The sequence below is a fragment of the uncultured Pseudacidovorax sp. genome (genome assembly GCF_913773995.1).
GTDB lineage: Bacteria > Pseudomonadota > Gammaproteobacteria > Burkholderiales > Burkholderiaceae_C > Xenophilus.
In genome coordinates this window covers 1-47,525 of the sequence record NZ_CAJYES010000028.1, presented here as the reverse complement: position 1 = coordinate 47,525, position 47,525 = coordinate 1, and the positions used below count along the sequence as shown (strand labels likewise).

The 47,525-nt window shown below is 71.3% G+C and carries 43 protein-coding genes; 26 read left to right on the top strand and 17 right to left on the bottom strand.

All coding sequences use genetic code 11. From position 1 onward, the window contains the following. The 10 genes from QZ772_RS02770 to QZ772_RS02725 all read left to right on the top strand — a co-directional run. On the top strand, positions 1–454 hold a 454-nt coding region (locus QZ772_RS02770), incomplete at its 5' end, for an aconitase family protein (RefSeq protein ID WP_295522801.1). Further along, positions 451–984, top strand: coding sequence for a 3-isopropylmalate dehydratase (locus QZ772_RS02765; RefSeq protein ID WP_295522799.1), 534 nt, complete (start codon positions 451–453; stop codon positions 982–984). The genes QZ772_RS02770 and QZ772_RS02765, both read left to right, overlap by 4 nt. After that, complete coding sequence (locus QZ772_RS02760; protein ID WP_295522797.1) at positions 977–2,671, top strand: hydantoinase B/oxoprolinase family protein; 1,695 nt, start codon at positions 977–979, stop codon at positions 2,669–2,671. The genes QZ772_RS02765 and QZ772_RS02760 overlap by 8 nt, the downstream gene beginning before the upstream one ends. After that, entirely contained in the window at positions 2,668–4,713 is a 2,046-nt protein-coding gene (locus QZ772_RS02755; protein WP_295522795.1) for a hydantoinase/oxoprolinase family protein, read from the top strand. The genes QZ772_RS02760 and QZ772_RS02755 overlap by 4 nt, the downstream gene beginning before the upstream one ends. Then, entirely contained in the window at positions 4,710–5,300 is a 591-nt protein-coding gene (locus tag QZ772_RS02750; protein ID WP_114802766.1) for a cysteine hydrolase, read from the top strand. The genes QZ772_RS02755 and QZ772_RS02750 overlap by 4 nt, the downstream gene beginning before the upstream one ends. Further along, complete coding sequence (locus QZ772_RS02745; protein WP_295522793.1) at positions 5,297–6,730, top strand: FAD-dependent oxidoreductase; 1,434 nt, start codon at positions 5,297–5,299, stop codon at positions 6,728–6,730. Before QZ772_RS02750 ends, QZ772_RS02745 begins: the two co-directional genes overlap by 4 nt. Next, complete coding sequence (locus QZ772_RS02740; protein ID WP_295522791.1) at positions 6,727–7,644, top strand: isocitrate lyase/PEP mutase family protein; 918 nt, start codon at positions 6,727–6,729, stop codon at positions 7,642–7,644. The genes QZ772_RS02745 and QZ772_RS02740 overlap by 4 nt, the downstream gene beginning before the upstream one ends. Before the next feature lie 217 nt (positions 7,645–7,861). Beyond that, entirely contained in the window at positions 7,862–10,108 is a 2,247-nt protein-coding gene (locus tag QZ772_RS02735) for an ATP-binding protein (protein WP_295522789.1), read from the top strand. Continuing rightward, the gene (locus tag QZ772_RS02730) at positions 10,101–10,559 is read left to right on the top strand and encodes a response regulator (protein WP_017758603.1); all 459 of its coding nucleotides are present in this window, start codon (positions 10,101–10,103) and stop codon (positions 10,557–10,559) included. Before QZ772_RS02735 ends, QZ772_RS02730 begins: the two co-directional genes overlap by 8 nt. Continuing rightward, positions 10,552–12,579 (top strand): response regulator, encoded by a 2,028-nt coding sequence (locus QZ772_RS02725; protein ID WP_295522786.1) that lies wholly within the window; start codon positions 10,552–10,554, stop codon positions 12,577–12,579. Before QZ772_RS02730 ends, QZ772_RS02725 begins: the two co-directional genes overlap by 8 nt. Positions 12,580–12,685: 106 nt before the next feature. Here the strand turns inward: QZ772_RS02725 and QZ772_RS02720 are convergent, their stop codons facing one another. The 4 genes from QZ772_RS02720 to QZ772_RS02705 are packed head-to-tail and all read right to left on the bottom strand — an operon-like array spanning position 12,686 to position 17,329. Continuing rightward, positions 12,686–13,630, bottom strand: coding sequence for a patatin-like phospholipase family protein (locus tag QZ772_RS02720; protein WP_295522784.1), 945 nt, complete (start codon positions 13,628–13,630; stop codon positions 12,686–12,688). Beyond that, positions 13,630–14,877, bottom strand: coding sequence for a phospholipase A (locus QZ772_RS02715; protein ID WP_295522782.1), 1,248 nt, complete (start codon positions 14,875–14,877; stop codon positions 13,630–13,632). Before QZ772_RS02715 ends, QZ772_RS02720 begins: the two co-directional genes overlap by 1 nt. After that, positions 14,814–15,239, bottom strand: a complete 426-nt coding sequence (locus QZ772_RS02710) for a hypothetical protein (RefSeq protein ID WP_295522780.1) — start codon at positions 15,237–15,239, stop codon at positions 14,814–14,816. The genes QZ772_RS02715 and QZ772_RS02710 overlap by 64 nt, the downstream gene beginning before the upstream one ends. A gap of 20 nt (positions 15,240–15,259) precedes the next feature. Then, positions 15,260–17,329 (bottom strand): ATP-dependent helicase, encoded by a 2,070-nt coding sequence (locus tag QZ772_RS02705; RefSeq protein WP_295522778.1) that lies wholly within the window; start codon positions 17,327–17,329, stop codon positions 15,260–15,262. Positions 17,330–17,430: 101 nt separating this feature from the next. On the opposite strand from QZ772_RS02705, the gene QZ772_RS02700 reads away from it, so the two are divergent. Both QZ772_RS02700 and QZ772_RS02695 read left to right on the top strand, forming a co-directional pair. Beyond that, the gene (locus tag QZ772_RS02700; RefSeq protein ID WP_295522776.1) at positions 17,431–18,405 is read left to right on the top strand and encodes an AEC family transporter; all 975 of its coding nucleotides are present in this window, start codon (positions 17,431–17,433) and stop codon (positions 18,403–18,405) included. 115 nt (positions 18,406–18,520) lie between these two features. Then, a complete protein-coding gene (locus QZ772_RS02695) occupies positions 18,521–18,748 on the top strand; it encodes a hypothetical protein (protein ID WP_295522774.1) in 228 nt (75 codons plus the stop codon). 69 nt (positions 18,749–18,817) lie between these two features. Here the strand turns inward: QZ772_RS02695 and priA are convergent, their stop codons facing one another. From priA to QZ772_RS02670, 5 genes are all read right to left on the bottom strand, one after another. Next, the gene (priA, locus tag QZ772_RS02690; RefSeq protein WP_295522771.1) at positions 18,818–20,947 is read right to left on the bottom strand and encodes a primosomal protein N'; all 2,130 of its coding nucleotides are present in this window, start codon (positions 20,945–20,947) and stop codon (positions 18,818–18,820) included. 353 nt (positions 20,948–21,300) lie between these two features. After that, positions 21,301–22,407, bottom strand: a complete 1,107-nt coding sequence (gene hemE / locus QZ772_RS02685; protein ID WP_295522769.1) for a uroporphyrinogen decarboxylase — start codon at positions 22,405–22,407, stop codon at positions 21,301–21,303. Positions 22,408–22,521: 114 nt separating this feature from the next. Further along, complete coding sequence (locus tag QZ772_RS02680; protein WP_295522767.1) at positions 22,522–23,232, bottom strand: thioredoxin family protein; 711 nt, start codon at positions 23,230–23,232, stop codon at positions 22,522–22,524. Positions 23,233–23,482: 250 nt separating this feature from the next. Continuing rightward, entirely contained in the window at positions 23,483–25,747 is a 2,265-nt protein-coding gene (locus QZ772_RS02675; protein WP_295522765.1) for a thioredoxin family protein, read from the bottom strand. A gap of 122 nt (positions 25,748–25,869) precedes the next feature. Then, positions 25,870–26,688, bottom strand: a complete 819-nt coding sequence (locus QZ772_RS02670; RefSeq protein WP_295522763.1) for an alanyl-tRNA editing protein — start codon at positions 26,686–26,688, stop codon at positions 25,870–25,872. Between the two features lie 119 nt (positions 26,689–26,807). On the opposite strand from QZ772_RS02670, the gene QZ772_RS02665 reads away from it, so the two are divergent. Beyond that, complete coding sequence (locus QZ772_RS02665; protein WP_295522761.1) at positions 26,808–28,136, top strand: sorbosone dehydrogenase family protein; 1,329 nt, start codon at positions 26,808–26,810, stop codon at positions 28,134–28,136. A gap of 28 nt (positions 28,137–28,164) precedes the next feature. Here QZ772_RS02665 and QZ772_RS02660 read toward each other — a convergent pair whose 3' ends face one another. Further along, positions 28,165–29,010, bottom strand: a complete 846-nt coding sequence (locus tag QZ772_RS02660; RefSeq protein WP_295522759.1) for an IclR family transcriptional regulator — start codon at positions 29,008–29,010, stop codon at positions 28,165–28,167. Between the two features lie 147 nt (positions 29,011–29,157). On the opposite strand from QZ772_RS02660, the gene QZ772_RS02655 reads away from it, so the two are divergent. The 8 genes from QZ772_RS02655 to QZ772_RS02620 are packed head-to-tail and all read left to right on the top strand — an operon-like array spanning position 29,158 to position 36,603. Next, entirely contained in the window at positions 29,158–30,432 is a 1,275-nt protein-coding gene (locus QZ772_RS02655) for an aconitase family protein (protein WP_295522757.1), read from the top strand. After that, positions 30,429–31,001: a 3-isopropylmalate dehydratase gene (locus tag QZ772_RS02650; protein WP_295522755.1), complete on the top strand. Its 573-nt coding sequence runs from the start codon at positions 30,429–30,431 to the stop codon at positions 30,999–31,001. Before QZ772_RS02655 ends, QZ772_RS02650 begins: the two co-directional genes overlap by 4 nt. 11 nt (positions 31,002–31,012) lie before the next feature. Next, entirely contained in the window at positions 31,013–31,876 is an 864-nt protein-coding gene (locus QZ772_RS02645; protein ID WP_017762000.1) for a branched-chain amino acid ABC transporter permease, read from the top strand. Between the two features lie 13 nt (positions 31,877–31,889). Further along, positions 31,890–32,858, top strand: a complete 969-nt coding sequence (locus QZ772_RS02640; RefSeq protein WP_295522752.1) for a branched-chain amino acid ABC transporter permease — start codon at positions 31,890–31,892, stop codon at positions 32,856–32,858. Continuing rightward, entirely contained in the window at positions 32,855–33,712 is an 858-nt protein-coding gene (locus QZ772_RS02635; protein ID WP_295522750.1) for an ABC transporter ATP-binding protein, read from the top strand. Before QZ772_RS02640 ends, QZ772_RS02635 begins: the two co-directional genes overlap by 4 nt. Beyond that, positions 33,696–34,439 (top strand): ABC transporter ATP-binding protein, encoded by a 744-nt coding sequence (locus tag QZ772_RS02630; RefSeq protein WP_076511696.1) that lies wholly within the window; start codon positions 33,696–33,698, stop codon positions 34,437–34,439. The genes QZ772_RS02635 and QZ772_RS02630 overlap by 17 nt, the downstream gene beginning before the upstream one ends. 58 nt (positions 34,440–34,497) lie before the next feature. After that, positions 34,498–35,706 (top strand): ABC transporter substrate-binding protein, encoded by a 1,209-nt coding sequence (locus QZ772_RS02625; RefSeq protein WP_295522746.1) that lies wholly within the window; start codon positions 34,498–34,500, stop codon positions 35,704–35,706. Between the two features lie 21 nt (positions 35,707–35,727). Continuing rightward, positions 35,728–36,603, top strand: a complete 876-nt coding sequence (locus QZ772_RS02620) for an isocitrate lyase/PEP mutase family protein (protein ID WP_295522744.1) — start codon at positions 35,728–35,730, stop codon at positions 36,601–36,603. A gap of 57 nt (positions 36,604–36,660) precedes the next feature. Here QZ772_RS02620 and QZ772_RS02615 read toward each other — a convergent pair whose 3' ends face one another. After that, the gene (locus QZ772_RS02615; protein WP_295522742.1) at positions 36,661–37,671 is read right to left on the bottom strand and encodes a zinc-binding alcohol dehydrogenase family protein; all 1,011 of its coding nucleotides are present in this window, start codon (positions 37,669–37,671) and stop codon (positions 36,661–36,663) included. A gap of 92 nt (positions 37,672–37,763) precedes the next feature. Between QZ772_RS02615 and QZ772_RS02610 the strand changes: the two genes are divergently transcribed. Then, complete coding sequence (locus QZ772_RS02610) at positions 37,764–38,750, top strand: LysR family transcriptional regulator (RefSeq protein ID WP_295522740.1); 987 nt, start codon at positions 37,764–37,766, stop codon at positions 38,748–38,750. Continuing rightward, on the top strand, positions 38,747–39,595 hold the full coding sequence (locus tag QZ772_RS02605) for a creatininase family protein (protein ID WP_295522738.1): 849 nt from the start codon (positions 38,747–38,749) through the stop codon (positions 39,593–39,595). The genes QZ772_RS02610 and QZ772_RS02605 overlap by 4 nt, the downstream gene beginning before the upstream one ends. A gap of 80 nt (positions 39,596–39,675) precedes the next feature. Here QZ772_RS02605 and QZ772_RS02600 read toward each other — a convergent pair whose 3' ends face one another. Beyond that, positions 39,676–40,296 (bottom strand): YbhB/YbcL family Raf kinase inhibitor-like protein, encoded by a 621-nt coding sequence (locus QZ772_RS02600; protein ID WP_295522736.1) that lies wholly within the window; start codon positions 40,294–40,296, stop codon positions 39,676–39,678. 208 nt (positions 40,297–40,504) lie between these two features. Between QZ772_RS02600 and QZ772_RS02595 the strand changes: the two genes are divergently transcribed. Genes QZ772_RS02595 through cutA form a run of 3 tightly spaced genes read left to right on the top strand, consistent with a single transcriptional unit; the run spans position 40,505 to position 42,840 of the window. Beyond that, a complete protein-coding gene (locus tag QZ772_RS02595) occupies positions 40,505–42,199 on the top strand; it encodes a response regulator (protein ID WP_295522734.1) in 1,695 nt (564 codons plus the stop codon). A 49-nt stretch (positions 42,200–42,248) separates the two neighbouring features. After that, positions 42,249–42,500 carry a GlsB/YeaQ/YmgE family stress response membrane protein gene (locus tag QZ772_RS02590; protein WP_295522732.1) on the top strand — a complete coding sequence of 84 codons (252 nt, stop codon included), beginning with the start codon at positions 42,249–42,251 and terminating at the stop codon, positions 42,498–42,500. A gap of 4 nt (positions 42,501–42,504) precedes the next feature. Next, the gene (gene cutA, locus QZ772_RS02585; RefSeq protein ID WP_295522730.1) at positions 42,505–42,840 is read left to right on the top strand and encodes a divalent-cation tolerance protein CutA; all 336 of its coding nucleotides are present in this window, start codon (positions 42,505–42,507) and stop codon (positions 42,838–42,840) included. A 42-nt stretch (positions 42,841–42,882) separates the two neighbouring features. Here cutA and QZ772_RS02580 read toward each other — a convergent pair whose 3' ends face one another. The 5 genes from QZ772_RS02580 to QZ772_RS02560 form a co-directional block, all read right to left on the bottom strand. Beyond that, on the bottom strand, positions 42,883–43,557 hold the full coding sequence (locus QZ772_RS02580; RefSeq protein WP_295522728.1) for a histidine phosphatase family protein: 675 nt from the start codon (positions 43,555–43,557) through the stop codon (positions 42,883–42,885). A gap of 121 nt (positions 43,558–43,678) precedes the next feature. Further along, complete coding sequence (locus QZ772_RS02575; RefSeq protein WP_295522726.1) at positions 43,679–44,662, bottom strand: threonine dehydratase; 984 nt, start codon at positions 44,660–44,662, stop codon at positions 43,679–43,681. Positions 44,663–44,751: 89 nt separating this feature from the next. Further along, positions 44,752–45,702, bottom strand: coding sequence for a PhzF family phenazine biosynthesis protein (locus tag QZ772_RS02570; RefSeq protein WP_295522724.1), 951 nt, complete (start codon positions 45,700–45,702; stop codon positions 44,752–44,754). A gap of 105 nt (positions 45,703–45,807) precedes the next feature. Then, positions 45,808–46,449 carry a glutathione S-transferase gene (locus QZ772_RS02565; RefSeq protein WP_295522722.1) on the bottom strand — a complete coding sequence of 214 codons (642 nt, stop codon included), beginning with the start codon at positions 46,447–46,449 and terminating at the stop codon, positions 45,808–45,810. Between the two features lie 25 nt (positions 46,450–46,474). Next, entirely contained in the window at positions 46,475–47,323 is an 849-nt protein-coding gene (locus QZ772_RS02560) for a PhzF family phenazine biosynthesis protein (protein WP_295522719.1), read from the bottom strand. Positions 47,324–47,525 lie beyond the last annotated feature (202 nt).

Sequence of the window (47,525 nt, the reverse complement as noted above, 5' to 3'; positions counted from 1 at the left end):
CGTGGCCGACGAGCCGGTGCAGCTGGCCTACATCGGCGCCTGCACTGGCGCCAAGCTGGAGGACCTGCAGGCCGCCGCCCGCGTGCTGGCCGGCCGCCGCATCGCCGCCGGCATGCGGCTGCTGGTGGCACCGGCCAGCGTGCACGACTGGCAGCGGGCCGAGGCGGCCGGCGTGGCCCAGGTGCTGCGCGATGCGGGCGCCGAGCTGCTGCCCAGTGCCTGCGGCGCCTGCGCCGGCTACGGCCAGGCCATCCAGGGCGCGACGCGGGTGATCTCCAGCACGGCGCGCAACTTCAAGGGCCGCATGGGCTCGGCGCAGGCCGAGGTGTTCCTGGCCTCGCCCTACACCGTGGCGGCTTCGGCGCTGCGCGGGCGCATCACCGATCCGCGCGAGCTGCTGGCGGATGGGCGCTCTTCCGCCATCGCTTCTTCATCGCCGAGCGCAAAGCCATGAGCACATCTCTACCGACGGACGGCGCGGCGCCGGGCCACCGCGTGTGGCGCCTGGGCGCCAATGTCGACACCGACGCCCTGGCCCCCGGCCATGCCATGAAGTTCGGCATGGACGTCATCGCCCGCCACTGCCTCGAATCGATGCGGCCCGAGTTCGCCACCCAGGTGCGCCCCGGCGACGTGGTGGTGGCCGGGCCGGGCTTCGGGATCGGCTCCTCGCGCGAGCAGGCCGCGTCCGTGCTCGTGGCCCTGGGCGTGCGCGCCGTCATCGCGCCCAGCTACAGCGGCCTGTACTTCCGCAACGCCTTCAACGTCGGCCTGCTGCTGCTCACCTGCGCCGACGGAGACGCGCTGCAGGAGGGCGAGCGCATCGGCCTGGCCGTGGACGACCCCGACCGGCCCCAGGTGCGGGCCGCCGACGGCCGCGTGCTCGCCTGCGAACCGGTGCCCGCCTTCCTGATGGCGCGGGTGCGCGCGGGCGGCCTGCTCAACGAACTCAAGCAACGCTTCTCCAAGGAATCCCATGTCTGAAGCCACACTCGATCCCGTCACGCTGGCGGTGCTCAAGGGGCGACTCGAGCAGATCGCCGACGAGATGGACGCGACGCTCTACCGCAGCGCGTTCAATCCCATCATTGCCGAGGCGCACGACGCCTGCCACGGGCTGTACGACGCGGCGAGCGGCGACACCCTGGTGCAGGGCAAGTCGGGCCTGCCCGTGTTCGTGGGCGCCATGGCCTTCGCGGTGCGCGCCGCCAAGCGGGCGGCCGAGGCGCTCGGCGGCATGCGCGAGGGCGAGGTCTGGCTGTTCAACGACCCCTACGAGGGCGGCACCCATGCCAACGACTTCAAGCTGGTGCGTCCGGTGTTCCGCGACGGCCGGCTGCTGTGCTTCCTGGCCTCGGCCGCGCACTGGCACGACGTGGGTGGCGCGGTGCCGGGCAACTACAACCCGGCGGCCACCGAATGCTGGCAGGAGGCGGTGCAGATCCCGCCGGTGCGCATCGTGCAGGGCGGGCAGATCAACCCCGATGTGCTGGCCATCCTGCGGGCCAACACCCGCCTGCCCGACAGCCTGTGGGGCGACCTCAACGGCCAGCTGGCCGCGCTGGAGCTGGGTGCGCGCCGCCTGGCCGAACTGCTCGATGCCTATGGCGACGCCGTGGTGCTGCAGGCCCTGCAGGCACTGCGCGAGCGGGCCCGCCGGCTGATGCGCGCGCAGATCGCCTCGCTGCCCGACGGTGTCTACAGTTTCTCGGACGTGCTCGACAACGATGGCGTGACCGACGAGGCGCTCACCATCGCGCTGGACATGACGGTGCAGGGCGAGCGGCTGGTGCTGGACTTCTCGCGCAGCTCGCCGCAGTGCCAGGGCCCCGTCAACATCTCGCGCGCCACCGCCGTGGCCGCCTGCTACGTGGCGCTCAAGCACCTGTTCCCCGAGGTGCCGGCCAATGCCGGCGTGCTCGATGCGGTGGAGTTCGTCATGCCCGAAGGCCTGGTCATCACGGCGCAGCGCCCGCGGCCGGTGGGCGGCTACACCGAGACCATCCTGCGCATGATCGACGTCATCTTCAGCGCCGCGGCCCAGGCCGATCCGCGCCGCGCCGTGGCGCAGGCCTACGGCACCATCAATGCGCTGTCCATCGCCGGCCACCGCAGCGAGGGCGCACGCAACGGCCAGCGCTGGGTGATGTTCAGCTTCTTCGGCGGCGGCCACGGCGCCCATGCGGGCGGCGATGGCCTCAACCACGGCAATGCGCCGATCTCCACGGCCACCATCCCGCCGCTGGAAATCCTGGAGGCCGCCTATCCCGTGCGCTTCACCGAATGGGCCCTGCGCCCCGGCTCGGGCGGCGATGGCACGCACCGCGGCGGCCTGGGCGCCGTCTACGAGATCGAGCTGCTGGAGCGCCAGGCCCAGGCCTTCGTCTTCGGCGAGCGCGGCAAGTCGGCGCCCAAGGGCATCGCCGGCGGCGGCGATGCGCAGGCCAACCGCTTCAGCTGGCATTCGCAGGGCGCGTGGCACACGCCGCCCATGGTGTCGAAGATGCTGGGCATCACCCTGGAGCGCGGCGACCGCGTGCGGCTCGAAACCCCCGGCGGCGGTGGCTGGGGGCCACCCGCGGGGCGCAGCGCCGACGAACGCGCGGTGGATGCCCGCCGCGGCTATCTGGCCGACGCGGCAGACGCGGCCCACCCAGGAGAACAGCAATGAGCGACGCGCGCACCCGTGTCGTCGGCGTGGACGTCGGCGGCACCTTCACCGACCTCTTCGTGCTCGACGAGGCCGCCGGCACCGCCGAGATCGTCAAGGTGCCCTCCACCCGCGGCGAAGAGTCGGTGGGCTTCATGAACGGCATCGCGCGCGTGGACGACCGCGGCGCGCAGAGCCTGGCCACCATCATCCACGGCACCACCGTGGGCACCAACGCGCTGCTGGAGCGCAAGGTGGCCCGCACCGGCCTGATCACCACGCGGGGCTTTCGCGACGTGCTGGAGATGCGCCGGCGCGACCGGCCCCAGACCTGGGGCCTGCGCGGCGGCTTCGAGCCGGTGATCGAGCGCGCCCTGCGCCTGGAGGTCGACGAGCGCGTGCTGGCCGACGGCAGCGTGCACACGCCGGTGGACCTGGACCAGGTGCGCGCCGCCGCCCGCCAGCTGCTGGAGCAGGGCTGCGAGGCCGTGTGCGTGTTCTTCATCAACACCTATGCCAACCCCAGCAACGAGCAGGCCGCCGTGGCGGCGGTGCGCGCGCTCTGGCCCAACGACCATGTGACGGCGGCGGCCGAGGTGCTGCCCGAGATCCGCGAGTTCGAGCGCGCCTCCACCGCCAGCCTCAATGCCGCGCTGCAGCCCGTGGTGGGCCGCTACCTGGAGCGGCTGGACGGCGACCTGCGCGCGCGCGGCTTCGGCGGCGAGCTGCTGATCGTGCAGAGCAACGGCGGCGTGATGTCGCGCCGCACGGCGGGCGAACTGCCGGTGCGCACGGCGCTCTCCGGCCCGGCCGCGGGCGTCATCGCCTGCGCGGCCATCGCCACGGCCGCGGGCCATCCGGACGTGATCACCGGCGACATCGGCGGCACCTCCTTCGACGTGTCGCTCATCGCGGGCGGGCAGGCTGCCTTGGCCTCGCAGACCAGCATCGACTTCGGCCTGGTGGTGCGCTCGCCCATGATCCAGATCGAGACCATCGGCGCTGGCGGCGGCTCCATCGCCAGCGTGGACGCGGGCGGCATGCTGCAGGTCGGCCCCGAGTCCGCCGGCAGCGTGCCCGGCCCGGCCTGCTACGGCCGCGGCAACGAGCGGCCCACCGTGACCGACGCCAACGTGCTGCTGGGTCGCATCGCGGCGCAGCGCCCGCTCGGCGGTGGTCTGCTGGGCGCGCTGGACGTGGAGAAGGCCCGCGAAGCCATCCGCCGCCATGTGGCCGAGCCGCTGGGCCTGGACGTGCTGGCCGCGGCCGAGGCCATCCTCACGGTGGCCAATGCCAAGATGGCCGGCGCGATGCGGCTGGTCTCCATCGAGCGTGGCCACGACCCGCGGCGCTTCGCCTACATGCCCTTCGGCGGCGGCGGCGGCCTGCATGTGTGCGCCATGATGCGCGAGGTGGGCGTGGTCACCGGCATCGTGCCGCGCTATCCGGGCGTCACCTCGGCCCTGGGCTGCGTGATGGCCGACATGCGCCACGACGCGGTGCAGACCCTCAACCAGGACCTGGCCGCCATCGACTTCGCCGCGCTGCGCGAACTGAGGGCCGGCTTCGAGTCGCGCTGCCGCGCCCGGCTGGACAGCGCCGGCGTGGCCTTCGAGTCGGTGCGCGAGGAACTGGTGCTGGACATGCTCTACCAGGGCCAGACCCACACGGTGGCCGTGCCGGTGCTGGCCGACGCCCTGGACGCCGACGCCGCCCGCGCCGCCTTCGAGACCGCCTACCGCACCGAGTTCGGCCGTGTGCTCGACGGCATCGGCCTGCGCGTCATGAACCTGCGCTATGCCCTCATCGGCGTGCGGCCCAAGTTCGACCTGTCCGTGCTGGCACCGCGCGGCGAGGGCCGCACCGAGCCGCTGGGCGAGCAGCCGGTCTACTTCGGCGGCGACTGGGTGCAGGCACGCCGCTACGCGCGGCTGGACCTGCCGGTGGGCGCGCGCATCGCCGGCCCGGCCATCCTCGAACAGGCCGACACCACCGTCTGGCTCGAACCCGGCTTCGAGGCCGTGGTCGATGCCCTGGGCAACCTCATCCTTCGCCAGCCATGAAAACCGCCCTGGTCATCATCGACCTGCAGAACGACTTCCTCGACGCCCGCGGCGCCTATGCCCGCGGCGGCTGTGCCAACCCGGCCGCGCAGGCCCTGCCCGAGCGCGTGCTGCCGCTGGCGCAGGCCGTGCGCGCGGCCGGCGGCCTGGTGGTGGCCAGCCAGTTCACGCTGTGGCCCGGCGTTGGCGGTGCGCCCATGATCTCGCCGCACCTGCTGGCGCTGCGGCCCTTCCTGCGGCAGGGTGACTTTGCGCCCGGCAGCTGGGGCCAGGCCAATGTGGAGCTGCTGCAGCCGGTCATCGACGCCACGGTGCACAAGGTGGCGTACTCCGCCTTCTTCAACACCCAGCTCGACTGGCTGCTGCGCAAGAACGGCATCGAGCGCGTGGCGGTTTGCGGCATCGTCACCAACGGCGGCGTGGCCAGCACCGTGCGCGATGCGCACATGCGCGACTACGACACCTGGGTGGTGGCCGACGGCTGCGCCGCCTTCAAGCCCGAGACCCATGCCACGGCCCTGGCCGACATGGCCACCGTCGCCCATGTGGTGGACTGCGCCGACTTCGGCGCCCGGGTGCTGGCATGAGCGGCCCTCCGGCGGCCACGGCCGGGTCGGGCACGGCGGCCCGGGTGGTGGTCGAGCCGGGCTTCGAAGCGCCGGTGCAGGCCGACGTGCTGATCGTGGGCGCGGGCGCCTGCGGCCTCGTGGCCGCACTGCTGCTCGCCGATCTGGGCGTCGAGGCGGTGGTGCTGGAGCGCGATGCGCAGCCCAGCGGCTCGACCAGCCTGTCCTCCGGCTTCATTCCGGCGGCCGGTACACGCACGCAGCAGGCGCTGGGCGTCCAGGACAATGCCGAGCGCTTCGCCGAAGACATCCAGGCCAAGGCCCACGGCACGGCGGCGCCGGCCCTGGTGGCGGCCTACACGCAGGCCATCGCCCCGGCGCTGGACCATCTCGAAGCGCGCCATGGCCTGCAATGGGAAGTGCTGACGGGCTTTCTCTATCCGGGCCACAGCCGCCATCGCATGCACACGCTGGCTGCCCGCACCGGCGTCGCGCTGGAGCAGGCGCTGGAGGCTGCGGCCGAGGCGGCGGCGGTGCCCATCCTCTGCGAGGCGCAGGCGACCGAGCTGGTGGTCGACGCGGAGCGCCGCGTGCTCGGCGTGCGCGCCCGTCGGCCCGATGGCAGCGTGGAGGCCATCGGCTGTCGCGCGCTGCTGCTGGCCTGCAATGGCTACGGCGGGGCGCCCGCGCTGGTGCGCCGCTACATCCCGGAGATGGCCGAAGCCACCTTCGGCGGCCACACCGGCAACGACGGCACCGCGCTGCACTGGGGCGAGGCGCTGGGCGCGCAACTCGCGGACATGCAGGCCTACCAGGGCCACGGCTCCTGGGCCGTGCCGCACGGCGTGCTGATGACCTGGGCCCTGATGGTCGAGGGCGGCGTCCAGATCAACCGCGAAGGCCGCCGCTTCCATGACGAGTCGCAGGGCTACTCTGAAGCCGCGCTGCACGTGGTCGCGCAGCCCGGTGGCATCGCCTGGAACGTGTTCGACACGCCGGTGCATGCGCTGGCGCAGGGCTTTCCCGACTTCGTCGAGGCCGAGAGCGCCGGCGCCGTCCGGCGGGCCGATTCGCTCGAAGCGCTTGCGGCGCTCATCGGCTGCGATCCGGGCACGCTCGGCGAGACGCTGTCTGCCTGGACGCCGGGCGAGCCCGATGCCTTCGGCCGCCGGCTGCCGCGCCGCCTCGACGCACCCTTCTACGCCGTGAAGGTGACCGGCGCCCTGTTCCATACGCAGGGCGGGCTCGACATCGATGCACGCACCCGCGTGCTCGATGGCCAGGGCCAGCCGCTACCCAACCTCTGGGCGGCGGGCGGCGCGGCGCGCGGCGTCTCCGGCAACCATGTCAGCGGCTACCTCTCCGGCAACGGCCTGCTCAGCGCGGTGGCGGGCGGCTATATCGCGGCCCATGACATGGCGGCCTTCCTGCGCACATCCACTTCGACATGAACGAGACGACTTCTTCTTCGGCGCGCCCTGGGCGCAGCCCTTCCGTCACTGCAGGCGCCGGGCTTGCCGCGCGCCTGGCGCGGCCCGAGCCCCTGCTGTGCCCGGGCGTCTACGACGCCTTCAGCGCGCTGCTGGCCGAGCAGGCCGGCTTCGAGGCGCTGTACCTGTCGGGTGCCTCCATCGCCTATACGAAGCTGGGCCGCTCCGACATCGGGCTCACCACCTTCACCGAGGTCTGCGACACGCTGGCCCACATCACCGAGCGGGTGCGCACGCCGGTGATCGTGGACGCCGACACCGGCTTCGGCAATGCGCTGAACACGCAACGCACCGTGGCCGGCCTGGAGCGCGCCGGCGCCGCCATGATCCAGCTGGAGGACCAGGGCTTTCCCAAGCGCTGCGGCCACCTGGACGGCAAGACCGTGGTGCCCGTCGCCGAGATGCAGGGCAAGCTGCGCGCTGCGCTGGACGCGCGCCGCAGCGCCGACACGCTGATCCTCGCGCGCACCGATGCCCTGGCCGTGGAGGGCTGGGACGCCGCCATGGACCGGGCCGAGGCCTATCTGGCCTGCGGTGTCGATGCGCTCTTCATCGAGGCTCTGCGCACGCCGGAACAACTGGCCAAGGCCGCGCAGCGATTCGCCGGCCGCGTGCCGCTGCTGGCCAACATGGTCGAAGGCGGCAAGACGCCGATCACGCCCGCGGACGAGCTGGGCCGCCTGGGTTTTCGGATCGTCATCTTCCCGGGCGGCACGGTGCGGGCCCTGGCCCATGCGATGCAGGGCTACTTCGCCAGCCTGCGGGCGCACCAGACCACCGAGCCCTGGCGTTCGTCGATGCTGGATTTCGATGGGCTCAATGCCGTGATCGGCACGCCCGAGCTGCTCGCGCGGGGTCGGCAGTACGAGGGATGAGACGCGGCAGAGGGCGTGCCGTGGCGCCGTGCGCTGCCGACGCCTTCGCCGACGCTGGGGATGGCCGTGAAGGCGTGACGGGGCCTCGCAGGGCTTCGCCTGTCGGCCTGCGCCTACAAAGTGGGACGGCAAAAGCTGAGAAAGTCCAGCACCCTCGCTCCGCCTTGCCCCGATCGCCGCTGGCCTGCCCTGGCCGCCGTGCGCGCCCCCTTCCTGCATGAATTCGCCTTCCGCCCCATCCGCGCTCACGCCACCTTCGGGGCCGGAGCCTGCCGACCTCGCGCGCTGCGAGGACGAGCCCATCCGCATCCCCGGCGCGATCCAGCCGCACGGCCGGTTGCTGGTGATCGACATCGCCAGCGGGCGGCAGACGGCGTGGAGTGCCAACTGGCCCGAGCATGAGCGCCACGCCGCTGTCGCCGAACTGCTGGCCCGCGGGCTGCAGGCCCTGCCGGAGCAGGCCTTCCCGGTGCCGCTGGGCAACTTCGCGGTGGGCGAGGGCGGCCACATGCAGGCCTCGGCCCATGCCCGCGATGGCCGGCTCATCGTGGAGTTCGAACCGCCGCAGGAAGAGCCTGGGCACGGAAGCACGTCCATCTACACGGTGGCACGGGCCTTCATGCCGCGGCTGCAGGCCGTGGACGACATCGAGGCGCTGGCCGTGCTGGCCGTCGCCGAGATGAAGCAGCTCAGCGGCTTCGGCCGCTGTCTGCTCTACCGCTTCGACGAGAACGGCGATGGCCGCGTGCTGGCCGAGGTGGCCGAGGACGGCTACGAGCGCTACACGGGACACCACTTTCCCGCCTCCGACATTCCGGCGCAGGCGCGCGAGCTGTACACGCTCAACCACTTCCGCATCATTCCCGACGCCAACTACACGCCCGTTCCGCTGATCGGGCCGGGCGACGAGCGGCCGGTGGATCTGTCCCAGTCGGGTCTGCGCAGCGTGTCGCCAGTGCACCTCGAGTACATGCGCAACATGGGCACGCTGGCGTCCATGTCGGTGTCGCTGGTGGTGCAGGGGCGGCTGTGGGGGCTGATCTCCTGCCATCACCACCAGCCGCGCCAGCTGGCGCCCACCACGCGCCTGGCCTGCGAGCACCTCGGGCGGCTGGTGTCGCTGCAGATACAGGCCAAGGAAAGCAACGCCTCGGCTGCCCAGCGGCTGGAGCTGCGCAAGCTGATCCTGGAGATCGTCTCGCACCTGTCCGACAGCGATGCCAGCCTGCAGCGCCTGCTGGCCGAGCCGGCGCCCCTGCTGCGGCTGGCGCGCGCCGCCGGCGCGGCCGTGGTGCTCGACGACGAGGTCTGGACCACGGGCGAGACCCCGCCCAAGTCCGAGGTGCTGGCCCTGGCCAGCTGGATCGCCGGCCTGGAAGAGCCGGTCTACGCCAACGACGCCCTGAGTCCGCACACCGTGCCGGCCTGGTCGGCGGGCCAGGAGATCGCCGGCTGCCTGGCGGTGTCGATCTCGCAGGTGCACCGCCACCTGGTGCTGTGGTTCCGGCCGGAGCATGTGCGCACCATCACCTGGGCGGGCGACCCGCGCAAGGAAGTGCGCCCGGAAGACGGCCGCATCCATCCGCGGCGCAGCTTCTCCAGCTGGGCGCAGAAGATCCGCGGCCGCAGCCTGCCCTGGACCGCCGAGGAGCGCGCCGCGGCCGACGAACTGCGCCAGGCGCTCATCGGCATCGTGCTGCGCCGGGCGGAAGAGATGGCCGCCGTGGCCACGGAGCTGAGCCGCGTCAACCGCGAGCTGGAGGCGTTCTCGTACACCGTCTCGCACGACCTGCGGGCACCCATGCGCCACATCGCCGGCTTCGTGGACTTGGTGGTCGACATGGAAGGGCGCCAGCTGTCCGAGCGGGCGCTGCGCTACCTCTCCAACGTCAAGGACGCGGCGGCCTTCGCGGGTGAGCTGGTCGATGCGCTGCTCGACTTCTCGCGCATGGGCCGCACGGCGCTCAAGCTGCGGCCGGTGAAGATGGCGGACCTGATCGAAGGGCTGATCCACGAACTCTCGCGCGGCGACGCCGCCCGCGGCGTGCAGTGGAAGGTGCAGGCGCCGCTGCCCGTGCTGGAGGCCGATCCGCTGCTGCTGCAGGTGGCCACGCGCAACCTGCTCGGAAACGCCCTGAAGTACACGCGGGGGGCCAGCCCGGCCGTGATCCAGGTGAGGGCCATCCGCGAGGCGGACGGCAGCGGCATCGAGGTCGAGGACAATGGCGTCGGCTTCGAAATGAAGTACGTGGGCAAGCTCTTCGGCGTGTTCCAGCGGCTGCATTCCGCGGAGGAGTTCGAGGGCACCGGCATCGGCCTGGCCAACGTCAAGCGCATCGTCGAGCGTCATGGCGGCCGGGTCTGGGCGCATGGCGAACCCGGTCGCGGTGCCCGCTTCGGTTTCGTGCTGCCCCCCCATCCCCCAGGTCCCGCGCAGGATGCGCCCGGAGAACTTCATGCTTAAGCCCATCTTGCTGGTCGAGGACGACAAGCGGGACCTCGAACTCACCCTCATGGCGCTCGAACGCAGCCAGCTGGCCAACGAGGTCATCACCGTGCGCGACGGCGCCCAGGCGCTGGCCTACCTCAACCAGGAAGGCGAATTCGCCGACCGCGGCACGGGCAATCCGGCGGTCATCCTGCTGGACCTTAAGCTGCCCAAGGTGGACGGCCTGGAGGTGCTGGAGCAGGTGCGCGCCAATCCCAGCCTGCGCAGCGTGCCGGTGGTGATGCTCACCTCCTCGCAGCAGGAATCCGACGTGCTGCGCAGCTACGAGCTGGGCGTCAATGCCTACGTGGTCAAGCCGGTGGACTTCAAGCAGTTCGTCTCGGCCATCGCCGACCTGGGCGTGTTCTGGGCGGTGCTCAACGAGCCGCCGCCCGGCTCGGTCAAGACCTCGCGCCGCTATGAGTGAACGGGCGGCCGCTGGGGCGGGCTCTGCCGCCCGGCCCGCCGCGGCGGGGGGCGCACTGGCGCCCTTTCGGGTGCTGATGCTGGAAGACTCGGTCTTCGATGCCGAGTTGCTGATGGAGGCACTGTTGCGTGCGTATCCGCATGCGAAGGTCACCACGGTGCGCGACGAAGCCGGCTATGCCGAGGCCCTGCGGCAGGAGCGCTTCGAGCTCATCCTGTCGGACTTCGAGCTGCCCGGCTATTCCGGCCAGCAGGCGCTGGAGCTGGCGCGCAGTCTGGCGCCGCAGGTGCCCTTCGTCTTCGTCTCGGGCGTCATCGGCGAGGACAACGCCGTCGAGCTGCTGCGCCAGGGTGCCACCGACTACGTGAGCAAGGGCCGCCTCTCGCGCCTGCCGATGGTCGTGGATCGCGCGCTGCGCGAAGTGGCCGTGCGCGATGGGCGCGTGCGCGCCGAGCGCGCCCTGCAGGACAACGACCTGCTCTTCGGCCGCCTGGTCGATTCGCTGGCGGACTATGCGGTGGTGCTGCTGGATGCCCAGGCGCGTGTTCTGCGCTGGAACCTGGGTGCGCGACAGATCTTCGGCTCGGTCGAGTCGGAGGCGCTGGGCCGCCCCCTGCATGAATTCCTCACCAGTCGCGAAGGGCCGCAGCCCATGGAGTGGCTGCACGCCAGCTGCGCCGGTGGCAGCTTCAACGGGCAGCTGTGGCTGCAGCCCGTGCGCGGCGAGCCCTGCTGGGCCGATGTGGTCGTCGCCTGCCTGGATGCCGAGCCCTCGGCCGGGGCGCCGCCGGTGGCCACCAGCCGCGTGCGCTACTGCCTGATCATCCGCGACCGAACTGCCGAGCATCGCAATGCCGAAGCCCTGCGGGCCGCCGTCGCCCAGGCCGAGGCGGCGCAGGAAGACATGGCCCGCGCCAACGAGGCCAAGGACCGCTTCCTGGCCATCGTCTCGCACGAGCTGCGCAATCCGCTGGCCGCCATCTCCTTCGCCGCGCAGTTGCTGCAGCGACTGGCCACCGTGCCCGAGCGCCACAAGGACCTGATCCCCGGCATCCGCCGCAACGTCGAGCTGGAGGCCCGCCTCATCGACGACCTGCTCGATGTCTCCACCATCACCAGCGGCAAGCTGAGCCTTCGCGCCGACCGGCTCGACGCGGCCACGCTGCCGGGCGAGGTGGGCGAGATGATGCGCGGCGCGCTGGCGGAGAAGAAGCTCAAGCTCAGTGTGCGCGGCATGGCCGAAGGCGCCTGGGTGCGGGCCGATGCCGCCCGCATCAAGCAGGTCATCGCCAACCTTCTGCGCAACGCGATCAAGTTCAGTCCGGCCGGCGCCACGATCCGGCTCGAGTCCGAGGTGCATGACGGGCATTTCGTCGTGCGCGTGGTCGACCACGGCATCGGCATCGCGCCCGACGCGCTGGAGCGCATCTTCAAGGCCTTCGAGCAGGCCGACCGCGAGGTCGCACGCCAGTTCGGCGGGCTGGGCCTGGGCCTGGCCATTGCGCGGCACCTGGTCATCGAGCACGGGGGCATGCTCACCGCCACCAGCGCCGGCCCGGGTCAGGGCGCCACCTTCGAGATGCGGCTGCCGCTGGCCGACCGCGAGGAGACCCAGCCCCTGCGCGCCGCGCCCACCCTGCCGCCGGCTCCCGCCGCTGCCCAGGGCGCCCGGGTGCTCATGGTGGAGGACAACGTCCAGGCGGCCGAGCTGTTGATGCTTTTCCTGCAGGACTACGGCTATGCCATCACCCACGCCGCCTCGGTGGCCGAAGGCCTGGCCTGCGCCGCGCAGAAGGAGTTCGACATCGTGCTGACCGACCTGGGCCTGCCCGATGGCAGCGGCGTGGAGATCGGGCGCGCCCTCGGTGCCCGGCTGCCCGTGGTGGCGCTGAGCGGCTACGGCAGTCCCATCGACCGCCAGCGCACCCAGGCCGCCGGCTTTGCCGCGCACCTGATCAAGCCGGCGGACCCGGAGGCGGTGCACGAGACGCTGCAGGCCGCGTTGCGCAGCGCGGCCTGAGCGACGCTGGGTGACGTCAGGCCTGGGGGTCTGCGGTGCCGGGCGACGTGCGCGAGGGCCGACCGGTCTCGTCCGGACGCCAGCCTCCGTCGTCCTTCCGTGTTCGTCAGCCCTGGACGGTCACCGGCGGCAGGCTGCCGCCATCCTGGAGCGGCACCGCCAGGTCGGCCAGCAGCGCCAGCACCTGCTGGGCGGCGCGCTCGCCCTCGGCGATGGCCGCAGCGGCGCGGTGGAAATCCATCGCCGCGATGTCCGACAGGCGCGGACGCACCATCACGTCCGCGGGCTCGCCCGCCATGCGGCTCTGGGTGATGCGCACCTGCATGATGTTGAGGCTGGTGCCCAGCACGTCCAGCAGCGAGGGCATCTCCGTGCCGCTGCCCGCAGGCGCACGCGCGGCCGGCCGCAGCTTGCCGAGCACCGTGGCCAGCACGCCGGCCTTGGGCAGCTCGGCCACGGCCGTGCCATCGGTGGAGGCAGTGCGATTGCGCCGGCCGATCAGGTCCCAGTTGAGGTCCACGGCGATCACGAGGTCGGCGCCCATGGCGCGGCACAGCGACACCGGGATCGGGTTGACCAGCCCGCCGTCCACCAGCAGCCGGTCCTCCTGCTGCGTCGGCGTGAACAAGCCGGGCAAGGCCATCGAGGCCCGCACGGCGTCGATCACCGGACCTTCGCGCAGCCACACCTCGCGGCCTGTCGCCAACTCGGTCGCCACGCAGCCGAAGGCCTTGGGCAGGTCGGCGAAATCCGGGTCCTGCGAATGCTCGCGGAAGAACTTCAGCAGCTTGCCGCCTTCGATCAGCCCGCCGCCCATCTTGAGGTCCAGCATGGCCACCGTGCCCGACCAGGTGAGCTTGCGCACCCAGTCTTCCAGCCAGTCCAGCCGGCCCGCAGCATAGATGGCGCCGACAAGCGCGCCGATGGAGGTGCCGCAGACCACGTCGGGCGCATAGCCCGCCTGCTCCAGCGTGCGGATCACCCCGATGTGCGACCAGCCCCGCGCCGAGCCGCTGCCCAGCGCCAGCCCGATGCGGGGACGGCGGAGCATCAGAAGTCCACCAGGCTGACGCCGACCGAAAGGACGGTGCGCTTGCGGTTGTAGTCGACCAGCGTGTCGCCATAGCCGTGGAACAGCTGCACATGGAAGCGCAGGTCGCTCTTGGCCGGGTCGCCGATGGCGCGCAGCCATTCGAGTCGTACCGAGCCCTTGCCGCTGCCGCCGACCATGCCGCGGACCGTGCCGCGCAGCGTGTTGACGGGGTCCATGTTCCAGGTGCCGATGATCTCGCTGTGGCCGAGGTACTTGGTGATGTCGGGGTTGTCGTCGTCCGCGGCGCTCTCGTGCACGCGCTGCCACACACGGGCGGTGATGGCGAAGCGGTTGTCCAGCTCCACACCGCCCATCAGGTAGACGCGGTTCCAGCTGCGCGACAGCGGCAGGCTCTGGCCGTTGGACTGGTGCACCAGCCCCAGGCCCGCATAGCGCCAGCGCCAGCCGCCGGGCAGGTTCAGGTCGATGGGGTAGGCGTACATGAGCTCGGGCTCATGGTCCGTGGTGCGGAAGGGCCGCGACAGGTCCGAATTGAAGACCTGCCAGGTGGATTGCTGCGTGTAGCCGAACCACAGCGAATCGCGGCGCAGCGGGTCGTTGCGCGTGAGCAGGCCTTCGGCGAGCTTGGTGCGCACGGACAGGCCGATGCGCATCTCGGTGGGCTGGTAGGCCATCGCCGTGCCGGTGTGGCCCTCGGCCGGCGAGGTCGGCGTCTGGGGCCGGCCATCGGCGGTGGAGATCGCCACGTTCAGCGGCCGGTAGCCGCGGAAGGTGAAGGTGCCGCAGCTGCTGCCCTGTTCCAGCTCCCAGAAGCGCGACAGCACCGAGTACTGGCGATCGCGGCAGCCCTCGGGTTCGGCCACGGCGATGACGCGCGTGGCGGGCTGGGCGACGTCCACGGGCTTCTGCAGCGACGGTGCGTCCGGCGGCTGGGCGGTGGCCAGGGCAGGCGGCGCTGGCGGCAGGCTGGCGGCCGGCGCCTGCTGCTGCAGGGCCCAGCGGTCGAAGCAGGCCAGCCGCGCGGCGTTGTCGGTGGACAGCCGCGCACATTGCTGCCAGGTGAGTTGTGCGTCCGCGAGCGGGCTGGGGGGCAGGCCGGGCGCGGGGGCGGCCTGGGCCGGGGCGGGCGTCTGGGCCTGGACGGTCCAGGGCAGGGCCAGCGCCGTCAGTGCCAGGAAACTCAGGGTGAGGGGCGTTTGCGCAGAACGACGGGCACGCTCTGCTCGGTGGCGGTGTTGCGCCATGTTCCAGTGAACTCCTTGCCGCACGAGGCGGGCTGCAGGTCTGTGGTCCAGACCGCGCTGATCGTGCGGCCGTCCCGGGATTCGTCGAGGCTGAGCTGACCGTCAGGGTTGACGTCGCCGGCCAGTTGGGCCAGCGGGGAGCCGGCCTTGGCGATGGTGCCACGCACGCTGCCGGCGTATTCCGGATGCGGGCGCAATTCGACGTCGGCGGGGGCGCCGTCTGTGCCGAAGCGCGCATCCCACCAGCCATACAGGTCCGAGGGCTTCATGTCGCTTGCCGTGGCGGGACAGCCGGGCGGAACCCGGGTGCTTATGCAGCCGGTGATCGCCAGCGCGATCAGCAAAGGGGGCAGAAGGCGCATCGGCGGGTCCTCGGGATGTGTCAGTTCGACGGCTCGGCCGCCGAGGCCGCGGCGGCGCGGCGGGCAAATTCGGCGCGCAGGGCCTTGAGCTTCTCGCGCGGGTCTTCCTTGGCCGTGGTCTTGTCCAGCGCCATCTCGGCGATGAAGCGGCTGGGCGTGGCCTGCACCATCTCGCGGCCCTTCTTGCGGCGCTTCATCCAGCTCACGGCCAGGGTGCGCTGGGCACGGGTGATGCCCACGTACATCAGGCGGCGCTCCTCCTGCAGGCGCTCGGCGATGTTCTCGGCCACCTTCTCCTGGCGGCCTTCGTCGTCCTCGAGCTTGAAGGGCAGCAGGCCCTCGTTCACGCCCACAAGCATCACGTGCGGCCACTCCAGGCCCTTGGAGGCATGCAGCGTGGAGAGGGTGAGCACGTTCTGGTCCTGCTCGCGCTCGCTGATGGTCGACAGCAGCGAGATGGTCTGCGCCACCTCCAGCAGGCTCTTGGCCTCGGGGCCGCTCGTGGCGCCGGAGGCGTCCTCCACCTGGCCGCCGCAGCGCTGCGACATCCAGTCGCAGAACTCCAGCACGTTGGTCCAGCGGCTGGCGGCGGCCTGCTCGCTGTCCTCGCCGTCGTAGAGGTGCTTCTCGTAGTCGATGTCCTTGAGCCAGTCCGTCAGGAAGGCCCGCGCACCCTCGGCGCCCACGGTGTGGCGGGCGCGGTATTCGAGGTCGTTGATGTAGCGGCCGAACTCGTGCAGTCCCTCGATGCCGCGCTTGGGCACGGCGCTGGGCAGCGAGGGCGAGAACAGCGCCTCGAACAGGCTGATCTTGTACTGGCTGGCGAACACGCCCAGCTGCTGCAGCGTGGTGTGGCCGATGCCGCGCTTGGGCGTGGTGACGGCGCGCAGGAAGGCCGGGTCGTCGTCGTTGTTGACCCACAGGCGGAACCAGCCGCACAGGTCCTTGATTTCGGCGCGGTCGAAGAAGCTCTGGCCGCCCGACACCTTGTAGGGAATGTTGGCCCGGCGCAGCGCCTGCTCGAAGATGCGCGCCTGGTGGTTGGCCCTGTAGAGGATGGCGAAGTCGCGCCACTCCTTGTGCGTGGAGCTCTCGCGCAGGCCCTGGATGCGGGCCACGGCGCGCTCGGCCTCGTGCTGCTCGTTGTCGCAGTCCACCACGCGCACCGGCTCGCCCTCGCCAAGCTCGCTGAACAGCGTCTTGGGAAAGAGCTTGGGGTTGGGCCCGATCACGTTGTTGGCCGCGCGCAGAATGGCGCTGGTGGAGCGGTAGTTCTGCTCCAGCTTGATGACCTTGAGCTGCGGATAGTCGATCGGCAGCTTCTTGAGGTTGTCCAGCGTGGCGCCGCGCCAGCCGTAGATGGACTGGTCGTCGTCGCCCACGGCGGTGAAGCGGCCGCGCTCGCCGGCCAGCAGCTTGAGCACCTCGTACTGCGTGGCGTTGGTGTCCTGGTATTCGTCGACCAGGATGTGGCCCAGCAGCTTCTGCCACTTCTCGCGCACCGCCTCGTGCTTGTGCAAGAGCTGCAGCGGCATGCCGATCAGGTCGTCGAAGTCCACGCTCTGGTAGGCCGTCAGCCGCTCCTCGTAGCGGGCCATGATCTTCGCCGTGATGCGCTCGTTGTCGTCCAGCGCCTGGGCCTCGGCCTCGGCCGAATTGAGGCCCATGTTCTTCCACTTGCTGATCGTCCACTGCCAGGTGCGGGCGGTGGCCGTGTCGGTGGTGCCGCCGGCGTCCTTGAGGATCTTGGTGACGTCGTCGGCGTCCAGGATGCTGAACTGCGGCTTGAGGCCGAGCACGGCGCCGTCCTCGCGCATCATGCGCACGCCCAGGGCGTGGAAGGTGCAGATCACCACGTCCTTGGCCGCGCGGCCGATCAGGCCCTTGGCCCGCTCGCGCATCTCGGCCGCCGCCTTGTTGGTGAAGGTGATGGCCGCGATGCGCTTGGGCTCCAGCCCGGCCTGGATGAGGCGGCCGATCTTGTGGGTGATCACCCGCGTCTTGCCCGAGCCCGCGCCGGCGAGCACCAGGCAGGGCCCGTGGAGGTAGTTGACCGCTTCCTGCTGGGCGAGATTGAGGCCGGAGGACATGGCGAGAGGGGGGGAGGGCTGCAGGCGCCGCGGCGCTGGATCGGCCGGACGCAAAAGCGCGCAATGATACTGGCGGGGGCTGGCGACGAGAATGCGCCGCCGTGCTTGCCGTCTTTGCCGCCACCTTCCCCTTCTTCGCGCTGATTGCCCTCGGCTACCTGGCCGCCCGGCGCGGCCTGATGCCCGTCGAGGCGATTCCGGGCCTCAACGTCTTCGTCCTGTACTTCGCGCTGCCCTGCATGCTGTTCCGCTTCGCGGCCGGCACGCCGCTGGCGCAACTGCTCGATGCGCGGGTGGCGCTGGTCTGGGGCGGCGCCGCACTGGCGATGGTGGCGCTGGCCACCGCCGCGGCGCGGCGCGCCGGCCACCGCTGGAACGATGCGGCCTTCGGCGCGCTGGTGGCCGCCTTTCCCAACACCGGTTTCATGGGGGTGCCCTTGCTGGCCGCGCTGCTGGGGCCCGCGGTGGCCGGGCCGGTGATCGTCACCATCGCCTTCGACATGGTGCTGACCTCCTCGCTGTGCATCGCCCTGTCGCGGCTGGACACGCACGAGGGCGGCGCGGCGGCGCAGGCCGTACGGCGCGCGCTGGGCGGTATCGTGCGCAACCCGATGCCCTGGTCGATGGTGCTGGGTGCGCTGGCGTCCGCGCTGCAATGGCGGTTGCCGACGCCGGTGGACCGCACGGTGGGCATGCTGGCGGACGCGGCGTCGCCGGCGGCGCTGTTCACCATCGGCGCCGTGCTGGCCCGATCGGCTCTGCGGGCGCGCGAGGGCGGGGCGCAGCCCCCGCTGCGCGCCGCGCTGCGCGACCTGCTGCCGGTGGTGGGCTTCAAGCTGCTTGTGCATCCGCTGCTGGTGCTCGGCCTGGTGGCGCTGCTTGCGGCCACCGGCGCCGGACTGGCACCGCTCGCCGGGCTGGCCCTGGTGCTGACGGCGGCACTGCCCAGCGCCAGCAATGTGTCGATGCTGGCCGAGCGCTACGGTGCGGACACGGGCAGGGTGGCGCGAATCATCCTGTGGACGACCGTCGGCGCCTTCCTGAGCTTTCCGCTGGCGGTGTCGCTCACGCGCTGAGCCGCGGCCGAGACGGACGCCATAGGCCGTTCGTCACCCTCGGCATGCGAGCTATTCCTACGCCGCGCGGCCGCGGTCCGGCCTAATGTGAGTGCATGTTTCCGAGGTTCTGATCATGCAGACATGGGTTCGCGTGATGGTCGCCGTGGCGGCACTGGCCGCGGTGGGTGCAATGGTCGCGCACGGCCAAGGGCGATGGGCAGCGGCCATCCTGGCCGCGGTCGCCGTCGTGCTCGCGATCGGCGCCTGGGCAGGGCGCCTGCGCTCCACGCGCCGGCGCGTGCTTTCCTACGTTCAGGTCGTCAAGCCGCCGCTCGGGCACATCGAGCACCGCCAGGCCTGAGGCAACGCGCTTCCAGTCTTCCTGGCGGGCGCGTCCGGGTGAAAGACCGCGGAGCGGCCTGCCGGTGCCTCAAATCGCCTGCGGATCCACATCCACCAGCCACCGGATGATTCCCTGCCCTTCCGGCCCGCGCCGCAGCGCATGCAGCCGTGGATGCCACTGCGCCAGCAGGCGCTGCAGCGCGACCCGCGATTCGCTTTCCACCAGCATCTGCGCGCGCTCCACGTTGGCCACGCGCTGGATCGCCAGCGGCACGGCCGGATAGCGCTGCACCGCGGCCGCCTCGGGCAGATCGTCCACCGCCGCGCTGGCCGCCGTCAGGAAGGCCTGGGCCGCCTCCTGCGTACGCGCGTCGGCGCGCAGCAGCGCCTGGAAGGCGAAGGGCGGCAGGCTGGCGCCGCGCCGCTCCTCCAGCTGCTGTTCGGCGAAGGCCGGATAGTCGTGCCGCCGCAGCGCCGCGAACAGCGGATGCTGCGGATGAAAGCTCTGGATCCACATCTCTGCCCGGCTGCCCTGCGCCGCGAGCCAGGCGCTGTCGCGGCCTGCGCGCCCGCCCGACTGCATCAGCAACGAGAACAGCCGCTCCGGCGCACGGAAGTCGCTGGAGAACAGTGCGCCGTCCGGGTTGATGGCCGCCACCAGCGTGATGCGCCGGAAGTCGTGGCCCTTGGCGATCATCTGCGTGCCCACCAGCACGTCCACCGTGCCGTCGTGCACCTGCGCCAGCTGCTGGGCCAGGGCGCCCTCGTGCCGGGTGCTGTCGGCGTCGATGCGGGCGATGCGCACCGGGCCGCCGCCTTCGCTGTCGGGCCGCTGCACGCCCACCAGCAATTCGGCCAGCTCCTCTTCGAGCCGCTCGGTGCCGCGGCCCACGGGCGCGATGTCGAGGTTGCCGCAGGCCGGGCAGGCGCGGGGCACGCGTTCGGCAAAGCCGCAGTGGTGGCAGCGCAGGCTGCGGTCGATCTTGTGGAAGACGCGGTAGGCGCTGCAGTGGGGGCACTCGCTCTTCCAGCCGCAGTCGCCGCAGGCCAGCACCGGCGCATAGCCCCGGCGGTTGAGCAGCAGCATGCTCTGCTCGCCGCGCGCCACACGCTGGGCGATGGCGTCCACCAGCGCGGCCGACAGGCGGGTGCGCGGCGGCTGCAGGGTCATGTCCACCAGCCGCACGGTCGGCAGGTCGCCGGCGCCGACGCGGCTGGGCATGGCCAGTCGCCGGTAGCGGCCGCCGGCATCGCCGTCCGACGGCGGACGGCTGCCCCACCAGCTTTCCAATGAGGGCGTGGCCGAGCCCAGCAGCACCTTCGCGCCCTCGCGCCGGCCCCGCCACACGGCCAGGTCGCGCGCGGAATAGCGGGCGCCTTCCTGCTGCTTGTAGCTGGGGTCGTGCTCCTCGTCGACCACGATCAGCGCCAGCTTCGGCAGGCTGGCGAAGATGGCCATGCGCGTGCCCAGCACGATGCGCGCGCGGCCCAGGTGCGCGGCCAGCCAGCTGCCCAGGCGCTGCGGGTTGGTCATGCCGCTGTGCATCGACACCACCGCACCTGCGCCGTAGATCGGCGCGAAGCGGGCGATGAAACGGGCCTCCAGCTGGGGCGTGAGGTTGATCTCCGGCACCATCACCAGGGCCTGCGCCTCGGGATCGGCCTCCAGCAGCTCGGCCACGGCCTGGAGATAGACCTCGGTCTTGCCGCTGCCGGTGCTGCCGTGCAGCAGGAAGGCGCCCGCGTCGCCCGAGCGCAGTTCGGCCAGCACGGCGGCCTGCTCGGGCGTGGGGAGCCGAGCCGTGTCGCCATCCACGGCAGCGTCCGGCACCGCCCGGGGCTTGCGCGCCAGTCGTCTCGCAAGCTGGTCCGCGCCCAGCTCCCGCAGCTGGGGCGGCAGGCCGGCGAGCGCCACTTCCCCGACGGCGCGCTGGTAGTAGCGCGCCGCGAATTCCACCAGGTCGCGCCAGCCCTCGGACAGAGGCGGCAACCCCTCCAGCACGGCGGACACGGCGCGCAGCGCGGCGCCTTCGGGCTCTGCCGCCGCCCCGCCCCAGACCACGCCCAGCACTTCCCGCTGACCCAGCGGGACGCGCACCAGCGTCCCTGCCGCGAGAGGGTTCGGCGTGATGTAGGTCAAAGGTTCGGAGATGCCGCTGTGGGCGGGCGTCTGCACCGCCACCCGGACCCGGCTCCCGCTTTGGGAGGCTTCTTTCATGCTTGTTTCAAGAAGCAACGCCTAAGTGATTGATTTTCGGAAGGTTTGCTGGTCATCCAGCGTTCCTGTGGATAACTTTGTTGATAGGCGTCGGCCAAGCCCGCCAAAGCCACGCAGATCAAGGGCTTGGCCAGATTGCCCGCAAAACAGGCATTGGCACGTCGCCATACAAATCAAAGACTTAGGTGCATCCACCCAGGCCTGCAGGCCCTGGCGCCCCTCATCCTTGTTTTGCGCACCGCAACAACGACTTTGTGCATAAGTAATGGCGAGGGGGCTTGACAAAGCGCCGATGCCCTGCAGAGGCCCCATCCATGCGGGTTCGCGGCCCTTACGCCGCGCGGCGCACGCCTTCAAGCGGCGCGTTGGGCGCGGGAATGCCGGTGGACCGCCTCCACCAGCGCCGCCACATGCTCGGGCGGCGTGAACTGGCTGATGCCATGGCCCAGGTTGAAGATGTGCGTGGGGCCGGTCGTGGCCGGATCGCGATGGGGTGCGCCGAAGCGGTCGAGCAGGCGCACGGCCTCGGCCGCCACCCGCCCGGGCGGCGCGAACAGCACGTTGGGGTCGAGGTTGCCCTGCAGCGCCTTGCCCTTCGGGCCTTCGCCCACGCGTGCGCGGGCCACGGCCAGGTCCACGGTCCAGTCCAGGCCCAGCACCTCGCAGTCGAGGCTGGCCATGGCCTCCAGCCACAGGCCGCCGCCCTTGGTGAACACGATGCGCGGCACGCGCCGGCCGTCCGCGCCATCGCGCTTGAGCTGCGACAGCACGCGCGCGGTGTAGGCCAGGCTGAATTCGTGGAAGGCGCCATCGGCCAGCGCGCCCCCCCAGCTGTCGAACACCATCACGGCCTGTGCGCCGGCATCGATCTGGGCGTTGAGGTAGGCGGCCACGGCATCGGCGTTGACGGCCAGCATGCGGTGCATCAGGTCGGGCCGGCCGTACATCAGGGCCTTGGCATGTCGCCAGTCGCTGGAGCCGCTGCCTTCGACCATGTAGCAGGCCAGCGTCCACGGGCTGCCGGAGAAGCCGATCAGCGGCACGCGGCCGGCCAGCGCACGCCGGATGGAGGCGACGGCGTCGAAGACATAGCGCAGCCGCTCCAGGTCGGGCACCTGCAGGGCATCGACCGCCGCCTCGTCGCGCACGGTGCGCGCAAAGCGCGGGCCTTCGCCCGCCTCGAACGACAGGCCCAGGCCCATGGCGTCGGGCACCGTCAGGATGTCGGAGAACAGGATCGCCGCGTCCAGCGGAAAGCGGTCCAGCGGCTGCAGCGTGACTTCGGTGGCGTAGTCGACGTTGGTGGCCAGCCCCATGAAGCTGCCGGCCCTGGCGCGGGTGGCGACGTATTCCGGCAGGTAGCGGCCGGCCTGGCGCATCAGCCAGATGGGCGTGTGGTCGGTGGACTGACGCCAGCAGGCGCGCAGGAAGCTGTCGTTCTGGAGGGGGGCGAAGGGCATCGCGGGATTGTCGCAGCGGTGCCCGGGTCGTGAAGGACTTGGCGGTTGCCGTGGCTGGCGCGATTTTGCCGGCGGGGCGCAGGCGGCGGACGGCGTGCCGTCCACCGCCCGGACTCAACTCGTGCGGTACTTGATCGAGCAGCCGTAGGGCTTGGTGCTCGCCGCGGAGATCGGCCGCCCGCCGTAGGCCTCGGCCAGCGCCTGGTTCACATAGTTGGTGGCGGTCTTGATGTCCTCGGGCCGGGCCGAGGCGATGCTGTCGATGCCGCCGGCATACACCAGCACCCCCTTGGGGTCGATGATGAAGAGGTGCGGCGTGGTGCGCGCGCCGTAGGCCTGGCCCACGATGCCGTCCTCGTCCATCAGCACGGCCGTGGGTGCGCCCGACTGGGCCTTCATCCAGGCGGCGAGTTCTGCCGGCGGCAGGTAGTCGCTGGCGGCGCGCTCGGTGGAGTTGATGGCCAGCCAGACCACGCCGCGGGCGGTGGCCGTCTTCTGCGTGGCCGGCATGTTGCCGCTGCCGTAGTGCTTGCGCACGAAGGGGCAGCCGGGGTTGGTCCATTCCAGCACCACGTACTTGCCGGCGAAGTCGGACAATTGGTGGCGCTGGCCGTTGGTGTCCACTGCGACGAAGTCGGGCGCCTTTTGGCCCACCGCCGGCGCGGCATGGGCCTGGGCATTGATCAGCAGGCTGGCGCCCAGGGCCATGGCCGCGGTCATGACGGCGCGGCGCGAAGCGCGGGAGAGGGCGGCACGGGCTGCGCGGACGTTGCGCGCAGCACGCTCGGTGCGCGATAGGTTGGATGGCGACGGCGAGGTCGACATGGGTGGATCAGCTCCTCATGACAGAAGGGGCCGTCGCACGGTCGTCAGGCGCCGTGGCGGCGGGGTTGAATGATGAAGCGCAACGGGAGCTTAGACCGCTTTCTTGAAGCTCGCGCGACAACCTGTAGGCGACGGGGGAAATCATCTTGCCGCTTGCGTCGAACCTCGCGCGCCGTTCGGTCATTGCATTGTTCGGGGTCGACCGCCGCTGTCCATGGCCTGCCCGCGCAAAGCGACTGGCGGCGGGGGACTACAGCGTGCGCAGCGCTTCGCGCACCTCGGCGGGTGAGAGCAGCTCGCTCAGCACCACCGGAGCCTTCCCGGGCGCCTGCAGCACATACACCGGCACTCCATTGCGGCCCAGCGCATTCAGCGCGGCTGCGATGGCCGGATCGCGCCGGGTCCAGTCGGCGCGCAGCAGCTGCACCCCGCGGGCGTCGAAGTCGGCCAGCAGATCGGCGTTGCCCAGCGTGGTCTTCTTGTTGACCTGGCAGGTGACGCACCAGGCGGCCGTGAAGTCGATGAACACCGGCTTGCCCTTGGCCTGCAGCTGCGCGACCCGCTCGACCGACCAGGGCTGCCAGCGCGCCTCGGCCGACGCGCCGCCCCCCGTGGAAGCCACCGCCGGCGCGCTTTGCAGCAGCAGCGGCCCGAAGCTGGCGGCCAGCGCCGCAAAGCCCAGCGCCAGAGCCCCGCCCAGCAGCAGCCGGGTGCGGCCGGCCAGGCTGCCCAGGGCCCAGACCAAGGCGCTGCCGGCCACCAGCAGCGCCAGCAGTGCGCCCGCGCCGTCGATGCCCGCCTGCTGGCCCAGCACCCACACCAGCCAGGCGACGGTGGCAAACATCGGGAAGGCCAGCAGCCGGCGCAGCGTGTCCATCCAGGGACCGGGCTTGGGCAGCAACCGCGCCACCGCCGGCACGAAGCCGGCCAGCAGGTAGGGCAGGGCCAGGCCCAGACCGAGCGCGGCGAAGAGCAGCAGCGCCTGCGGCGCCGGCAGGCCGATGGCCAGCCCCAGCGAGGCGCCCATGAACGGCGCCGTGCAGGGCGAGGCCACCAGCACCGCCAGCACGCCGGAGAGGAAGTCGTTCAGCACCGGATGGCGGACCTGCGTCCCGGCCAGCCGCGCCGGCGCCAGCATGCCCACCTCGAAGACGCCTGCCAGATTGAGCCCCAGCAAGGTGAACAGCCCGGCCAGCGCCGCCACCATGCCGGGCGACTGCAGCTGGAAGCCCCAGCCCAGTTGGGCGCCGGCCGCGCGCAGCGCGATCAGCAGGCCGCCCAACGCGAGCAGGCTCATCACCACGCCGGCGCTGTAGGCCAGGGCGGCGCGCCGATGGCCGCGCCGGTCGTCGGCATGGCGGGTGAAGCCCAATACCTTGATCGCCAGCACGGGGAAGACGCAGGGCATCAGGTTCAGCAGCAGGCCGCCGGCGAAGGCGCCCAGCAGGGCCAGCAGCAGGCCGGCCGGTGCGACCGGCGTCGGCGCCACGGGCGCGGCCGGGCGGGCATTGGCATCGAGCGCCGCCTGCAGCGCAGGCGAGACGGTGGCGGGTGCGCCCACGGCGGGCCAGCGGCCATCGACCGCGGCGTCCACCCGCCAGCCCACCGGCTGGCCAGCGGCCTCGGCCTTTTTGCGGTCCTCGCCGGTGAGGGCCAGCACCAGCGGCATGCGTGCCGGGCTGGCCGAGCGCTGGTCGGCCACCGGGAACTGCGCCGTCCACACGCCGCCCTCCCAGCGCTGCTGCCAGTCGGTGCCGGTGACGGCGCCGTTGCGCAGCACCTCGGCGGTCTCGGGCATCAGATCCAGCGTGCGGCCCCGGGCGGCGGCGGGCAGGCCCTCGACGCGCAGCGCCAGGCTGCGGGCGTCGGCGGCGAGCTTGGCCGTGGCGGGCGATTCGACGGCCACCGGCCGTGCGGCCCAGGCGGCATCGAACTCGGCCCCATGGCCGGCGGTGGAACTGCGCACCGGCAGGTCAAGCCGGAACTCGCCGTCCTCGGGAATGCATTCCTTGCGGCACACCAGCCAGGTGGCCGACAGGCGGATCGGCAGCGTGGCGGTGCCGGTCAGCGCGGTGGGCGGGCGGAAGTCCGGCGCCACCGTCACGGGCACCGGCAGCAGCACCTCGTTCTCGTAGCCGTAGTTGGCCAGGCTGCCGATGAAGAGCTTGTGCGGCACCGGCCAGTCGACCTCGCCAGCGTCCAGGCCGGGCGGCAGCTGCCAGCGCAGCTCGGTGGGCAGGCCGGAGTCGCCGGCGTTCTTCCAGTAGGTGTGCCACTCGGGCTGGTGGCTGATCTTCAGGCCCAGCCAGACGGTGGCGCCGGGGCCCACGCCCTGCGGCGCCTGGGCCACCAGTTCGGCCCGCACATGCGGCGTGGTGACGACGGCGCTGCCGCCGCCGTTGCTGCCGGGCGCGAGCTGGGCGGATGCGTGGGGCAGCAGGCCCGTGGCCAGCAGGAAGGCCGCGAAGAGCGGCAGCAGCCAGCGGGCAGTAAGAAGGGAGTGGGCGGTGCGCATGCGCGGGGTCGGAGCGGGGCCCGGGCCTGAAGTTCCGGCCGCCAGGGTTGTCGATCCGTTCTTGCCGCCAGCCACGGCGCATCCGTCCACGGCGTAGGCCGCCGCGTGCCGCCAGGCCGCCATCACGCGCCCTCGGCGAAGGCCAGCACCACGCGCCGGGTCTGCGCGCCCTTCTTCTCGACCTTGGCCACGCGCAGCGCGCCGATCTCGGCGATGTTGGCCACATGCGTGCCGCCGCAGGGCTGCAGGTCGATGGGCGCCTCGGCGCTGCCGACGCGGATGGTGCGCACCGTGCCGCTGCCGCGCGGCGGCTGCACGCTCATGCTCTTGACCAGGCCGGGGTTGGCGTCCAGCTCGGCATCGGTGACGCTGCCCACGGTCACCGGCAGCGCCTGCGCCACCAGGGCGGCCAGGCCTTCGGCCAGGGCCGCAGCGTCCAGCGCCTCGCTCATGTGGAAATCCACGCGCACCGCCTCGGGCGTGATGGAACAGCCGTTGACCGGCTGTGCCACCAGGTGGCAGAGCAGATGGCTGGCGGTGTGCAGCCGCATCATGCGATGGCGTCGGTCCCAGTCGATGGCGGCCGTGACGGTGTCGCCGGGCGCGATCCGCGCAAGAAGCGCGTCCTGACCCGGTGCGGCCAGGTGCCAGATCTCGGCCGTGGGCCGGCCTTCCGCGTCCTTGCCCTTGCGGGTGTCGGCGATGACCAGCTCGGAGCCATCGGCCAGGCGCAGCATGCCGCTGTCGCCGGCCTGGCCGCCGCCCAGCGGATAGAACACGGTGCGGTCCAGCACCACGGTGCCGGCTGCGGCGTCCACCCGCCGCACGCGGGCGGGGCAGTCGCGCAGGTAGGCGTCGGCGCGGAACAGGTCGCCGGTGGGGGTGGGCGGGGTGGCAGGCGCAGCCGGCGAAGGCGCAGCCGCGGTGGCGTCGGCGGTCATCCGTCGATGGTAGCCCTGGGGCCGCCGGCGGCTAGGAGAACCGGGCAGCGTCCGGCTTCCGGCTAAGCGCGGCCTGCGACTACATGCGCCGCCTCAGGCGGCCACGATCATTCGCGCCCATGATGCGCACCGCCACCCTCACCCTTGCCGCTGCCGCGGTGCTGGCCCTGGCCGGCTGCGGCGACACCGCCAAACTGCCCTTCGAGGCCGGCACCGGTCCCAACCCGCAGCTGCCCGCGCCCAACAAGACGCTGCTGCCCACCATGAAGGTGGCGTCCGCCACGGGCTGGCAGGACACCGCTGCCCCCACGCCATTGCCCGGCTTCAAGGTGACGGCCCTGACGCGCGGGCTGGAGCATCCGCGCTGGGTCTATGTGCTGCCCAACGGCGACGTGCTGGTGGCCGAAAGCGACCGGCCCCGCAATGCCGACCCCAAGCCGGGTGGCTTCTTCGACAAGATCAAGGAGAAGGTCACCGGCCTGGTGATGAAGCGCGCCGGCTCCGGCACACCCAGCGCCGACCGGATCACCCTGCTGCGCGACGCCGATGGCGACGGCGTGGCCGAGACGCGCACCGTCTTCGCGAGCAGCCTGACCTCGCCCTTCGGCATGGCGCTGGTGGGCAACGAGCTGTTCGTGGCCAATGCCGATGCACTGGTGAAGCTGCCCTACACCGAAGGCCAGACCCAGGCCGGCGGCCCGGCCGTGAAGGTGACGGACCTGCCCGCCAGCTTCAACCACCACTGGACCAAGAACGTTCTCGCCAGCCGCGACGGCAGCAAGCTCTATGTCACCGTGGGGAGCAACAGCAACATCGCCGACTACGGCATGCAGCACGAGGAGGGCCGCGCCGCCATCTGGGAGGTGGACCGCGCCACTGGTGCCAAGCGCCTCATGGCCAGCGGCCTGCGCAATCCCAACGGCATGGCCTGGGAGCCCGACACGAATGTGCTGTGGACCGTGGTCAACGAGCGCGACGAGATCGGCAGCGACCTGGTGCCCGACTACCTGACCTCGGTGCGCGACGGCGGCTTCTACGGCTGGCCCTGGAGCTACTGGGGCGGCGTGGTCGACACCCGCGTGCAGCCCCAGCAGCCCGAGAAGGTGGCGACGGCCATCCGTCCCGACTATGCGCTGGGCAACCACGTGGCGCCGCTGGGCCTGGCCTTCTCCAGCGCGCGCGGCATGCCGGAGGAATTCGCCAACGGCGCCTTCATCGGCGAGCACGGCTCCTGGAACCGCAACCCGCCCTCGGGCTACCGCGTGAGCTTCGTGCCCTTCATCGGCGGCAAGCCCAGCGGCGCGCCGCGCGAGTTCCTCACCGGCTTCCTCTCGGCCGACGGCAAGGCGCTGGGCCGGCCGGTGGGCGTGGCGCTGGACAAGTCGGGCGCCCTGCTGGTGGCCGACGACGTGGGCGGCGCGGTCTGGCGCGTGTCGCGGGCCCGCTGATCCCGGCCGGCTCGCCTGTCGCGCCCGGTCAGCTGCCGCCCGCCTCGGGCGGCAGCAGCGCATGGGCCGTCATGTCGGCGCAGATCAGCCGCACCTGACGCTGCACTTCGCGCGCAATCTCCTCACGCCGCTCGGCCGTCAGCCGGCCCGAGATCGCGGCCACGCTGATCGCCGCCACCGGGTTGTCCGGCGGAAAGGCCACGCCGATGGCCGCCGTGCCGGGCGTCACCACGCTGTCCAGAAACGAGTAGCCCTGCTGCCGCCCCTGCGCCACGACCTCGCGCAGGAAGTCGGCCGAGAAAGAGGCGTACTTCTCGTAGCGGTGGCCATTGGCCTGGATGATCGACTCCGCCTCCGCGGCCGGCATGGCACACAGCATGGCCAGGCCGCCCGCGCCCACGCCTAGCGGCCGGCGGATGCCGATGTCCAGCGGCAAGGCCTTGATGGGGTAGTCGCCCAGCGCGCGGTTGGTGCACACCGCTTCCAGGCCGCTGCGCTCGCTGAGGTAGAGCGTGTCCTGCGTCGTCTCGGCCAGCCGGTGCAGGGCGGCGTCGCACAGCTCGCTGAGCCGGTAGCGAGGGCGCGCCAGCAGACCCAGCTCGTGCAGCAGCGGCCCCAGGTAGTACTTGCGGGTGCGGGCATCGCGGTCGACCAGGCCCTCCAGTTCCAGCCGCGCGAGCATGCGGAAGCAGGTGCTCTGCGGCAGCCCGCTGGTGGCCGCCACCTCCCCGATGCGCATGCCGTTGCGACCGCGGGACGCCACAACGCGGAGCATGTTGACCACCCGTTCGATGCTCTGCGTACCGGTGCGTGTCTGTCCACCTTGTGGCGGTGCACCGGCGTCTTCTGCCGCTTCCTCGTTCTCTTCACTCATGCGGGCTTTGTAGTTTGCATCCACATTGTGGGCAATCTAGGGTTAACCGCATCAGGGTGAACCGGGTGCAAGCCCTGTAATTCATCCATGGGTGCCGAACAAGGCGCCACATTGTGGATAAGGAGACGAGGCGCTATGCCCCAGACGATGACCGAGAAGATCCTGGCCCGCGTGGCCGGGCTGCCTGCCGTGAAGGCCGGTGACGAGATCCTGGCCCGGCCGGATTTCGTGATCGCCTACGACTTCCCCGGTTACACCGACGTGTTCTTCAAGGAGGCCCGCGAGGAGTTCGGCGTCGAGAAGGTCACGAGCCCCGAGCGCTTCGTGCTGTTCATCGACCACATGGTCCCGGCCGCCGCGCCCAAGGAAGAAGAGCTGCACCGCGTCACCCGCGCCTGGGGCGCCGAGCAGGGCGTGCCGGTGCATGAGCGCGAGGGCATCGGCCACCAGGTGTCGGCCGAGCTGGGCTATGCCACGCCCGGCGCCTTCGCGGTGCATTTCGACGGCCATGTGAGTCAGCTGGGCGCCTTCGGCACCCTGGCCTTCGGCGCCCGCAAGAGCGTGCTCGAGACCTTCGTGAGCGAGAAGATGGCGCTCACCGTGCCCGCCACCGTCAAGGTCGAACTCACCGGCACGCTGCAGCCGGGCGTGATGGCGCGCGACGTGTTCCACCACATGGTGCGGGTGATGGGCCCGTCCTCCTGCCGCTTCAAGGTGGTGGAGCTCAGCGGCCCGGTGATCGACGCCATGAGCATCGAAGGCCGCCAGACCATCTGCGGCCAGGCCATGTTCCTGGGCGCCACCACCATGCTGATCGCGCCCGACGCCAAGACGCTGGCGTACACCCGCGAGCGGGCCAAGATCGCGCTGGAGCCGGTGTATCCCGATGCCGACGCCGTGTACGAGCGCGTGGTGCAGATCGACGTCTCGGCGCTGGAGCCCATCGTCGTGGCGCCGCCCAGCCCCGCCAACACGCGCGACCTGGCCGAGTACGCGGGCCTGGAGGTGCACACCGGCTACCTGGGCTCCTGCGCCAGCGGCCGGCTGGAGGACCTGCGCGCCGCCGCCGACGTGCTGCGCGGCAAGCGCATCAAGCCGGGCTTCCAGCTGCATGTGGTGCCCACCTCGCAGGCCATCATGTCGCAGGCCGCGCGCGAAGGCCTGATCGCCACCCTGGTGGATGCCGGCGCCTTCATCAGCTCGTCGAGCTGCGACTACTGCTACGGCCGCATCGCCACCATGGCCGACGGCCAGCGCGCGGTGTCCACCGGCACGCTGAACACCCCGGGCCGCATGGGCAGCTCGGACACGGAGATCTTCCTGTGCAATGCGGCGGTGGTCGCCGCCTCGGCGCTGGAAGGGCGCATCGCCGACCCGCGGCCCTACCTGGCGGCCGCCGCCGCCGAAGGGAGCGCGGCATGAGCGCCCAACTGCCCAACCTCGAAGGCCGCGCGGCCTGGATCTTCACCGAGGACGACTACGACATCGACCTCATCGTCGGCATCAAGAACATCAAGATCACCGACATCCACGAGCTGGCCGCGGTCACCATGACCAGCTACGACCCGCAGTTCGCCGCCAGCGTGCAAAAAGGCGACCTGCTGGTGGGCGGCCACAACTTCGGCTACGGCCATCCGCACTATCCGGCCATGCGGGCCATGCGCCACCTGGGCGTGGCGGGCGTGATCGCCGAATCCTTCTCGCCCGGCTTCTTCCGCGGCGAGATCAGCATGGGCTTTCCGCTCGTCACCTGCCCAGGCATCCGCGACGCCACCGAGCGCTGGCAGCGGCTGCGCGTGGACTGGGCGCTCGGCCGCGTGATCAACCTCGACACCGGTGCCGAACTGCCCTTCGAGCCGTTGTCGTCGGTGGAGCGCGGCACGCTGGCGGCCGGCGGATTCATCCCCTACCTGAAGGCGCGGCTGGCGCGCGAGGCGGCGCAGAAGGCCGCCGCCGCAGACGCCGCCACCACCGGCGCCGCCGCAGGCTGAGGGCGCCGCGCATGCTGCAGATGATCGTCAGCGGCGTCGCCCTGGGCGCCATCTACGGGCTCATCGCCCTGGGCATCGTGATGGTGTTCAAGGCCACGGGCATCCTGAACTTCGCGCATGGCGAGGCCGCCATGCTGTCGGCCTTCACCGCCTGCACGCTGGTGCGCCTGGGCCTGCCGATGTGGGCGGTGGTGCCGCTCACGCTGCTGTTCGGCGCGGCGTTGGGCATGCTGATCGAGCGCTTCATCATCCGGCGCTTTATCGGCAAGGCCCTGCTGTCTTCGGCCATCTGCACGCTGGGGCTGTTCCTGCTGTTCGGCGACATGGCCATCTGGATCTGGGGCAAGGACACGCAGGAGCTGCCGAGCATCTTCCCGAGCACGCCGCTGCAGGTGGGCGATGCCGTGGTGTCGGGCATCGACCTGGGCATCGTGGCGGTGTGCGCCACGCTGGCCGCGGCGCTGTTCGCCTTCTTCCGCTTCACGCGGCTGGGCATCGCCATGCAGGCCACCATGGAGAACCCGGTGGCGGCCCGGCTGATGGGCATTCCCATCAAGCGCATCTATGCGCTGGCCTGGGCGCTGTCGCACGTCATCGCGGCGGCGGCGGGGCTGCTGATCGCGCCGCTGACCTTCGTGCACTTCTCGATGATGCAGCACGCGCTGCACTTCGCCTTCGCGGCGGCGGTGCTGGGCGGCATCGGCAGCATGCCGGGCGCGCTGCTGGGCGGCGTGATCATCGGCGTGAGCAGCAACCTCACCGGCGCCTATGTGTCCTCGGCCTGGAAGGACGCCGTGCCCTTCATCGTGATGCTGGCCATCCTGGTGCTGCGCCCGCACGGGCTGCTCGCGCGCCGGCAGGTCAAGAAGGTTTGAGAGGGCGACACGCATGACCCATCTGCTCGACGGCCGCCCCTGGCTGGCCCCCGCCCTGTTCGTGGCCCTGCTGGTGCTGGCGCCGCTGGTGCCGGGCGGCTATGTGCTCTACATCGCCACGCTGGTGCTGATCTACACGCTGGCTTCCTTCGGCACCAACATCCTCACCGGCTACACCAACCTCATTTCGATGGCGGGGGCGGTGTTCTTCGGCATCGGCGCCTATGGCACCGCCATCCTGACGCAGCAGTTCGGCGTGCCGATGCTGCTGGCCATGCTCATTGCCGCAGCCGTCGCCACGGTGTTCGGCCTGGTGCTGGCGTTGCCGGTGCTGCGGCTGGAGGAGGTGTTCCTCGCCATCGCCACGCTGGGCTTCGTGATGATCTCGGTGGAGATCGCCAAGTCCGGCGGCGACCTGACCGGCGGCGAGAACGGCATGGGCGCGCCCGGCCCCACGCTCTTCGGCCTGGCCCTGGACGAGCGCGCCTACCACCTGCTGGCCGCCTGCGTGCTGGGCGCCGCGCTCTGGCTGGCGCGCAACCTGGCGCGCAGCCGCTTCGGCCGCGGCTTCCTGGCCATCAAGGGCAGCGAGACGGCGGCCCGCGCGCTGGGGCTCAACACCACGGGCCTCAAGCTGGTGGCCTTCGGCGTCTGCGCCTTCTACACGGGCCTGTCCGGCGCGCTCTATGCGCCGCTGGTGCGCTTCATCGATCCCTCGCTGTTCAACATCATGGTGTCGATCAGCTTCGTGTCGATGGTGATCGTCGGCGGCCTCGGCTCCATCCTGGGCTCGGTGCTGGGGGCGATCTTCGTCATCGGCGCACCGCAGCTGCTCACCTACTTCGGCTTCGACCAGTTCCAGCGCGCGCTGTATGGCGTGGCCATGATCCTGGCGCTGATGTTCCTGCCCGACGGGCTGGCCAGCCTGTTCAAGACGCGCCGCCTGCCCGGCGCCGACGCGCCCGGCAAGGAGGGCACATGATGCGCGCGATCGACGCCCAGGCCACGCCCGCACGGGGCGGGGCGCGGCCGGCAGGTGGCGCGGCACCGCTGCTGTCGCTGGCCGGCGTGCGCATGAGCTTCGGCGGCATCGTGGCCGTGCATGACGTGGGCTTCGACGTCATGCCCGGCACCGTGCATGCGCTCATCGGCCCCAACGGCGCCGGCAAGACCACGATGCTGAACTGCATCAGCCGCTTCTACACGCCACAGCAGGGCCGCATGGTGCTGCGCACGGCGCAGGGCGAGCACGACCTGCTGCGCCTGAAGGCGCACCAGATCTCGCGCCTGGGCATCGCCCGCACCTTCCAGAACCTGGAGCTCTTCGCCGAGCTGACGGTGTTCGACAACGTGCTCATCGCCCGCTCGCAGGCCATGCGCGCCACGCTGGCCGAGGCCCTGCTCAACCTGCCGCGCCAGCGGCGCGAGGAGCGCGCCGAACGCGAGCGCGTGCAGGTCCTGCTGGAGGAGCTGCGCCTCGCGCCCCATGCCCACACGCTGGTGCGCGACCTGCCCTACGGCACGCAGAAGCTGGTCGAGCTGGCCCGCGCCATGGCGCTGGAGCCCGTGCTAATGCTGCTGGACGAGCCCGCGGCCGGCATGAACAACCGCGAGATCGACGCCCTGGGCGACACGCTGCGCACGCTGCAGGCGCGCACCGGCGCCACGCTGCTGCTCATCGAGCACAGCATGCCGCTGGTCATGTCCATTTCCGACAGTATCACCGTGATGCACAACGGCGCCTTCCTGGCGCAGGGCACGCCACGGGAGATCGAATCGCATCCGGCCGTGATCGAGGCCTACCTGGGAGGAGGCAAGAGTGGCCAACGTCGCTGAACCCACGGGCGCCGCGCGCCCGCTGCTGCAGGTGGAGCGGCTCGCGGCCGGCTACGGCAAGATCCGCGCGCTGCACGGCATCGGCCTCACGGTGCACGAGGCCCGCATCGTCTGCGTGCTGGGCGCCAACGGCGCCGGCAAGACGACGCTGATGCGGGTGCTGTCGGGCCTGCTACCGGTCATGGACGGCACAGTGCAGTTCGACGGCCAGTCCATCGCCAACGTGCCGGCCGAGACGCTGGTGCGCCGCGGCATCGTGCATGTGCCGCAGGGCCGCATGGTGTTCGCGCAGCTGAGCGTGCGCGAGAACCTGATGCTCGGCGGCTACACCCGCCCGGCCGGCGAGGTGCGCGACCACATCACGCATGTGCTGGACTACTTTCCGCGGCTCAAGGAGCGCATCGGCTCGCGCGCCGGCACCCTCTCGGGCGGCGAGCAGCAGATGCTCGCCATCGCCCGCGGCCTGCTGGCGCGGCCGCGGCTGCTGATGCTGGACGAGCCCTCGATGGGCGTGGCCCCCATCCTCAAGGACGCCATCTTCTCCACCCTGCGTGACATCCGCGACCGTGAGCGCCTGACGCTGCTGGTGGTGGAGCAGGACGCCGACATCGCCCTGGACATCTCGGACGAGGGCTATGTGATCGAGACCGGCCGCGTGGTCATGCAGGCCAGCGCGGCCGAACTGGCCGGCAACGAGGACGTCCGGCGCGCCTACCTCGGCGGCTGATGCCGCTTCCTTTGCGCTTCTTCCTTCCGCGACTAACCCACCCCAAGGAGACACAACCATGATGACGCTGCATTCCCGCCGCACCCTGATCGCCGCGGCCGCCTGCGCCCTGGCCGCCGCTGCGCTGCCGGCCGCCGCCTTCGAGAACAAGGACGAAGGCGTGCTGGAGAAGGAGATCGTGCTCGGCTCTTCGCAGCCGCTGTCCGGCACGCTGGCCTACATGGGCAAGGCCGTGGACGAGGGCATGCGCACCTACTTCGACATCGTCAACGAGAAGGGCGGCGTGAATGGCCGCAAGATCAAGCTGATCACCTACGACGACGAGCTCAAGCCCGCCAAGTCGGTGGCCAATGCCAAGCTGCTGATCGAGCGCGACAACGTGCTGGCCATGGTGGGCAACATCGGCCATGCCACCAACGTGAGCGCCTACGAATACAGCTCGACCAAGAAGGTGCCTACCATCGGCGCGCTGTCCATCTCGGACCTGACCAGCACGCCGCCGCGCGAGCTGCTCTATGTGCTGCCCTCGCCGCAGTCCACCGAGACGGCCGCGTATATCGACTATGCCGTGGGCACGCTGAAGGCCAAGAAGGTGGCCATGCTCTACCAGAACGACGGCTGGGGAAAGCCGGCCTACGACATCGCCGTCAAGCAGCTGGAGAAGCACGGCATGAAGCTGGTCGAGGCGCAGAGCTTCGAGCGCTTCGCGACCGACCTCACCTCGCAGGTCTTCAAGCTCAAGCAGGCCGAGCCCGATGTGGTCGTGGTCTATGCGCTGGGCCAGGAGGCGGTGCAGTTCTTCCGCAGCGCCGAGAAGCTGGGCTGGAAACCCACCGTCTTCGGTGCCGGCGGCCTGAACGATCCCAAGTTCGTGGAGCTGCTGGGCAAGACGCAGTCCAAGCTCTACGTGGCCTCGTACTACGACGCCATCGAGGGCGACAACCCGGCGATCCAGTCCTTCTTCGCGCGCTACACCAAGACCTATCCCAAGTCGGCGCCGTCGTCGAACGCGCTGATGGGCTACTCGGCCGCCGCCGTCGCCGTGGAGGCGCTGCAACGCGCCGGCAACGAGCCCTCGCGCGCCAAGGTCGTGGCAGCGCTGGACGGCCTGAAGGACTTCGACCAGAAGATCGGCCCCAAGATCACCTTCCAGCCGCTCAACGCCGGCCCCTATTCGCGCCGCGGCCAGACCGGCGTGGCGCTGATGGAGCTCAAAGGCGACAAGTTCGCCCCCTTGGGCGGCTATATCGACCCGGTCAAGCGCTGACCGTCAGCACGAGGAACAACCATGCCCACTCTGCGCCAGACCCTTCGCCAACGCATCACCGACGGCCCCACCTTCTGGATGGCCGGCGTGCAGGACGCCCTGTCGGCCCTGCTCGTGGACCAGTCGGACTTCGACGGCATCTTCACCACCGGCTTCGGCATCTCGGCCTCGCTGCTGGGCCAGCCGGACATGGAGGTCTACACCCTCACCGAGAACGTGGCGGTGGTCAACCGCATCGCCAATGTCGTGAAGAAACCCATCTTCGCGGACGCCGACACCGGCTACGGCAACGTGATCAACGTGGCCCGCACCGTGCGCGAGTTCGAGAAGGCGGGCGTGGCGGCCATCTCCATCGAGGACCAGATCAGCCCCAAACGTTGCCCCGCCGCCGCCTCGGTGATGCCGGTGGTGCCGGTCAAGGACGCCGTCGCGCGTATCCGCGCCGCGGTCGACGCGCGGCAGGATCCGGACTTCCTGATCGTGGCGCGCACCGATGTGCTCGACCCGGCCGAGGCCATGGACCGCGCCGCGCGCTATGCCGAGGCGGGCGCCGACCTCATCCAGCCGATCTCGCGCACCTTCAAGAGCTACGAGGACCTGGTGAAGCTGCGCGAGGTGTCGGGCCGACGCCTGTCGCTGCAGCTGATGCAGGGCCTGTGGATGGAAAAGCTCTCGCGCGAGCAGGTGGAGTCGGTAGCGGCCTTCGCCACCTATCCGATCGTCACGCTGATGAGCACGGTGCATGCGCTGCAGGCCAACCTGGTCACGCTGGCCGCGCGCCGCAGCGGCGAGGTGGACGGCCTGCCGGCCGGCCAGGTGCCCATGGCCGAGTTCAAGCGCGTGATCGGCTGGGAAGCGATGGAGGCGCGGCAGGCGCACTACGAGCAGCAGGACTGAGCCGCGCACCGCGCCCGGCCGGCGTGGCGCGCATGCCGCCGCCCACGGGCCAGCAGCTCAGAAGCCTTCCAGCACCACCTTGCCCCGCGCCTGGCCGCTCTCGACGAAGGCATGTGCGCGGCGCAGGTTGGCCGCATCGATGCGGCCGTAGTGCTCGCCCAGGGTGGTGCGCAGGCGGCCTGTATCGACCAGCTGCGCCACCTCGGCCAGCAATGCGCCCTGCTCGGCCATGTCGGGCGTCCCGAAGCGCGAGCGGGTGAACATCATCTCCCAGTGCAGCGAGATGGCCTTGCCCTTGAGCGGCATGGCGTCGAGCTGCGGCATGTCGTCGATCAGGCCCAGCCGGCCCTGGGGCTTGAGTGCCTCGATCAGCTGCGCGTAATGCTGGGCGGTCTGCGTGAGGCTGGCGACCAGGTCCACCGCCTCGATGCCGTTGGCCTTCAGTTCGGCGGCGAGCGGGCGGCTGTGATCGACCACCGCATGGGCACCCAGGTCCAGGCACCACTGGCGGGTCTCGGGCCGCGAGGCGGTGGCCACCACGCGCAACTGCGTCAGTTGGCGCGCCAGCTGGATCAGGATCGAGCCCACGCCGCCGGCCCCGCCGGTGATGAGCAGCGTCTGGCCGGTGCCGCCGCCGCGTGGCACCTGGAGGCGGTCGAACAGCAGCTCCCAGGCCGTGATGGCCGTGAGTGGCAGGGCCGCGGCCTCGGCGTCGCCGAGCGTGGCGGGCGCGCGGGCGGCGATGCGCTCGTCCACCAAGTGCAGTTCGCTGTTGGCGCCCGGCCGCACGATGGAGCCGGCGTAATACACCCGGTCACCGGGCGCGAAGCCGGTGACGTCGCTGCCGACGGCATCGACCGTGCCCACGGCGTCCCAGCCGAGCACGCGGGCCTGGCCGGTCTCGGGCGCGGCGTTGCGGCGCACCTTGGTGTCCACCGGATTCACCGAGATCGCCGCCACCCGCACGCGCAGGTCGCGCGGGCCGGGCTGCGGTTCGGGGAGATCGAGGTCGATCAGCGATTCCGGTTGTTCGATGGGCAGGTTCTGGCGGTAGCCGATGGCTTTCATGGGCGTTCTCCGAAGAAGGGACGTTGCGATGGCGTGACTCTAGGTTCTGCGTCCGGCATTGATAAGCCGCCTTCCAGTGGCATCATCTTCAAATGGGAATTGAAAATCTCGCCGACCTGCGGTTGGTGCAGGAAGCGGCACGCAGCGGCTCGCTGAGTGCCGCCGGCCGCACGCTGGGTCTGACGCCGGCGGCGGCCAGCGCGGCACTCAAACGGGTCGAGTCGCTGCTGGGTGCGCGGCTCTTCGAGCGCTCGACGCGGGCCCTGCGGCTCACCGCCGAGGGCCAGACGCTGCTGGACTACGCCGGCCGTGCCTTCGAGCTGCTGGCCGAGGCCGAGGCGCAGGTGGCCGCAGGCCGCGGCGAGCTGGTGGGCACGCTGCGGGTGGCGGCGCCCTCGGACCTCACGCGCCGCGTGCTGCTGCCCGCCTTCGACGAATTCCTGACGCGGCATCCCGGCGTGCAACTGGCGCTGTCGGTGGGCGACCGGCCGCTGGACGTGATGCGCGACGAGGTGGACCTGGCCCTGCGCTACGGTCCGCTGGCCGATTCGCGGCTGGTGGCGCGCCCGCTGGCGCAGACCCGGCCCGTGCTCTGCGCCGCGCCCGCCTACCTGCAGCGGCGCGGCACACCGCGCCTGCCGCAGGACCTGGTGCAACACAACTGCCTGAGCTTCCACCGCGGTGGCCGACGCCAGCGCGAGTGGCGCTTCGGCCAGGCCGGCCAGTGGGTGGCGGTGCGCATCGATGGCGACCGCCATGCCGACGACGCCTCGCTGGCGCGCGAATGGGCGGTCGCCGGCGTGGGCATCACCTTCAAGTCCTACCTGGACGTGCGAGCCGACCTGGACAGCGGCGCCCTGGTGCGCCTGCTGCCCGAATGGGACACGGAGGCCTATCCGCTGCATGCCCTGCTGCCCAGCAACCGTTTCGTGCCCGCGCGGGTGCGGACGCTGGTGGACTTTCTGGCCGGTTGGCTGGCGCAGTGGCTGGCCGACGATCCCGCCGGCATCGCCACCGCCGGGGGCGGCGCGGATGCAGGGGCCGGCAGGGCGGCAGGCCGGCCTAACATCGCCGCATGACCGCCAAGCCCGCCAAGCCCGCCATGCCACCGACGCTCCCCCGCTTCTGGGCCGAACTCGGCACCCGCGACTTCGCCGCGCTGGACCCGGCGACCACCGTCGCGGTGCTGCCGCTGGGCGCCACCGAGCAGCACGGCCCGCACCTGCCGCTGGGCGTGGACACCGTCATCGCCGACGGCATCGTGCAGGCCGCGCTGCCGCTGTTGCCGGCCGATCTGCCTGCGCTGTTCCTGCCCACGCTACCCGTGGGCCTGAGCCCCGAACATGCCCGATTCGCCGGCACGCTCACCCTGTCGTCGGAGACGGTGCTGCGCCTGTGGAAGGAGATCGGTGCCGGTGTCGCCCGCGCCGGCGTGCGCAAGCTGGTGCTCTTCAATGCCCATGGCGGCCACACCGGCGCGATGGACATCGTCGCGCGCGAGCTGCGCGAGGCGCACGACCTGATCGTCTACAGCCTGAGCTGGTTCAACCTGCCGTTGACGGACGCCGCCACCGGTCAGGCGCTGGTGCCGGACCGCTTCGATGTGCATGCGGGCGAGTTCGAGACGGCGCTGATGCTCGCGCTGGCGCCGCAGCAGGTGCGGCGCGAGGCGGTGAAGGACTTTCCCTCCACCTCGCGCGAGCGGGCACGGGACTACGCCATCCTAGGCAACGGCCGCAGCGCCAAGCTGGGCTGGGCCATGCAGGACTACCACCCCGAAGGCGCGGCCGGCAACGCCGCGGCCGCCACCGAGGCGCAGGGCCGCGCGCTGCTCGACGCCGCGGCGAGAGGGCTCGCGCAGGCGCTGGGCGAGGTGTCGCGCCTGCCGCTGTCCACGCTGGGCGCTGATCCGCCGCGGCGCTGAGTGATTTCTGTCGTCGGCCTGTCGAGGGTCGCGATCCCTGCCGACTCTGTGCGGGATACGGGCGGCCGCCGGTCGTCCGTTCAGCCGGCGGCCACGGCCGGCGCGTCTCCCACCGGAATGCTGCCGTCGCCCCGCTCGTAGGTGCCGATCAGCAGGCCGCTGGCGACGGCCCGCGCCTGGATGGCCTCCACAAGCGCGTCGCGGCCCGGCGTATCGCCCCAGGCCTCGCCTTCGGCCAGGGCATAGAGCTGGAAGGCATAGCGGTGCGGCCCATGGCCCGGCGGCGGATCGGGAGGCAGCCAGGCGGCTTGCAGGTAGGAATTGCGGCCGGCATGCAGGCCCGCGCCCTCGTGGTCCGGGCTGGGCCAGGCGCCTTCGGCCAGGTGGCCGTCCTCGGGCGGCAGGTCCACCGCGATGGCATGCACCAGCGGATGCGGCGTGGGCGAATCGGCGTCTTCCACGATCAGCACCAGCTCTGCCACGCCGGCCGGCACGCCGGTCCAGGCCAGCGGCGGGGAGATCCCCTCGCCGTCGGCCGTGTAGCGCTGTGGAATCGGCGCATGGTCCCCGAAGGCCAGGCTGGTCAGCTGCAGCGTGCCGTGGCCCGCGCGCAGGCCCACCGTGTTGAAGACGATGTCGTCCAGGCCGGCGCGTACGCCGGCCAGCGCCTGGCCGATGGCCCCAGGAAGTTTTTCGAGCATGGCGCCAAGGTAGGCGCAACTGGCCCACACGGATGTAGGACTTCGAGCGACACGCGCCGCCGGACGCCCTCCCTACATTACGCCCGTTGCGCTGTCCCGCGAGACGCATGGTCGCGTTGGTTTTTCGTTGTCCGGTTTTCCTGCCTTCATGTCCTGCTGCCCTGCCGTGTGTGTCGTCGATCCCGAGGCCGTGGCCACACGCTGAGTCATGGAGCGCCGGGTTCTCATCCATGCGCCGGAGGCGGAAGACGCCGACCTGCTGGCCCGCATCGCGCGCGGCCTGGGGCTCAACGCCGTGGGCTGTCCTTCTCTGGCGATGCTCATGACGCATCTGCAGGAAGGCGCTGCCGCCGCTCTGCTGACCCGCCCCTCCCTGTCCCTGCTGCCCGAAGCGACGCTGCAAACCTGGCTGTCGGCCCAGCCGGCATGGTCGGACTTTCCCTTCGTCGTGCTGATGAGTCAGGACAGGCACACGCCCGAGGCCATGGCGCGGCTGCGCGAGCTCGGCAATGTAGTGGTGGTCGACCATCCCGCCTGCGACGAGACGCTGACGCGCGCGGTCCACGCCGCCGTTCGACAGCGCCACCGCCAGTACACGATGCGCCAGCAGATCGAACAGCTGGAGGCGGCGCGCGCCGAGGTGCAGCGCCTGAACACGGGGCTGGAGGCGCGCATTGCCGAGCGCACGCGCGAGCTTGCCGGTGCCAATGACCGGCTCATGGCCGAGATCGGCGAGCGCGAGCGCGCGCAGGCCGCCCTGCTGCAGGCGCAGAAGATGGAAGCCGTCGGCCGGCTCACCGGCGGCATCGCCCATGACTTCAACAACCTGCTGCACGTGGTGCAGATGAACCTGGACCTGCTCGGCCGCATCTCCAAGGAGGCCAAGGTGCAGGAGATCAGCGGACGCGCCCGCGGCGCCGTGGCCAAGGGTGCGCGCCTGACCAGTCAGTTGCTGTCCTTCTCGCGCAAGCAGTCGCTGCTGCCGCGGCTGTCGGACGTGAACGCGCTGATCGAGGGCATGCGCGAGCTGATCGCCGTCTCGGTCGGCTCTGCCGTCCGGGTGGAGCTGGCGCTCGATCCGGCCCCCTGCTGGGCCGTGCTGGACGCCAGCCAGCTGGAGATGGCCTTGATCAACCTGGCAGTGAATGCGCGCGAGGCCATGACGGCCGGCGGCGTGCTCACGGTGCGCACCGGGCATGTGCAGCGCGAGGCTGCGGGCGGCCTGCCCGGCGGCGACTATGTGGCCGTGCAGGTGCAGGACACCGGCGCCGGCATCCCGGCCGGCGTGCTCGGCCAAGTCTTTGATCCCTTCTTCACCACCAAGCCACTGGGCAGCGGCAGCGGCCTGGGCCTGAGCCAGGTGTATGGCTTCGCCCTGCAATCGGGGGGCGAAGCCGCCATCGACAGTGTGGAAGGCCAGGGCACCCGGGTGGACCTGCTCTTTCCCGCGGTGGCCGCCCCGGCCGCCGACGCGCCGCCGCCGCCCGAGGCCGAGGTTCAGGCGCTGGCCGCCGGCCGCTCGGTGCTGGTGGTGGAGGACGACGCCGAGGTCCGCCGCGTGATCGCCGACAGCCTGGCGCTGCTGGGCTGCCGCGTCATCCAGGCCGCGGACGGCCGGCAGGGCCTGGAGGTGCTGGGCGCCCAGGCGCGGCCCGACCTGATGGTGGTGGACTACGCCATGCCCGGCATGACCGGCGCCGAGTTCATCGTGCATGCGCGCGAGCGCGTGGGCGCCGTGCCCGTGGTGCTGGCCACCGGCTATGCGGACATGGCGCAGGTGGGACGCGTGCTGGGCACGCAGTCCATCCTCATCAAGCCCTTCGAGATTTCTGCGCTCGCGGCCTGCGTGGCCCAGGCATTGGCGCCTGCAGCGGCGGGCGGCAATCCCGGTACCCTGCACTGAGCGACCTGCTTTCCCCTCATCCCTTTCCAAACCCTTCAAGGAGATCACCATGGGCATCATCGGCACCATCCTCATCGGCTTCATCGTCGGCCTCGTGGCGCGCGCCATCAAGCCGGGCGACGACTCGGCGGGCTTCATCGTCACCACGCTGATCGGCATCGTGGGCTCCTTCATCGCCACCTACCTCGGCCAGGCCATGGGCTGGTACACGGTGGGCCAGCCGGCCGGCTTCATCGCCTCGGTGATCGGCGCCATCGTCCTGCTGTTCGTCTGGGGCATGGTGGCCGGCCGCCGCCGCTGAAGCCATGACCGACACCGCATGCGTGGTGATGACCACGGCCGGTACCGAGGAAGAAGCCGAGGACCTGGCCGGCGCGATGGTCGAGGCGGGCCTGGCGGCCTGCGTGCAGATCCAGCGGGTGCGCAGCGTCTACCGCTGGGAAGGCGAAACGCGCCGCGAGCCCGAGTGGCTGCTGATCTGCAAGACGCGCGCGGGCCGCTTCGAGGCACTGCAGGCGTTGATCCACGACAGGCACAGCTATGCGGTGCCCGAGGTGGTGCAACTGCCCATCACGGCCGGCTCGCCGGCCTACCTGCGCTGGCTGGCCGAGGCCACGGCGGAGCCACCGGCGTCAGCCTGAATTCGGTACCCATCAGGGCGCGGCCAAGGCGCGCTCAACTGCTCATGCGTACGTGACCCAGTCGTCGTAGGCAGGTCCATCCAGATGCGGCAGCGTGTTGTAGGTCACCAGCATGTGCCGCTTCGGGGTGAACGCAAATTCGGTGACCGCCGTGTTGCGGATGCGCAGGTTCAGCTCGATGGTGGTCTCGGGCGAGGTGCCCAGCACATGGCCCACCGCCGTCGAGATCGGCCCGCCGCTGCTCACCACCAGCACCTTCGCGCCGTGGTGGCGGTCGCGCACATGGTCCAGCGCGGTCGTCACGCCCGCCAGGAAGTCCACGTAGCTCGGCATGCCCACCGGCGCGGCCTGCCCGTTCATCCAGGCGGCCAGGCCCTGGCGCAGCAGGCGGAAGTGGGCCTTGTACAGCTCGGGCGTGTCGGCCTTGGGCAGCTTCTCCGGATGGATGGTGGCGACCACCGCCTCGCTGTCGTATTCGTTCAGGCCCGGCCAGGGCAGCACGTCCTGCGGCGGCAGCTGCATGCCGCGGGCGATGCCTTCCCAGGTCTCGCGGTGGCGGCGCAGGGTGCCGGTGATGACGGCGTCGAAAGTCATTCCGCGCTCGCGCCAGTACTCGCCCAGCCGCTCGGCCTGGCGGTGGCCGAGTTCGCTGAGGCGGTCGTAATCGTCGGAGCCGAAGGAGGCCTGGCCGTGGCGCACGAGGTAGAGCGTTCCCATGGCCGGCGATTGTCCAAAGCGGGCGTGCGGCGCTTGTCGCGCGTGGGACGGCGGGCGCGGTGGCCGTCGCTTCGGTGACCCGTCCTGGTCCCTCCCGCCTGCGGGAGAGGGGACGCAATCCTCAGCCCGTTGCGACGCCCGCGGCGAGCACCTCGGCAAAAAGCGGCGCATCCACATTGCCGCCGGTCAGTGCGAGTCCGATGCGCTTGCCCGCCCAGCGACCGCGCTGCTGCAATGCGGCCGCCAGCGCCGCGGCACCGGCGCCCTCGGCCACGTTGTGCGTGGCGGTGTAGAGCAGCCGCATCGCCGCGGCCACCTCGTCGTCGGTGACGGCCACCACGTCCTCGGCCTCCGCGCGCACGACGGCCACCGACTCGGCCACCGGCGTGCGGCAGGCCATGCCGTCGGCGATGCGCGTGGTGGCGGGCGATTCCACCAGCGTGCCGCTGCGCCAGGATTGCAGGCAGGCGTCCGCATGCGCCGACACCACGCCCACCAGCCGCGTGGACACGCCGCAGTGGGCCCGTGCCGCCGCGGCACCGGCGAAGCCCGAGCCCAGCCCGATCGGCACGAAGAGCACGTCCGGCGCGCCGCCGGCCGCCTTCGTCGCCTCGAAGAATTCCACGTAGGCCGTGGCCACGCCGCGCACCAGCTCGCGGTGGAAGGAGGGAATGCGGTGCAGCCCGTGCTGCGCCGCCAAAGCGCCCGCATGGTCGGCCGCCGCCTGGAAGTCGTCGCCGTGCTCGACCAGGTCCACGCCCAGCGCGCGCATGGCGGCGTTCTTCTCGACCGAGTTGCCATGTGGCACCACGATGGTCGCCTTCAGTCCGTGCCGACGGGCCGCGAAGCCGACCGACTGGCCATGGTTGCCGCGCGTGGCGCTGATCACATGCCGTACCGCGGGCTGGGTGCGGCGCAGTTCCTCGAAATAGGTCAGCCCGCCACGCAGCTTGAAGGCGCCCACGGGCGTGTGGTTCTCGTGCTTGATCCAGGCCTCGGTGCCCAGCGCCTGCTCGATCATGGGCCAGCGGTACTGCGGCGTGGGCGGCAGGGCGGTGCGCACGGTGGCCAGTGCGGCCGCGATGTCGTCGGGCGTGAAACGCATGGGGGCTCCTCGAAGGTGTGGGCGAACGGGCCGGGGCAGAAGGCAGTCGGGCGCCCGGAAGGTGCGGATGAGGCCGGTGCGCGCTGGGGTCAGAGCAGCACCTGGCCCTCGATGCAGTCGGCCACGTCACCGCCGATCCAGACCTGGCCCGAGGCGTCCTGCGCGACATGCACCCGACCGTCTCGGCCCAGGCACTGGCCCTGGCCCGCCACGTAGCGAGTGGGCATCAGTCCGTCGGCGATGAGCCACTGCGCCAGGCTGGCGTTGAGGCTGCCGGTGACGGGGTCCTCTTCCACGCCGACGGGGGCGGCGAAGGCGCGCACCTCCAGATCGACCGACGGCACGGCCGCGGCTGCGGCGACTGCTGTGCTGCTGCGCGCACCGAAGGCGCGGGCCTCGCGGTTGGCGCGGCCGATGAGCGGCGGCGCATCGGCGTCCTGGGCGTCCATGCGCGCGGCCACGCCCACCTTCTGGCCCAGCGCCTTGAGCGCCGCATGGTCCGGCCGCAGCGCCAGCACGGTGTCGGGGCTGTCCAGCAGCAGGCCCAGCCAGACAGGGCCGTTGTCCAGGCACTGCGCGGCCTCGATCTGCGAGGCCTTCAGGCCCAGGGCCGCGGCCACCTTGGACAGCAGCATGGGGCTGGGCGCGCTGCGCTGCAGCGGCGGCGCGGCGAAGGCCAGGCGCTCACCCTCGTTGCGGATCGGCACCAGGCCGATGGCGCATTGTTGGACGATGCGTCCGGCCTGCCGCGGCCGGCCGCCGTGGGCGAGCCAGGCGCTGCAGGTGCCCAGGGTGGGATGGCCGGCGAAGGGCAGCTCGCCACCGGGGGTGAAGATGCGCACCCGGTAGTCCGCGCCACTGGCCGCGCCTTCGGCGGTGGGCGGCAGCACGAAGGTGGTCTCGGAGAGGTTGGTCCAGCGCGCGAAGCGCTGCATGGCCTCGTCGTCCAGGTCCTGGCCGTCCAGCACCACGGCGACCGGATTGCCGCGGGTGGGCGTGTCGGTGAAGACGTCGGGCTGGCGGAAGCGGCGGGTTCTCATGGCGGGGATCGGGAAGCGGAAATGAAGGAGGAAGCGGTGGGGCGGCGCCGGGGCGCCTGCAGGCGTGGGTCGGGCGCCAGGTGCCGCGGGTGGGCCCGCAGCGGATCAGGCCAGCGCCAGATCCAGCACGCCGAGGGCGGCCGGCCGGGTGCGCAGCGCATCGAACCAGCGCTCCACGTTGGGCCATGAAGGGCGGCGGTACTCGGCCGGCGGCAGGCCGAACCAGCGGTGCACCTCGCAGGCGACCGGGATGTCGGCCATGGTGAAGCGCTTGCCGGTCATGAAGTCGCGGCCAGCCAGGTGGGCATCCAGCATGGCCATCAGCGGCTCGGTGGCGGCGATGGAGGCGGCGACGGCTTGCGCATCGCGCTCGGCCGCCGGCACCCGCACCAGCTGCACGAAGGCATCGCGGCCCGCGGGGTTCAGGGTGGTCTGCTGCCAGTCCATCCAGCGTTCGGCGTCGAAGCGCGCCTCCAGCGGCTCGGGATACATGAGCCCGTGCGAATGGCGGGCGCAGAGGTAGCGCACGATGACGTTGCTTTCCCACAGCACGAAGCGGGCGTCGCCCTCGCCGTCCTGCAGCAGCGGCACCAGCGCGTTGGGGTTCATGGCCAGGTATTCGGGCGTGTGCACCAGGCCGTGGGCGCCGCCGGCCTCGGTGCGCTGGAAGTCCAGGCCGAGTTCCTGCGCGCACCACACCACCTTGCGCACATTGATCGAGCTGATGCGGCCCCAGAGATTGAGCATGGGTCGGTTTCCTTGTCGAAGCGGGTCAGAGGGTCATCATGCGGGCGGTTCCGCGCACGCGGATCGACGCGCCTGGCGTGTGGGCGATATCCGCCTGCAGGCGGCAGAGCACGCCCATGTCCTCGCCCTGCGTGATCGAGATGGTGCCGCCGTGGGGCCAGCCCCGATCGCGCAGGTAGCCGCCGAGCGCCGCGGCGGCGGCGCCGGTGGCCGGGTCTTCGTAGACGCCGCCGCCCGCGAAGGGGTTGCGCACATGGAAGTGCCGGGCGTCTTCGGCATGCGCCAGCATGATCGTCGCAAGACCCGCACGCTGCATCAGTTCGCGCCCGGTCTCGAAGTCGTAGCGCATGGCGGCCAGCCGGGGACGGTCCCGCAGGGCCAGCAGAAAGTGGTCGGCGCCGCCGTGGATCAGGGCCGGGGGAAGGCGCGGGTCCAGGTCGGGCTCGGTCAGGTCGAACAGCGCGAGGGCCTCGGCCTTCCAGGCGGCGTCTAGGGGCTGGCTGCGCGTGGGCGGTGACTGCAGCGCGGCCTGCATGAGGCCGTCCGCCGACTGGCGGTCGCCGCGTCCATCCACCGTGATCCGCGCGGCGTTGAGCACGAGCGCGAACGTCCCGTCGCCGTGCGCTCGCGCCAGTGCGGCACCCAGGGCGATGGTGGCGTGGCCGCAGAAAGGCACCTCGGACGCCGGAGAGAAGTAGCGCACCCGCCAGGTGCCGTCCGCCATCGGCGCGGCGAACACGGTTTCGGAATAGCCGAGCGTGGTGGCGAGCTGCTGCATCTGCCCGTCGTCGGGCAGGCTGTCGCCGATCACGACGCCCGCCGGGTTGCCGCCGCGTGGGCCGTCGGAGAAGGCGGCGATGTGCTGGACATTCATGGTGTCTGGAGCTTGGAAGTACGCCAGGCAAGCGCGATCAGGCCACGGCAGGGCGCGCCATCACCAGCAGCCGCAGCGCCAGGCCGAACATCACGCTGGCCAGAAGCCGCTGGCGCAGGCGCGCACTGCCTTCGCCTGCGGCCATGCGCCGCGCCACCAGGCCCGCGGCGCTGCCCAGCGAGGTGTTGAAGGCCAGCGAGAC

Coding starts and splice junctions, on each gene's coding strand:
- QZ772_RS02765 (WP_295522799.1), top strand. CDS start 451: ATGAGCACATCTCTACCGACGGACGGCGCGGCGCCGGGCCACCGCGTG.
- QZ772_RS02760 (WP_295522797.1), top strand. CDS start 977: ATGTCTGAAGCCACACTCGATCCCGTCACGCTGGCGGTGCTCAAGGGG.
- QZ772_RS02755 (WP_295522795.1), top strand. CDS start 2,668: ATGAGCGACGCGCGCACCCGTGTCGTCGGCGTGGACGTCGGCGGCACC.
- QZ772_RS02750 (WP_114802766.1), top strand. CDS start 4,710: ATGAAAACCGCCCTGGTCATCATCGACCTGCAGAACGACTTCCTCGAC.
- QZ772_RS02745 (WP_295522793.1), top strand. CDS start 5,297: ATGAGCGGCCCTCCGGCGGCCACGGCCGGGTCGGGCACGGCGGCCCGG.
- QZ772_RS02740 (WP_295522791.1), top strand. CDS start 6,727: ATGAACGAGACGACTTCTTCTTCGGCGCGCCCTGGGCGCAGCCCTTCC.
- QZ772_RS02735 (WP_295522789.1), top strand. CDS start 7,862: ATGAATTCGCCTTCCGCCCCATCCGCGCTCACGCCACCTTCGGGGCCG.
- QZ772_RS02730 (WP_017758603.1), top strand. CDS start 10,101: ATGCTTAAGCCCATCTTGCTGGTCGAGGACGACAAGCGGGACCTCGAA.
- QZ772_RS02725 (WP_295522786.1), top strand. CDS start 10,552: ATGAGTGAACGGGCGGCCGCTGGGGCGGGCTCTGCCGCCCGGCCCGCC.
- QZ772_RS02720 (WP_295522784.1), bottom strand. CDS start 13,630: ATGCTCCGCCGTCCCCGCATCGGGCTGGCGCTGGGCAGCGGCTCGGCG.
- QZ772_RS02715 (WP_295522782.1), bottom strand. CDS start 14,877: ATGGCGCAACACCGCCACCGAGCAGAGCGTGCCCGTCGTTCTGCGCAA.
- QZ772_RS02710 (WP_295522780.1), bottom strand. CDS start 15,239: ATGCGCCTTCTGCCCCCTTTGCTGATCGCGCTGGCGATCACCGGCTGC.
- QZ772_RS02705 (WP_295522778.1), bottom strand. CDS start 17,329: ATGTCCTCCGGCCTCAATCTCGCCCAGCAGGAAGCGGTCAACTACCTC.
- QZ772_RS02695 (WP_295522774.1), top strand. CDS start 18,521: ATGCAGACATGGGTTCGCGTGATGGTCGCCGTGGCGGCACTGGCCGCG.
- priA (WP_295522771.1), bottom strand. CDS start 20,947: ATGAAAGAAGCCTCCCAAAGCGGGAGCCGGGTCCGGGTGGCGGTGCAG.
- hemE (WP_295522769.1), bottom strand. CDS start 22,407: ATGCCCTTCGCCCCCCTCCAGAACGACAGCTTCCTGCGCGCCTGCTGG.
- QZ772_RS02680 (WP_295522767.1), bottom strand. CDS start 23,232: ATGTCGACCTCGCCGTCGCCATCCAACCTATCGCGCACCGAGCGTGCT.
- QZ772_RS02675 (WP_295522765.1), bottom strand. CDS start 25,747: ATGCGCACCGCCCACTCCCTTCTTACTGCCCGCTGGCTGCTGCCGCTC.
- QZ772_RS02670 (WP_295522763.1), bottom strand. CDS start 26,688: ATGACCGCCGACGCCACCGCGGCTGCGCCTTCGCCGGCTGCGCCTGCC.
- QZ772_RS02665 (WP_295522761.1), top strand. CDS start 26,808: ATGATGCGCACCGCCACCCTCACCCTTGCCGCTGCCGCGGTGCTGGCC.
- QZ772_RS02660 (WP_295522759.1), bottom strand. CDS start 29,010: ATGAGTGAAGAGAACGAGGAAGCGGCAGAAGACGCCGGTGCACCGCCA.
- QZ772_RS02655 (WP_295522757.1), top strand. CDS start 29,158: ATGACCGAGAAGATCCTGGCCCGCGTGGCCGGGCTGCCTGCCGTGAAG.
- QZ772_RS02650 (WP_295522755.1), top strand. CDS start 30,429: ATGAGCGCCCAACTGCCCAACCTCGAAGGCCGCGCGGCCTGGATCTTC.
- QZ772_RS02645 (WP_017762000.1), top strand. CDS start 31,013: ATGCTGCAGATGATCGTCAGCGGCGTCGCCCTGGGCGCCATCTACGGG.
- QZ772_RS02640 (WP_295522752.1), top strand. CDS start 31,890: ATGACCCATCTGCTCGACGGCCGCCCCTGGCTGGCCCCCGCCCTGTTC.
- QZ772_RS02635 (WP_295522750.1), top strand. CDS start 32,855: ATGATGCGCGCGATCGACGCCCAGGCCACGCCCGCACGGGGCGGGGCG.
- QZ772_RS02625 (WP_295522746.1), top strand. CDS start 34,498: ATGATGACGCTGCATTCCCGCCGCACCCTGATCGCCGCGGCCGCCTGC.
- QZ772_RS02620 (WP_295522744.1), top strand. CDS start 35,728: ATGCCCACTCTGCGCCAGACCCTTCGCCAACGCATCACCGACGGCCCC.
- QZ772_RS02615 (WP_295522742.1), bottom strand. CDS start 37,671: ATGAAAGCCATCGGCTACCGCCAGAACCTGCCCATCGAACAACCGGAA.
- QZ772_RS02610 (WP_295522740.1), top strand. CDS start 37,764: ATGGGAATTGAAAATCTCGCCGACCTGCGGTTGGTGCAGGAAGCGGCA.
- QZ772_RS02605 (WP_295522738.1), top strand. CDS start 38,747: ATGACCGCCAAGCCCGCCAAGCCCGCCATGCCACCGACGCTCCCCCGC.
- QZ772_RS02600 (WP_295522736.1), bottom strand. CDS start 40,296: ATGCTCGAAAAACTTCCTGGGGCCATCGGCCAGGCGCTGGCCGGCGTA.
- QZ772_RS02595 (WP_295522734.1), top strand. CDS start 40,505: ATGGAGCGCCGGGTTCTCATCCATGCGCCGGAGGCGGAAGACGCCGAC.
- QZ772_RS02590 (WP_295522732.1), top strand. CDS start 42,249: ATGGGCATCATCGGCACCATCCTCATCGGCTTCATCGTCGGCCTCGTG.
- cutA (WP_295522730.1), top strand. CDS start 42,505: ATGACCGACACCGCATGCGTGGTGATGACCACGGCCGGTACCGAGGAA.
- QZ772_RS02580 (WP_295522728.1), bottom strand. CDS start 43,557: ATGGGAACGCTCTACCTCGTGCGCCACGGCCAGGCCTCCTTCGGCTCC.
- QZ772_RS02575 (WP_295522726.1), bottom strand. CDS start 44,662: ATGCGTTTCACGCCCGACGACATCGCGGCCGCACTGGCCACCGTGCGC.
- QZ772_RS02570 (WP_295522724.1), bottom strand. CDS start 45,702: ATGAGAACCCGCCGCTTCCGCCAGCCCGACGTCTTCACCGACACGCCC.
- QZ772_RS02565 (WP_295522722.1), bottom strand. CDS start 46,449: ATGCTCAATCTCTGGGGCCGCATCAGCTCGATCAATGTGCGCAAGGTG.
- QZ772_RS02560 (WP_295522719.1), bottom strand. CDS start 47,323: ATGAATGTCCAGCACATCGCCGCCTTCTCCGACGGCCCACGCGGCGGC.